Source organism: Psychromonas algarum (genome assembly GCF_004376845.1).
GTDB lineage: Bacteria > Pseudomonadota > Gammaproteobacteria > Enterobacterales > Psychromonadaceae > Psychromonas.
Genome location: NZ_SNUW01000006.1, coordinates 57672 through 115342, shown reverse-complemented (window position 1 = coordinate 115342; position 57671 = coordinate 57672). Strand labels below are relative to the sequence as shown.

44 protein-coding genes and 1 other RNA gene (2 of these 45 cut by a window edge) are annotated in these 57671 nt (G+C 35.7%); 24 read left to right on the top strand and 21 right to left on the bottom strand.

Annotation, left to right across the window (positions count from 1 at the left end):
* From hisS to der, 4 genes are all read left to right on the top strand, one after another.
* Positions 1 to 367, top strand: partial view of a histidine--tRNA ligase gene (gene hisS, locus E2R68_RS06940; RefSeq protein WP_134276784.1) — the 3' portion only. It extends 911 nt beyond the left edge of the window; the window shows 367 of its 1278 coding nt (coding positions 912-1278); its start codon lies off the left edge, out of view; it ends in the stop codon at positions 365 to 367.
* A gap of 40 nt (positions 368 to 407) precedes the next feature.
* Entirely contained in the window at positions 408 to 1088 is a 681-nt protein-coding gene (locus tag E2R68_RS06935; RefSeq protein ID WP_134276782.1) for a YfgM family protein, read from the top strand.
* Between the two features lie 13 nt (positions 1089 to 1101).
* On the top strand, positions 1102 to 2301 hold the full coding sequence (gene bamB, locus E2R68_RS06930) for an outer membrane protein assembly factor BamB (protein ID WP_134276780.1): 1200 nt from the start codon (positions 1102 to 1104) through the stop codon (positions 2299 to 2301).
* 73 nt (positions 2302 to 2374) lie between these two features.
* Positions 2375 to 3835 (top strand): ribosome biogenesis GTPase Der, encoded by a 1461-nt coding sequence (der, locus tag E2R68_RS06925; protein WP_134276778.1) that lies wholly within the window; start codon positions 2375 to 2377, stop codon positions 3833 to 3835.
* A gap of 257 nt (positions 3836 to 4092) precedes the next feature.
* On the opposite strand, the gene E2R68_RS06920 is transcribed toward der, so the two are convergent.
* Genes E2R68_RS06920 through E2R68_RS06905 form a run of 4 tightly spaced genes read right to left on the bottom strand, consistent with a single transcriptional unit; the run spans position 4093 to position 7840 of the window.
* A complete protein-coding gene (locus E2R68_RS06920) occupies positions 4093 to 4695 on the bottom strand; it encodes a BON domain-containing protein (RefSeq protein WP_134276776.1) in 603 nt (200 codons plus the stop codon).
* A 7-nt stretch (positions 4696 to 4702) separates the two neighbouring features.
* On the bottom strand, positions 4703 to 5290 hold the full coding sequence (locus E2R68_RS06915; protein ID WP_208380152.1) for a D-sedoheptulose-7-phosphate isomerase: 588 nt from the start codon (positions 5288 to 5290) through the stop codon (positions 4703 to 4705).
* 8 nt (positions 5291 to 5298) lie between these two features.
* Positions 5299 to 5667 (bottom strand): YraN family protein, encoded by a 369-nt coding sequence (locus tag E2R68_RS06910; RefSeq protein ID WP_134276774.1) that lies wholly within the window; start codon positions 5665 to 5667, stop codon positions 5299 to 5301.
* Positions 5636 to 7840: a penicillin-binding protein activator gene (locus E2R68_RS06905; RefSeq protein ID WP_134276772.1), complete on the bottom strand. Its 2205-nt coding sequence runs from the start codon at positions 7838 to 7840 to the stop codon at positions 5636 to 5638. The genes E2R68_RS06910 and E2R68_RS06905 overlap by 32 nt, the downstream gene beginning before the upstream one ends.
* A gap of 119 nt (positions 7841 to 7959) precedes the next feature.
* On the opposite strand from E2R68_RS06905, the gene rsmI reads away from it, so the two are divergent.
* Together rsmI and rnpB are read left to right on the top strand one after the other, a co-directional pair.
* The gene (gene rsmI, locus E2R68_RS06900) at positions 7960 to 8820 is read left to right on the top strand and encodes a 16S rRNA (cytidine(1402)-2'-O)-methyltransferase (RefSeq protein ID WP_134276770.1); all 861 of its coding nucleotides are present in this window, start codon (positions 7960 to 7962) and stop codon (positions 8818 to 8820) included.
* Positions 8821 to 8860: 40 nt separating this feature from the next.
* Positions 8861 to 9229: RNase P RNA component class A (rnpB, locus tag E2R68_RS06895), an RNA gene on the top strand.
* A 202-nt stretch (positions 9230 to 9431) separates the two neighbouring features.
* Here rnpB and E2R68_RS06890 read toward each other — a convergent pair.
* The gene (locus E2R68_RS06890) at positions 9432 to 10613 is read right to left on the bottom strand and encodes a zinc-binding metallopeptidase family protein (protein ID WP_134276768.1); all 1182 of its coding nucleotides are present in this window, start codon (positions 10611 to 10613) and stop codon (positions 9432 to 9434) included.
* Between the two features lie 89 nt (positions 10614 to 10702).
* Positions 10703 to 11479: an SHOCT domain-containing protein gene (locus E2R68_RS06885; RefSeq protein WP_134276766.1), complete on the bottom strand. Its 777-nt coding sequence runs from the start codon at positions 11477 to 11479 to the stop codon at positions 10703 to 10705.
* 527 nt (positions 11480 to 12006) lie between these two features.
* Between E2R68_RS06885 and E2R68_RS06880 the strand changes: the two genes are divergently transcribed.
* The 5 genes from E2R68_RS06880 (at position 12007) to E2R68_RS06860 (ending at position 21282) form a co-directional block, all read left to right on the top strand.
* Positions 12007 to 15318: a transglutaminase family protein gene (locus tag E2R68_RS06880; RefSeq protein ID WP_134276764.1), complete on the top strand. Its 3312-nt coding sequence runs from the start codon at positions 12007 to 12009 to the stop codon at positions 15316 to 15318.
* A 125-nt stretch (positions 15319 to 15443) separates the two neighbouring features.
* Positions 15444 to 17954 carry a circularly permuted type 2 ATP-grasp protein gene (locus tag E2R68_RS06875; RefSeq protein ID WP_134276762.1) on the top strand — a complete coding sequence of 837 codons (2511 nt, stop codon included), beginning with the start codon at positions 15444 to 15446 and terminating at the stop codon, positions 17952 to 17954.
* A complete protein-coding gene (locus tag E2R68_RS06870) occupies positions 17951 to 18829 on the top strand; it encodes a transglutaminase family protein (protein WP_134276760.1) in 879 nt (292 codons plus the stop codon). The genes E2R68_RS06875 and E2R68_RS06870 overlap by 4 nt, the downstream gene beginning before the upstream one ends.
* 49 nt (positions 18830 to 18878) lie before the next feature.
* Complete coding sequence (locus E2R68_RS06865) at positions 18879 to 20339, top strand: circularly permuted type 2 ATP-grasp protein (protein ID WP_134276758.1); 1461 nt, start codon at positions 18879 to 18881, stop codon at positions 20337 to 20339.
* A gap of 1 nt (position 20340) precedes the next feature.
* Entirely contained in the window at positions 20341 to 21282 is a 942-nt protein-coding gene (locus E2R68_RS06860) for an alpha-E domain-containing protein (protein ID WP_134276756.1), read from the top strand.
* A 352-nt stretch (positions 21283 to 21634) separates the two neighbouring features.
* On the opposite strand, the gene E2R68_RS06855 is transcribed toward E2R68_RS06860, so the two are convergent.
* From E2R68_RS06855 to cydD, 3 genes are all read right to left on the bottom strand, one after another.
* Positions 21635 to 22279: a pyrimidine 5'-nucleotidase gene (locus tag E2R68_RS06855; RefSeq protein WP_134276754.1), complete on the bottom strand. Its 645-nt coding sequence runs from the start codon at positions 22277 to 22279 to the stop codon at positions 21635 to 21637.
* 218 nt (positions 22280 to 22497) lie between these two features.
* Complete coding sequence (gene cydC, locus E2R68_RS06850; protein ID WP_134276752.1) at positions 22498 to 24276, bottom strand: heme ABC transporter ATP-binding protein/permease CydC; 1779 nt, start codon at positions 24274 to 24276, stop codon at positions 22498 to 22500.
* A gap of 3 nt (positions 24277 to 24279) precedes the next feature.
* Positions 24280 to 26091, bottom strand: coding sequence for a heme ABC transporter permease/ATP-binding protein CydD (cydD, locus tag E2R68_RS06845; RefSeq protein ID WP_134276751.1), 1812 nt, complete (start codon positions 26089 to 26091; stop codon positions 24280 to 24282).
* A 678-nt stretch (positions 26092 to 26769) separates the two neighbouring features.
* Between cydD and E2R68_RS06840 the strand changes: the two genes are divergently transcribed.
* Positions 26770 to 28524: a polysaccharide lyase family 7 protein gene (locus E2R68_RS06840; RefSeq protein ID WP_279587474.1), complete on the top strand. Its 1755-nt coding sequence runs from the start codon at positions 26770 to 26772 to the stop codon at positions 28522 to 28524.
* A 307-nt stretch (positions 28525 to 28831) separates the two neighbouring features.
* Positions 28832 to 30109 carry a polyamine export protein PaeA gene (gene paeA / locus E2R68_RS06835; RefSeq protein ID WP_134276750.1) on the top strand — a complete coding sequence of 426 codons (1278 nt, stop codon included), beginning with the start codon at positions 28832 to 28834 and terminating at the stop codon, positions 30107 to 30109.
* A 251-nt stretch (positions 30110 to 30360) separates the two neighbouring features.
* On the opposite strand, the gene E2R68_RS06830 is transcribed toward paeA, so the two are convergent.
* A complete protein-coding gene (locus E2R68_RS06830; protein WP_134276749.1) occupies positions 30361 to 31557 on the bottom strand; it encodes an MFS transporter in 1197 nt (398 codons plus the stop codon).
* 208 nt (positions 31558 to 31765) lie between these two features.
* Between E2R68_RS06830 and E2R68_RS06825 the strand changes: the two genes are divergently transcribed.
* Positions 31766 to 32218 carry a hypothetical protein gene (locus E2R68_RS06825; protein WP_134276748.1) on the top strand — a complete coding sequence of 151 codons (453 nt, stop codon included), beginning with the start codon at positions 31766 to 31768 and terminating at the stop codon, positions 32216 to 32218.
* A gap of 142 nt (positions 32219 to 32360) precedes the next feature.
* Here the strand turns inward: E2R68_RS06825 and hflX are convergent, their stop codons facing one another.
* The 4 genes from hflX to E2R68_RS06805 all read right to left on the bottom strand — a co-directional run bounded on the left by hflX (position 32361) and on the right by E2R68_RS06805 (position 36188).
* Positions 32361 to 33716 carry a GTPase HflX gene (gene hflX / locus E2R68_RS06820; RefSeq protein WP_134276747.1) on the bottom strand — a complete coding sequence of 452 codons (1356 nt, stop codon included), beginning with the start codon at positions 33714 to 33716 and terminating at the stop codon, positions 32361 to 32363.
* Positions 33717 to 34077: 361 nt separating this feature from the next.
* Entirely contained in the window at positions 34078 to 34497 is a 420-nt protein-coding gene (locus E2R68_RS06815; RefSeq protein ID WP_134276746.1) for a hypothetical protein, read from the bottom strand.
* A 19-nt stretch (positions 34498 to 34516) separates the two neighbouring features.
* On the bottom strand, positions 34517 to 34819 hold the full coding sequence (locus E2R68_RS06810) for a DUF883 C-terminal domain-containing protein (protein WP_134276745.1): 303 nt from the start codon (positions 34817 to 34819) through the stop codon (positions 34517 to 34519).
* Positions 34820 to 35204: 385 nt separating this feature from the next.
* Entirely contained in the window at positions 35205 to 36188 is a 984-nt protein-coding gene (locus E2R68_RS06805; protein WP_243834624.1) for a polysaccharide lyase family 7 protein, read from the bottom strand.
* Between the two features lie 569 nt (positions 36189 to 36757).
* On the opposite strand from E2R68_RS06805, the gene E2R68_RS06800 reads away from it, so the two are divergent.
* The 7 genes from E2R68_RS06800 (at position 36758) to E2R68_RS06765 (ending at position 45211) form a co-directional block, all read left to right on the top strand.
* Positions 36758 to 37714 (top strand): TRAP transporter substrate-binding protein, encoded by a 957-nt coding sequence (locus E2R68_RS06800; protein WP_134276744.1) that lies wholly within the window; start codon positions 36758 to 36760, stop codon positions 37712 to 37714.
* Positions 37715 to 37781: 67 nt separating this feature from the next.
* Entirely contained in the window at positions 37782 to 38261 is a 480-nt protein-coding gene (locus E2R68_RS06795) for a TRAP transporter small permease (protein WP_134276743.1), read from the top strand.
* Between the two features lie 20 nt (positions 38262 to 38281).
* Positions 38282 to 39589 carry a TRAP transporter large permease gene (locus E2R68_RS06790; RefSeq protein WP_134276742.1) on the top strand — a complete coding sequence of 436 codons (1308 nt, stop codon included), beginning with the start codon at positions 38282 to 38284 and terminating at the stop codon, positions 39587 to 39589.
* Positions 39590 to 39807: 218 nt separating this feature from the next.
* Positions 39808 to 43194, top strand: a complete 3387-nt coding sequence (locus E2R68_RS06780; RefSeq protein WP_134276741.1) for an EAL domain-containing protein — start codon at positions 39808 to 39810, stop codon at positions 43192 to 43194.
* A gap of 50 nt (positions 43195 to 43244) precedes the next feature.
* On the top strand, positions 43245 to 43436 hold the full coding sequence (locus tag E2R68_RS06775; protein WP_134276740.1) for a DUF3185 family protein: 192 nt from the start codon (positions 43245 to 43247) through the stop codon (positions 43434 to 43436).
* Between the two features lie 719 nt (positions 43437 to 44155).
* Positions 44156 to 44632, top strand: a complete 477-nt coding sequence (locus E2R68_RS06770; protein WP_134276739.1) for an acyl-CoA thioesterase — start codon at positions 44156 to 44158, stop codon at positions 44630 to 44632.
* Between the two features lie 180 nt (positions 44633 to 44812).
* Positions 44813 to 45211: a hypothetical protein gene (locus tag E2R68_RS06765; RefSeq protein ID WP_134276738.1), complete on the top strand. Its 399-nt coding sequence runs from the start codon at positions 44813 to 44815 to the stop codon at positions 45209 to 45211.
* A gap of 31 nt (positions 45212 to 45242) precedes the next feature.
* On the opposite strand, the gene E2R68_RS06760 is transcribed toward E2R68_RS06765, so the two are convergent.
* The gene (locus E2R68_RS06760; protein ID WP_134276737.1) at positions 45243 to 45524 is read right to left on the bottom strand and encodes a hypothetical protein; all 282 of its coding nucleotides are present in this window, start codon (positions 45522 to 45524) and stop codon (positions 45243 to 45245) included.
* Positions 45525 to 46034: 510 nt separating this feature from the next.
* Here E2R68_RS06760 and E2R68_RS06755 point away from each other — a divergent pair.
* Complete coding sequence (locus tag E2R68_RS06755; protein ID WP_166738825.1) at positions 46035 to 47627, top strand: sensor domain-containing diguanylate cyclase; 1593 nt, start codon at positions 46035 to 46037, stop codon at positions 47625 to 47627.
* 181 nt (positions 47628 to 47808) lie between these two features.
* The gene (locus tag E2R68_RS06750) at positions 47809 to 50835 is read left to right on the top strand and encodes a DUF748 domain-containing protein (RefSeq protein WP_166738824.1); all 3027 of its coding nucleotides are present in this window, start codon (positions 47809 to 47811) and stop codon (positions 50833 to 50835) included.
* A gap of 98 nt (positions 50836 to 50933) precedes the next feature.
* Here E2R68_RS06750 and E2R68_RS06745 read toward each other — a convergent pair whose 3' ends face one another.
* Positions 50934 to 51245 (bottom strand): hypothetical protein, encoded by a 312-nt coding sequence (locus tag E2R68_RS06745; protein WP_134276734.1) that lies wholly within the window; start codon positions 51243 to 51245, stop codon positions 50934 to 50936.
* Positions 51246 to 51459: 214 nt separating this feature from the next.
* Here E2R68_RS06745 and E2R68_RS06740 point away from each other — a divergent pair, with 214 nt between their 5' ends.
* Positions 51460 to 52446: a lipid A deacylase LpxR family protein gene (locus E2R68_RS06740; protein ID WP_134276733.1), complete on the top strand. Its 987-nt coding sequence runs from the start codon at positions 51460 to 51462 to the stop codon at positions 52444 to 52446.
* Here the strand turns inward: E2R68_RS06740 and ggt are convergent.
* From ggt to leuS, 5 genes are all read right to left on the bottom strand, one after another.
* Entirely contained in the window at positions 52443 to 54209 is a 1767-nt protein-coding gene (gene ggt, locus E2R68_RS06735) for a gamma-glutamyltransferase (RefSeq protein WP_208380150.1), read from the bottom strand. The genes E2R68_RS06740 and ggt overlap by 4 nt on opposite strands.
* A gap of 50 nt (positions 54210 to 54259) precedes the next feature.
* The gene (nadD, locus tag E2R68_RS06730; RefSeq protein ID WP_134276731.1) at positions 54260 to 54901 is read right to left on the bottom strand and encodes a nicotinate-nucleotide adenylyltransferase; all 642 of its coding nucleotides are present in this window, start codon (positions 54899 to 54901) and stop codon (positions 54260 to 54262) included.
* A gap of 14 nt (positions 54902 to 54915) precedes the next feature.
* A complete protein-coding gene (gene holA, locus E2R68_RS06725; RefSeq protein ID WP_134276730.1) occupies positions 54916 to 55914 on the bottom strand; it encodes a DNA polymerase III subunit delta in 999 nt (332 codons plus the stop codon).
* A 6-nt stretch (positions 55915 to 55920) separates the two neighbouring features.
* On the bottom strand, positions 55921 to 56448 hold the full coding sequence (locus tag E2R68_RS06720) for an LPS-assembly lipoprotein LptE (protein ID WP_134276729.1): 528 nt from the start codon (positions 56446 to 56448) through the stop codon (positions 55921 to 55923).
* 182 nt (positions 56449 to 56630) lie between these two features.
* Positions 56631 to 57671: the 3' portion of a leucine--tRNA ligase gene (gene leuS, locus E2R68_RS06715; protein ID WP_134276728.1), read on the bottom strand. The gene runs 1548 nt beyond the window's last position; only the last 1041 of its 2589 coding nucleotides appear in the window; the start codon falls outside the window, past its right edge; it ends in the stop codon at positions 56631 to 56633.

Below are 57671 nucleotides of genomic sequence, written 5' to 3'. Positions count from 1 at the left end.
TTTTGCAATGGGGCTTGAGCGTATTATTTTAATGCTTGAAACACTAGAGCTGAATGCTGATGTTAAACCTGATGTTGATATCTATAGTATTTTAGTCGGTGAAGGTACTGATGTTGCTGGATTTAAAGTGGCTGAACAGATCCGAGACCAGCTACCTGAATTAAAAATGATGCATCATTGTGGCGCTGGTAACTTTAAAAAGCAGATGAAACGTGCTGATAAAAGTGGTGCAAAAATAGCCTTGATAATAGGTGAAAGCGAACTTGAGAGTGGTTGTGTCACAATTAAAGACTTACACAGTAATTCTGAGCAACAAACCATTGCAATTGATAGCTTAATTAAGGTATTACCTACCTACTTTGCATAACAATATTCATTTAAAAATAGATTAAGTATAAGGAACACACGTGGTTGATATTATCGAAGGGTACGAAACAGAAGAGCAACAAGTTGACGCGATTAAAAGATGGTGGAACGATAATGGCACCATGCTGATCGTTGCTATTGTAGTAGGCTTCGCTGGTTTATGGGGATGGCGCTACTATGGAGAGTCTGTTGTGACCAGCCAAGAGCAAGCTTCAACAGCATTTGATGCAACTTTAGTTAAGTTTCAAGCAGACAGTGCAGTTAAAGGCGCTGCAGAGATGCAAGCATTTGTTGATGCTAACAAAGACAGTAATTATGCAACATTAGCTTCATTATTATTAGCTAAACAAGCCGTTGCAGAAAATGATTTTGCGTTAGCTAAAACACAGTTAGAAGCATTATTAAAAGCGAATACATATGAACCTTTAATGCCTGTTATTCAACTACGCCTAGCACGTGTTGAAGCTCAACTAGGTGAATTTGATTCTGCTATTGCTTTATTAGATAAAATTAGCGCAGAAGGTTTTTTAGTGAAATCGAATCAAACTAAAGGTGCTATTTACCTTCAAAAGGGTGATCTTGAGTCTGCTCGTGGTGCATTTCAAGCTGCAGTTGATGCAAGCAAAGGACGTGTCGACCCAATTTTACAATTACAGCTAAATGATTTAGCTGTTGCTAAAGCAGAGGTTGCGGCGGCTCCTAAGTTAGACGCTGCGCAATAAACTGAGAAGAAAGATGATTAAATGGGTTAAAAAATTAACCATCATCACAACAACCACTTTAGTTTTAAGTGGTTGTTCGCTTTTTAGTGGCGAAGAAGATGTGGTTAAAATGGCAGACTTACCTGAGTTCGAAGCCACTTATGAGCCTCAAATTGCATGGACTAATAGTATTGGTGATGGTGTTGGGGATTATTATTCTCAACTAAAACCTGCTGTTGATAGTGATGCGGTATATGTTGCCGAACGTGATGGGAAAGTAAAAGCATTCTCAGTTGAAGGTGGCAGTCGTTTATGGACTACTGATTTAAATGATGATGATGTAAATATATTGAATACTTCTGCTCGTGTATCGGGTGGTGTAGGTTTAGGTGTTGGTGCAATATATATTGGCACTGAAAATGCGCAAGTTTTTGCATTAGATACAGAAACAGGTGAGATTAAATGGATGAGTTTAGTCTCAGGTGAAGTGATTGCTCAGCCTATTTATGATGCTGGACTTGTTGTCGTTCATACTTCTCGCGGTGATTTAATTGCATTAGATAGTGAAACGGGTGATGAAGTTTGGAATTTAGCCCATGCTCAACCTAAGTTAACACTTCGAGGCAGTTCTACACCAAGTATTTCACAGGGCGGCGTGATTTATGGTCGTTCAGATGGTTATGTGACAGCTGCACTGCTTAAAAATGGTCAACCTTTATGGCAACTTCCAGTTGCTAGACCTTATGGTGCAACAGAACTAGAACGCTTGGTTGACGTCGATATGGATCCCATCATAGTGAATGGCACTATTTATGCGTTAGCGTATAACGGTAACCTTGTTGCGATCGATTTATTAAAAGGTGTGGAACTTTGGTCTCGTAAATATTCTGGTTTTAAAAATATGGCCGTAGCCGGACTAGATATTTTCTTAACTGATTATCGAGGCTACGTTTATGCCGTTAACCGTAGTGATGGTAAACAACGTTGGGTGAATAAAGAGCTTTCATATCGTAATGTGTCGGGGGTTGCTATTGCCAACCAATTTATAGTGGTTGGTGATGAAGAAGGGTATTTACATTGGATTGATAGAGAAACGGGTGACTTTGTTGCACAACAAGATATTGATTCTGATGGTCTTTATATTGAGCCTGTTGTTACTGCTACACATCTATATTTACAAACACGTAGTGGTAAATTAGTTGCCATTGAAAAACCAATCTTAAATGTAGAATAATTTAATTCATTTTTACGTTATACTGTAGCCCCTTGCTGTGCACGGGGCTTTTTTAGTTTTATAGGATTCCAATATGTTACCAGTCATCGCTTTAGTAGGTCGCCCGAATGTAGGTAAATCTACGCTTTTTAATCGTTTAACACGCACCCGAGATGCGTTAGTAGCCGATTTCCCCGGTTTAACGCGTGACCGTAAGTATGGTCAAGCTAAAGTTGAAGAACTTGAATTTATCGTCATTGATACCGGAGGTATTCAAGGTGATGAAGAAGGAATTGATGCTTTAATGGCTGAGCAGTCATTAATTGCCATTGAAGAAGCTGATGCAGTTTTATTTCTTGTGGATGCGCGTGCAGGTTTAACGGTTGCAGACGAAGCTATTGCTTCTCATCTACGCAAACAAAATAAAAAAGTCATGGTTGTTGCAAATAAAACAGATGGTATTGATGCTGACTCTATGTGTGGTGAGTTTTATGCCTTAGCATTAGGTGAAGTTTACCATATTGCTGCTGCACACGGTAAAGGTGTGCGTCAGATGATTGATGCAGCTTTAGAAGAATTCCAAGAAGAAAACCCTGTTTCAGACGAAGTTGATGAATATGAATTTGCACTGGAATACGACGACGAAGATGAAGATAAAATTGCTAAAGAGCAAGAGCGTTTAGCAGCTTTACCAATCAAATTAGCTCTGATTGGTCGACCGAATGTAGGTAAATCTACGCTAACAAATCGAATTTTAGGTGAAGAGCGTGTATTAGTATTTGATATGCCAGGTACTACTCGTGACAGTGTTTATATTCCTATGGAGCGCGACGGTCGTGAATATATCTTAATTGATACCGCTGGTGTTCGTAAGCGTAAAAAAGTGAATGAAACAGTGGAAAAATTTTCTGTTATTAAAACATTAAAAGCCATTGAAGATTCAAATGTTGTATTGTTGATCATTGATGCTCGTGATGGCATTTCAGATCAAGATTTAAGCTTATTAGGTTATACCCTAAACTCTGGCCGCTCGTTAGTGATTGCGGTTAATAAATGGGATGGTATGACAGAGTATGATAAAGAGCGTGTTAAAACAGAATTAGATCGCCGTTTAGGCTTTATTGATTTTGCCAAAATTCACTTTATTTCTGCATTACATGGTACCGGCGTTGGACATTTATTTGAGTCAGTTGAAGAAGCTTATATGTCTTCAACTAAACGTATCTCTACGGCTATGCTGACGCGTATTATGGGTATGGCTACCGATGATCATGAGCCTCCAATGGTTGGCGCTCGTCGTGTTAAATTACGTTATGCTCATGCAGGTGGCTATAATCCACCATTGATTGTTATCCACGGTAATCAAGTGAAGAAACTAGCAGACTCGTATAAACGTTATCTAATGAATTACTTCCGCCGTACATTAGGCATTATGGGAACACCTATTCGTATAGAATTTAGAGAGGGATCTAATCCATTCGAAGGGCGTCGTAATAAATTAACACCACATCAAATGTATAAGCGTCAACGTATGATGCGTTACCATAAAAAGTAATAAGTTATTTTGTTTTCATAAGCAACGAATATAAAAATGACAAACGAAAAAGGAGTGAATTATCACTCCTTTTTTATATCTTGAATTTGAGGTTATGCCATTACACCCATAGTCGTAATAGTAATAACAATCAAAGTAAATAGCTAATCTATTTCACTGGCTAAAAACAACTCACTTTTTCGTTATAAATTTCGTAAAGGAAACAACCATTTACGCCTCGAATTGAATTGTTTTTTCTGTATACAAGTGACTTAGTCTTATTTATTTACAGCCTTTGAAGGTTTAGGTGGAATGATCTCAAATACTCTGATCACCTGTTTAACACCATCGATATTACGCGTAATATTTGTTGCATAATTAGACATCTCTTGAGTGACTTGCCCAATTAAAAAGACTTCTGAATTTTCAGTAACTACTTTAATTTTTAGTGGATTCACTTTGTCATGGCTAGTTAATTGGGTTTTTACTTTAGTCGTTAACCAGCTATCTTTAGTCTGTTGCAGTACGCCAATAGGAGATCCAATGCGTAATTGGTTATAAACACCTTTTGTTTCTTTTAATTGACTTAATGCATTTTCAATTTTATTGCTCGTTGCTTGATCATTAACCTGACCAATCAATAAAATATAACCATTATTTGTCACAATATTAATGCGTATATTTTTATTGTTGTAGCTATCTAAAGCGACAACAGTATCAATAGCCTTAACCGATAAATTATCATCATGAACTTGCTGCGATACGCTACGTTCATCACTGCTGACCGTCACAGCTGCACCTGCTGCCACAATCAAACCACTTGCACAGCCTTGTAATAATAAACTTAATAAAAGAGGTAAAATAATACGTGTTGCTTTCATAACTTTCCTAATACTGTGGGAATAACTGTTGGTCTATCAAATCGCTTAAACAGTTCACGACCAACAGGTGAATTTCTTCAATACGAGCACCTTTATCACTTGGTGCTCGTATTTCTATGTCATCAGTTCCTAATAAGCCTGCAATTTCACCACCATCAACACCCGTCATTGCAATAATCTGTAGGTTCTTACTTAACGCTGTTTCAACGGCTTTCACCATATTGCGGCTATTACCACCATGACTGATAGTGACTAACACATCACCCGGCTGTGCTAGTGCTGATATTTGTCGAGCATATATCTGATCAAAGTGGCTATCACTTGCAATAGCTGAGACTAATGATGAATCAGAGGTAATAGCGATAGCAGGCAGTGCAGGGCGCTCTGTTTCATATTTATTGAGCAAATGAGAAGCAAAAATTTGTGCGAGTCCTGCGGCACCACCATTGCCACAAATTAATAATTTATGTCCATTAATCAGGCAATCTTTTAATAATGTTGCTGCTGCTTCAATTTGTTCAGGTAAAGCTTCTGCTGCGACAATTTTAGTTTGAATACTTTCTGCAAAGTGTGCTTGAATTTTTTCGTTAATCATCTTAATTATTACTCTTGAAAGGCATCTTGTATCCATTGCGGTTGAGTTGTTTGCTCACTGATAGCAACCACATCAAAACGACAATAGGGTTCATTATCAAGCTGTGATAAATAATGTTTTGCTGTTTTAATTAATTTATGTTGTTTTTGCAGTGTGACGGAAGCTGTTGCACCGCCATAGTCTTGATTTTTCCGATAGCGTACTTCAATAAAAACTAATGTATCTTGATCTGACATAATTAAATCAATTTCACCAAATCGACAATAGAAATTTTGACACACGAGTGACAAGCCTTGTTGCTTTAAAAATGCTAAGGCTTGTTGCTCGTATTTAACACCTCGAGAATTACTGGCTTGAAGTAGGCGCGGTAACTTCAACTAAACTACCTTCTTTGTACTGTGCCCAATCTAACTTACTGTTTAAACTATTACTTTTATCTAGGGTTAATTCACCTACTAATCCTTGGTAATGGTAACCATCAATCATTTGTAATTGTTTTAATTGCTCTATTAAATTGTAACTATCGTAACCTAATGCGAATAAACGCAAAGTACGGAAGCGTTGTTTAGGCCAAATCGCTTGAATTTGTTGATTTATCTGTCCTTTATCATTCATTAAAAAAGCGATGTCAGAGAAGGTTAAACCTGTTAGTTCTTTGTTTTGAGTTTGTGTTAAATCAGCATCATGGCTACGTGAACTTGCATATAGCGGAATTGATTTTGCAAATGGACTGATTGTTACAGCAAGAAAAGGTTTTAATAAAATTAACTCACTGCGTCGACCTACTATATAGATGGCATCTACATCACGTCTGCTTCTTACTTCTGTTTCAAGAGAACTAGATACGATTGCTTTCATCTGATTAATACGTTGTTGGCTTTCATCTGTTTGCATTGCATCTGCGGTGAATTTAGCAAATTGTGATTTCGCTGAAAATAAATGTGTTTCAGCAGGGTAGCTTTCTATTGTTTCATCTGATTTTTCTTGTTGCTCTTGATTAAGTACTTGCCAACGATCTTCAAATGCTTTTGCTACTCGACGTCCAAAATCAGATTTAGGCGCTAGGATAAGTGGTTTTTTATGTTGATTTTGGAAAATAATATCAGCGGCTTGTTCTGCTTCATTTTCTGGTGAAAGTGGAAAAGCATAATGTAATGATGAACCTTGTTTATTATCTTCATTTGCTAATTCAGACGTTGGGAAAGCATTTAATGCTAAAACCGGAATATCTTCTACTAAAGGTAAAAATGCTTCTAAATTTGGTTTTAACAAAGGCCCAAGAATAAAATCAATATTCTGAGCATACATTTGATCTGCAATCTCTTGCATGGTCATTTTTTGAGTATCAAAGAACAATAAACTTGGTGGTGCTAATTCAGTGTCTACATTTTCATTAATGGCTATATCACCTGAACCTTGAGACCCAGTTTTACCTTTATTACTTCCATTCGCTATGGCGAGTTGCTCGTTATGCTCTTTTAATTTTGCCTCTTCTATTTTTAGCTGTTGTTTTAAAGCGACTTGATTATAAAACGCATGGCTAATACCATATTGTAATGCTTGTGCTGGTTTTTGGAATCGCCCTGATAAAGGTAATAAAACCGCTACTTTGGCTGGTTGATATGGACTTGCCTCTGGAATATTACGTAAAGGCGTTGGCATAAATTCAAGAACAGGATGAGTTGGGTATGTTTCTTCCCATATTTCTAATGCGCGCAGTAAACGGTTTGTGCGTAATCGGTCTCGTTGATAAAGAGCTGCTAATGAATACCAACCTTGTACAAAAATCTCATTTTTACTTAATGCAGGTTTAGACTCTTTGTCTGTTTCCGTATTCATTTCAGCTTCTATTTTCGCTAATTCTTCAGCTAAAGCTGCATCACTGCTAGCGCCCTTTTTGTTTGTTTTATTATCACTCTGTTGCTGACTTGCTTTTGTATCAGTGCTTAGTTTTTTCTTTTCAAATTGATTTAACACGGCAGGATCTAACATGATCAATTGATTGAATAACATGTCATTATATTTTTGTTTATCGACATCATCCGTTAATAACGGCGTTAATTTTAATAAAGTATCTGAAGCTTCTTGATATTGTTTATTACGTATTTGTAATTGTGCTTTTAGCTTTAAATAATGAATATTCGCTGGCATAGACAATAAACGTGCATCAACATTTTTAAGTGACTTCATTGCTTCTACTAATTTATTTTGTGCGTATTGATTATCTGCAATTAGTAGGAATAAATTATTTTTCTGTTGTGCAGTCAGTACTTTTTTCTGTAAATGTTCAATTACAGAATCAGCTAACACGAATTTTTTTTCTTTCGTTAATGCTTGTACAGCAGCTAATTGCCAATCACTATTTTCTTTTTCATCAACTAGATCAGCTTCTTTTAATAGATATTCTGCATTTTCAGAAAATTGACTAAAAAGTACTGGTGGTGTTTTTGCTTTACCGCCAAGACCAGAACAAGCAGAAAGAAGAAGCAAAAGGCTAACCGCAATAAAGGGAAGGTGTAAGGTACGTTTAGATAAGATTGCAGTGTTCAAATTTTTGTCCTTTTTAATCAAGCTAATTCGATATCAGTTTTCAGATAGGTATCAAGATGTCTATAGTGTAATATTGACGACATAGTTAAACAATCCTTAACACTTTATTAGAGCGTATTATGTCTGAAAATGATCAATTAAATAACGAAGTAAGTGCAAAATTGTACATTGTCGCCACTCCTTTGGGCAATATTAGTGATATTACTTACCGTGCTGTTGAAATATTAAAAGGGGTTGATTTAATTGCTGCAGAAGATACACGTCACAGCGGTAAATTATTAAGCTATTATCAAATCAGCAAACCCACTTTCCCGTTGCATGATCATAATGAACGTCAACGCGGTAATGTTTTAATTGAAAAAATTAAAGCAGGGCAATCCGTTGCACTCATTTCAGATGCCGGCACACCATTAATTAGTGATCCTGGTTATCATTTAGTAAATGAATGTCGCGAAGCGGGAGTTGATGTAGTGCCTGTCCCGGGAGCTTGTGCTGCAATTACTGCCTTGTCTGCTGCAGGGTTACCTTCAGATAGATTCTCATTTGAAGGTTTTTTACCAGTAAAAGAAAAAGCAAAAACAGAAAAGCTGACAACGTTAGCTGAAGAAACACAAACCATGATTTTTTATGAATCTCCACGTCGTATTCAAGATACTGTTAAACACATTATCAATATCATGGGAGCAGAACGTAAATTAGTTATTGCGCGTGAATTAACCAAGATGTTTGAATCTTATTATGTTTTACCTGCAGGTGAAATGCTTGATTGGTTAACACAAGATAGCAATCATTGTCGTGGAGAATTTGTATTGATGGTGGCAGGGGCAAGCAAAGAGCAAGATGCCTTGTCTGTTGAAGCGATTAAAACACTGACTTTATTAAAAAAAGAGTTACCGCTTAAAAAGGCAGCAGCAATAACTGCTGAAATTCATCATTTGAAGAAAAATGACTTATATAAGTGGGGATTAGAGAACTTATAACACTTGTGATCTGTATCCGCTTTGCCGTATAATCCGCCGCGGAGTTGGCTAGATCGTCGCCGCTTTTATTATTTCGGTTTACCGTCATATTTAAAAGGGGAGGAAAGTCCGGGCTTCAAAGGGCAGGGTGCCAGGTAACGCCTGGGTAGCGCGAGCTAACGACAAGTGCAGCAGAGAGGAGACCGCCTGCTAATTTATTAGTAGGTAAGGGTGAAAGGGTGCGGTAAGAGCGCACCGGCTAATGGGTAATCATTAGTGCAAGGTAAACTCCACCCGAAGCAAAACCAAATAGGCTTCCTGAGGCATGGCCCATGCTGGAAGCGGGTAGGTTGCTTGAGCCTGTGAGTGATTGCAGGCCTAGACGAATGACGATTCACGACAGAACCCGGCTTATCGGCCAACTCCAACCATTATAAGAAACGCTATCTAAGTAATTAGGTAGCGTTTTTTTACATCTAAAATTTAAATTTCTTGGTGATTGCAGGGTATTTACCGACGTATGCGAATGACGGTACATGACAGGCCTCGGGCTTATCGGCTAACTCCAACCATTCTAGTCTCTTTTTATTTTATATAAACAGGGGTTTTTTCGTTTTAGAGTGTTGTATTTTCTACTTTTCTTGCTCTTCTTTTATCACTTCAATCGTTGGCAATAAATGTAATTTATCGTGTATCGCGTGATGAATAAAAGTCAACTTGGTGCGAACGGCTTGAGTTAATAGAAACGGGTAAGCATCAGGCAATCCCATACTTCTATTTAACGAATTGAGCATTACGGAGAAATCTACCCAGGTATCCAAAATACTTGTAATGTCGGTCTGCCTTCTAAAATAGCGTGTATCTTGAGGTAAGTTTAAGTCATTAACTTCTTCAGTTGTTTCTTCAACGCTAGTTGTTGATCCTGTCATTGAAAAATTTTGTGCTGTTTCTAGTGTGTCGATGATATGCATGTAATGCGCCCATGTTTCAGCCCAATCTTCATAAGGATGCATGGTCGCGTATTGGCTTATAAAAGTGCCTCGCCAATTATTAGGAGCACCATGCTCATAATGATGTTCAAGCGCTTCTTGGTAATCTAGTTCATCATCACCAAAGTATTGTTTACATAAAGCCCATTTTTCTGGCGATGGCACAATCAGTTGGTCAAAATAATAGTGCCCTAATTCATGGCGAAAGTGACCCAATAATGTTCTGTATCGTTCACCCATTGCACTCTTTGTTTGAGAGCGGGCTACATCGTCTGCTTCAGCTAGGTTGATGGTGATATGACCACAATCATGTCCCGTAAACACCATTTCTTGTCCTTCTATTGGACTCGCAAAGTGATCTTTAACATTTCGGTCGGTAATAAAGTCAAAACTTAAACCTGTTTCTGGATTTTCAGTAATAGTTTGCAACGGGACTTTTAATGATTTGAGTGTATAAAGTGCACGACGTTTTGCCGTTTCCATTTTCTTCCATAAAGGAATATGTTCTGCAATACTGAGGTCTGGTATTGTTTCATTAAAACGACAAGCAAAACATAGTATTTCGTTATTATCAGGATCGGCTACCAATGTGCTGATATTCACCATGCCATTACAAGCATTGAACTGTTCATTATTATCACATTTTTTGTAATGTACATCAGGTTGCTTTGCTTTAAAAAATAGACCTGTTGTCGTATTAAATTGATAAGGTTCTACGTGATTGAAATTATCATCAATACCTACTGTTGTATCGCAACGTAGACAACGATTACTTTCAAAAAATAAAATAGGTTTGTCTTCACAAGTACACTGGAACGTTTTCATTGTTAATACCAACCATATACGCTTAAGGTTATTAACCCTTTTTCTACTGATGATAGAAAGGGTTATATTATCGGGTTAGAGTTGTTTTATTAGCTTTGCTTTAATAGTTCTGTTTTCTTCGCATTAAATTCATTTTCAGTCAATACCCCTAAGTCACGCAACTCTGCTAGTTTTTTGATGATCTCTATCATTTGATTCGCTGATTCATATTGTGTGTTATTAATGTCACTTGTCGGCTCTGGCATTTGTTGTGGTGCTGTCGTTGCTGCTTGTGTTACGTAGGGCTGTTGAACTGTATCTGCAAAATTAGTCTGTGCTTGAGGTTGACCTGATACTAATGGCAAACTGTTTACATTAATCGTTCCCCATTGGCTACTAAACGTCAGGGAATCATTGCCTCCTTGCTGTTGGCTAACACCACCAATATTGTGATCTAATGTATCATAAACTAATACTTGCCCATTTAATTCAACGGCTAATCGCTGAGGAAAAACTGCATAACGTATATTGTTTTGTGCTCCGCTACTAAAAGGGCTACCTAAATCCATTGGCCACCATTGATTACTGCCAGGCGTACCTGCTTCGACAGCTGGAAATATTTGATTGTTGGTTAAGATATTAGCGAGTTCATTACACAGATTATCAACTGTGTTTTTTAAATTGCTATTAAACATATCACCAACCATTGTCATTCCACCTTGCATCCATTGGCCTGAACCACCTAATTCAGGGCAATTGAATTGCGCCATTGAACAACCGCCATTATTAACTGCAACTAACATGTGAACGACTGCATCGTGACTTAAGCCATAACGTGACACTATATTGTTAACTAAATTTTCACCGGTATTTGTTAGCTTTTGCATAAGGAAATATCCTATTAAATTGAGTAGGCTGTTAAGGCCTTAGAAGCGGATTAATTAATACGCTTTGTGACTATTTAAAAGACTTTATTAAGAAATACAAAGACGTTTTAAATACTATGCCATGATGACCGGTTTTATGTACAGTAAGCGGTTAAAATATGTGCGTATGATAGCATTGTTCATCTGCTTAATCGCCGTTTTATTGTGAACTATTTTTTATTTTTTTTGGTTTGTTATTTATATTCAATAAAGCAATGATTAAATTGCAAGAATTGCTATAACGTTTGCTTTTCATACGGATTTTAGTGCTATTGTAGTGCGTTCTTTGCACCATTCAGGACGAGGTTTAAGTTTTCATTATTGCCTATCCTAGTGAAAAGGCTTTTAAATAGGCTATTTAAGCAATTTAGCAGGACAAAATATCTATTTTATTTAAATGGAATAAATATTGCAGTGCAATAAAGACAATATAAATTGTATGCTCATGTTATTTATATAGCTGTATATCATTAAAGGGGAATTAGTCGATGACAATTACTGTTGGTATTTCACACCATACCGAATATAAATATGACCGTTCTGTGAATATGGGGCCGCATATATTTCGTTTACGTCCTGCTCCTCATAGTCGTACTAAAATTAAAAGTTATTCTTTAAAAATAACACCAGAAGACCATTACATTAATTGGCAACAAGACCCGTTTGGTAATTACCAAGCTCGAGTCGTGTTTAATGAGCCAACAACTGAGTTTAGCTTTACTGTTGATTTAGTGGCTGAAATGACGGTTATTAATCCCTTTGATTTCTTTTTAGAAGAGTATGCGGAAGAGTTCCCTTTTGTTTATGACAAAATATCAAAAGCTGAATTGGCGCCTTATTTAAAGAAACGTAAAGCCAGTCCCAAATTATTAGAGTTAATCGCTTCTTTAATACCTAAGGAGCCTATTCGTAGTGTTGATTTTCTAGTTGCTGTTAACCAAGCTATTTATGAACTTGTTGGTTATGGCATCCGTTTAGAACCGGGTGTACAAACACCTAATGAAACGCTTTCTAAAAAGACCGGATCATGTCGTGATTCAGCTTGGTTATTAGTACAGTTATTCCGTCATTTAGGCTTAGCTTCTCGCTTTGTTTCTGGCTATTTAGTGCAGTTAACTTCCGATCAAAAATCATTAGATGGCCCAAGTGGTCCAGAAGAAGATTTTACTGATTTACATGCTTGGACTGAAGTGTATATCCCTGGTGCTGGTTGGATTGGATTGGATCCAACTTCTGGATTATTTGCTGGCGAAGGGCATATCCCATTAGCTTGTACACCTGAGCCAAGCTCTGCTGCACCGGTAACGGGCGGCATAGATGATTGTGAATCTGAATTTAGTTTTTATAACAAAGTAACACGCGTGCATGAAGATCCTCGTGTAACTAAACCTTATTCTGAAGCACAGTGGTCTGCCATTAATCGTTTAGGCCAAAAGGTCGATAACCTTTATGATGAAGAGGGTATTCATTTAACCATGGGCGGGGAGCCAACTTTCATCTCTATTGATGACATGGAACACCCTCAATGGAATACTGAAGCGGATGGCGAAGAAAAAAGAGTATTAGCCCACCACCTATTTTTAGAAATGAATAAAGTCTTTACTAAAGGTGGTTTTACCCACTATGGACAAGGTAAATGGTATCCAGGTGAACCTTTACCTCGTTGGCAATACGGTTGTTATTGGCGTAAAGATGGCGTGGCGCTCTGGAAAGATTCCAGCTTATTAGCCGATCCCAATAAAGACTATAAATTAGATCATACCGACACAAAGAAATTTGCAGAAAAATTAAGCGACGCATTAGGGTTAGGTAAAACTGCCTTGACTACAGCTTATGAAGATATTCTCTATCATCTATGGCAAGAAGCGTCTTTGCCAAAAGAAGTTGGTCCCAAACAACCTGAACTATTAGATGCTATGAGCCGAAAAGGTTTCTTGGCTAAAATGGAAAAAGGCATAGAAAAACCAATTGGTTATGTGCTGCCTTTACAGTGGAATGACAGTAAACATTGCTGGCAGTCTTGTATTTGGGAGTTTAAACGTGGTCACTGTTTCTTATTACCCGGAGAATCTCCGTTAGGTTATCGCTTACCGTTAGACAGTTTGCAATGGTCAGATAATATTATCGACCGCGACCCTTTTGATATTCCTGATAGTTTTGCTAAAACCAAGAAAACGAAAAAAGGGATTATTGGTAAAGAGATGATTAAAACCGCGCTGGCGCTTGAAGTCAGAGGCGGACGTTTGTATATTTTTATGCCACCAACAAGTCATTTTGAACATTATTTAGCGATTTTAACGGAAGTTGAAAAGGTCGCTAAAGCATTATCAATCCCTGTCGTTATTGAAGGATATACTCCCCCTAAAGATAGCCGTGTTGATAAATATGCAGTGACACCTGATCCGGGTGTTATTGAAGTGAACATTCATCCGTCTAAATCGTGGGAGCAATTAGTTGAACGAACCACAACCTTATATGGTTTAGCTAAACAGTCACGTTTAGGCACTGATAAGTTTATGGCTGATGGTCGTCATACGGGGACCGGGGGGGGGAACCATGTAACCTTAGGTGGTGAAACGCCTGATCAAAGTCCATTTTTACGCCGACCTGATATCTTAAGAAGTTTCATTACTTATTGGCAGCATCATCCGGGATTATCTTACCTATTTTCTGGTTTGTTTATTGGCCCAACGAGTCAAGCGCCACGAGTAGATGAAGCCCGTGATGAAATATTGTATGAGTTGGAAATTGCCTTCTCACACATGCCTGAAGGCGAAGTACCTGAACCTTGGTTAGTGGATAGGTTATTACGTAATTTATTGGTGGATTTAACGGGTAATACACACAGAGCCGAGTTCTGTATTGATAAATTATACTCACCAGATTCTGCGACTGGGCGTTTAGGTATTGTGGAATTTAGGGGATTTGAAATGCCTCCTCATGAACAAATGAGTTTGGTACAAATGCTATTATTGCGTACTTTACTTGCTTGGTTCTGGAAAAAACCTTATCACAAACCACTAGTACGTTGGGGCACAGAATTACATGATAAATTCTTACTACCACAATATGTTGAAAATGATTTAGCAGAAGTGACCCGTGATTTACAGCAAGCAGGCTTTGGCTTTCAATTAAGTTGGTTAAATCCTTTCTTTGAATTTAGATTCCCTGTTTGTGGTACACGTGAACTTGATAATGTAACGTTAGAGTTAAGGACTGCTATTGAGCCTTGGCATGTATTAGGTGAAGAAGCGACAGGGTCTGGTACAGCACGTTATGTTGATTCATCATTAGAAAGGGTACAGATAAAAGTACAAGGCACTATGAGTGATCGTTATATAGTGACTTGTAATGGTCGTCGAGTTCCGTTGAAAGCAGTTAAAGGTAAAGCAAAAGATGAAATGGTTGCAGGTATTCGTTATCGAGCATGGCAACCTCCAACAGCATTACATCCAACCATTGGCGTACATGCTCCGTTGACTTTTGATTTGATTGATACGTGGGAAGGCCGTTCATTAGGTGGTTTTGTTTATCATGTAAGTCATGCTGGTGGACGTAACCCTGAAACATTACCGGTGAATGCTTTTGAAGCAGAAGGACGACGAGTTGCACGTTTTTGGGAGTATGGCCATACACCATCGTTATTGAGCTCGGATGAGCCAAGTTGGGTACCGTCTGCTGTGACACATAGCTTTAAAAATGCTGGTGCAGTTAGTGAGTTTGTCGCTCCTGAAGAGGAAAGCACTAATCAAGATTATCCAAATACCTTGGATTTACGTCGACAACCAGCCTTTAAATAAGCATTAATAATTGTATCATTTCACTTTAAAATTAATTAAAGTGGAATGATCAATTCTTTCCAATCCGTACTATATAATGACAATTATTTACTCAACATTTTTCTTAAATATGGAGTGCGATCAGCTTGTATATTAACAATACGACTATGCCTGAATGGTTATCCTTATATCTTGATAAATCACATCAACATGATGAGTTAGTTAACCATAGTGGTGTTAACCTAGAGCATTGGAATATTTTATTTAAAAGCCTATCTTCCTTGACCGCAGAAGATGTAAATAGCCGCGCTATTGAAATCAGTCAATTATTACAAAATGGCAACATCAAGCATGAACGTAATCAACAGTGGCAATTTGATCCATTACCTTTCATGTTCTCTAAAGATGATTGGAGTTCAATTGAAGCTGGTGTAAAACAAAGAACAATATTGTTAAATAAAATTCAGGAAGATCTTTACGGTGACCAGCAATTATTGATTGATGGTTCGATCCCAGCACAACAACTATTCCAAGATAAAAATTACCTCAGAGAAGGTTTTAGCTTACCAAGTAATGAACTAAAGTTATTTTTTAGTGCCGTTGATATCTATCGAACACCCACAGGTGAATTCAAGGTGTTAGAAGATCATTGTCAGTGTCCACTGGGACTTGGTTTGTTATTGAAAAGTCGTATTATTGCTCGCCGCGTGATGGCTGAAGAGTTTGCTGAATGCCATGTACAGCAGATTAAAAATTTTTTAAACTCATTCCAAGAAACCATTAATGAATATACGCGTTACATGGATGATCCCCGAATTGTTATTCTCACCCAAGGTATAGACGATCCTAATTTTAATGAGCATGCTTTTCTCTCAACTTACTTTGGTTATACGCTAGTACAAAGTGCAGACTTAACGGTTAGGAATGGGGAGGTATGTTTAAAATCGTTACAAGGCTTAGGTAAGATAAACGTAATTCTTCGTTGGTTACCAGATCGTTGTATCGATTCATTAGAGCAAACTGAATATTCATTACATGGTATTCCTGGTTTATTACAAGCGGTACGGGAAAATTCGGTTAAAGTATTAAATCCCTTTGGTAGTGGGGTCTTATCATCGTTAGCAGTGCAGCGTAATTTAGCCTTTTTATCAGAAAAGCTACTTCAGGAACCACTGTTATTAGGGCAATCGACTTATTATGAAAGCACAGAAGTTACGCCGCTAGACTGGCCTTTACTTGAACTAAGAAGTTATCAAGATCCCACATTTAAATTGGATGGGAGTGATGATGCTAAAGCGATCAAGTTAGCAATTGATAAACAGCCTGAAGACTATTATTTTCAAGACAGACCCACTTTAAGCACCGCTCCATTTTGGAGTGGTGGCCAATTAATTTCAAAACAGGTAGTTTTTCGATGCTACGCATTAACGACAGAACATGGCGTAGAAGTATTGCCTTCCGCATTCTGTTTTTCTAATGATATTAGCCATTATTCTAAAGTTTCTGGTTGGATAAAAGATACTTGGATTAACACCAATGCCGTAGATGATATTGTTGAACCCATTGCGCCTATTCCAGTACGTAAAAGAATGGATGTAACCTTATTAGAAGGTGTTATTTCTAGCCGTACAGCGGAACACTTGTTTTGGTTAGGGCGTTATTTAGAACGATGTGAAAGTACCGTACGCATTTTACGTGTTTTTATTGATCGTTACACCGAACTGTCTGTTTACTCAGATGTAATGCGACAAACTATCATCACACGATTATTTACCGCAATTCGTTCACAACAAATTGTTTATCCGTATATTGAGCAAGAATTCGTTTTACAAGAATGTACGCTTGCACAAGCAAAAGAGATGGCGTTTCAGTTATTAGCCGATGAGCAATGTGCTGGTAGCATTATTAATAGTTTGAAATACTTATCTAATGCGGCTGCGCAAATTCAAGAATTATTGTCTTACGATAGTCGCCGTATTATTGATGATATTAACGAGCAAATTGATGCATTAAAAGCATGCACAGTGAATAGACCATCACGTGCTTTGCAAGCGAGCATAGATAAAGTGATTGGCTCTATTATGGCATTTAATGGTTCAATCACGGATTGTATGCCGAATAGTAATGGTTGGTTCCTTTTAGAGATGGGGCATCGTGTAGAGCGTAGTTTGCAAATCATTTCTTTAAGTCCTGCTTTATTGAGCGATGAGTTAGAAGAATCAGCTGAAATAGGGTTATTGGAATCTATCTTAACGTCTCAAGTTAGCTTGGTAACACATAAACGCCGTTATAGAATGCACCAAAGTATCGGGACGGGGCTTGAACTCTTATTGTTAGATGCGGAATATCCTCGTTCACTCTTATATCAACTAGAGCAAATTAGTTTATTGTGTCAACATTTACCGACTAAACGACGCCCAGGTGTAATTGCTGCACATGAAAAGGCTATTTTACTCTCTAAAACAACTTGTTACGTTACTGAGAAAGATTATCTTCAAAAAAGCACTGATGGCAAGCGTGTGCAATTAATTGAATTCAATCACCATATTCGTAGTAATCTTGATACTTTTTGTGATGTATTATTACTACAATATTTTTCTCATACACAAACGGCTAATAAATTGAATTGGACCAATATTGAGCAAGCTCAATCGTGAAATATAAAATAAAACATTCAACTACTTATCGGTATGCAGATTTTGTCAGCTTGTGTCAGAATCAGGCGCGCCTAACACCAAAATCTAATCGTTTACAAATATGTCATAACAGTCATATTGAGATTTTGCCACCGACGACTTATTTACAAGAATATACTGATTATTTTAATAATAAGGTAACGGTCTTTGAAATTGCTAAACAGCATAAAAAGCTCACCGTGACTATGGTCAGTGAAGTGGAACTGTTCGCACCTCAAAGCCTTGATTTAAGTATCATTGATATGCCATGGGAAACCGTCCGAGATTTATTAACGGTAGCCAATACTCCCACCTTATTAAAAGTCTCTGAGTTTGTATTACCTTCGCAATTTACTCCTTTAGAAGCAGGCATTAAAGAGTATGCGCTGACGTCATTTACACCGGGATTAAATTTAATTGAAGCCTGTACTGACTTAATGGCACGAATATTTCATGAGTTTCACTATGATCCTGGTTTTACTACGATTAGCACACCTTTAAGTGTCGTTTTTGCACAAAAAAGGGGCGTTTGCCAAGATTTTGCACACTTTGCGTTAGCTTGTTTAAGAAGCATCGGCTTAGCGGGAAGATATATCAGTGGATATATTGAAACGCTTCCACCAGAAGGTGAAGAAAAGCTAGAAGGAGCGGATGCTACACACGCATGGTTTGCGATTTTTGTTCCTAATTATGGTTGGGTTGATTTTGACCCAACGAACAATGTATTACCGACTAATCAACATATTACTTTGGCAGTTGGACGTGATTTTTCTGATGTCACTCCACTGAAAGGAGTTGTGTTTGGTGGTGGATCACAATTATTAGATGTAGCAGTAGATATGATTCGATTAGAGTAGCTTTATGACAACATATTAAATTATGAGTTAATACGAAGGCGGTAAGTGTATGGAAATTGATTGGAAAGCGTACCAAACGAATGGTTTTTTTGATGAATTGATTGACGCCAAAGGAAACGTCAGGACACATGGAAAACAGTTAGCTCAGTTTTTTTCTAATTTATCGGCAGAAGAGTTAACAAAAGCAAGATCGGTCGCTGATTTAGCGATTAAAGAGATGGGGATTAGCTTCACTGTTTACAATGAAGGTAATATGATTGATAGGGCTTGGCCTTTTGATATCATTCCTCGCACTATTGGTAAAAAGGAATGGCAAGGTGTCGAAGTTGGTTTAAAACAGCGTGTTGAAGCGTTAAACCTATTTATTGATGATTTATATCATGACCAAAAAATTATCAAAGACGGTGTCTTTCCTAAAGGTTTATTAGAAAAGTCTGTAAACTTTCGCCAACAATGTGTTGGTATCAACCCTCCAAATAAAATATGGGCGCATATTTGTGGTTCCGATCTAGTTCGAGACGGTAATGGCACCATGTATGTGCTTGAAGATAATCTCCGTGTTCCCTCTGGTGTGTCTTATATGCTTGAAAACCGCTCAGTTATGAAGCGTGTTTTTCCTGAATTATTCGAACAAGCGTCTATTTTACCCGTCGACGATTACCCCTCCCAATTATTTGATATGTTAGCTGCTATGTCTCCTCGACCTCAAGATAAACCTGAAGTTGTAGTGCTAACGCCTGGTGTTTTTAATTCAGCTTATTTTGAACATTGTTACTTAGCTCAAGAGATGGGCTGTGAACTGGTGGAAGGCCGCGATTTAGTGGTAGAAAAAGATGATTGTGTTTACATGAGAACCATCACAGGTTTGCAGCGTGTAGATGTTATTTACCGTCGAATTGATGATTTGTTTTTAGATCCAGAAGTGTTTTTACCTGATTCACAATTAGGTGTTCCTGGACTAATGCGTGCTTGGTCAAAAGGTAACGTTGCATTAGTCAACGCACCTGGCGCTGGGGTTGCAGATGATAAAGTGGTTTATGCTTATGTGCCTGAGATCATTAAATATTACTTAGGTGAAGACGCAAAAATTGCAAACGTACCAACCTATAAATGCCTTGATCCTGTTGAGTGCGATCACGTGATTAAAAATATCGATAAATTAGTGGTCAAACCCGCTAATGAATCGGGTGGTTATGGGTTATTAATAGGCCCTAAATCTACCAAAAAAGAGCAACAAGCGACTATCGCACAAATAAAAGCAGATCCTCGTAACTGGGTTGCTCAACCAACATTAGATTTATCAACGGTTCCAACATTAGAGTCAGATGGTATTACCCCTGATGGTCGTCATGCTGATCTCAGACCATTTATTTTATCGTCAGGTAAAGACACTCAAATTACAACAGGCGGATTAACACGTGTTGCCATGGTTAAAGGATCTTTAGTGGTAAATTCATCACAAGGTGGTGGCAGTAAAGATACGTGGATTGTAGACGAGGAGGCTAAATAATATGTTATCAAGAGTTGGTGAAACTTTATATTGGGTATCTCGTTACATTGAGCGTGCAGAGAACGTAGCTCGTTTAATTAATGTAAATAATATGTTGATGATGGACTTACCTAAAGGAGTAAGTACAGGGTGGGAGCCTTTAATTGATATTATTGGTGCGCGTACTGCTTATCAAGAAACACATACAGATTTTTCTGAGCCCAAAGCCTTACGCTACTTGTTAGTAGGAAAAGATAATTATTCTTCCATCTTAAACTCTATTATCTCAGCCAGAGAAAACGCTCGCACAATCAGAGACGTGATCCCTAGAGATGTTTGGGAAGAGATAAACACCTTATATTATTATGTAAAAGACAATCAAAGTGAGGGGTTAAGTAAGCGCGGAAGATTTGCTTATTTAAAAAAAATTATTGGTGCAGCACACCAAATATTTGGCGCTTTAGATGCAACCATTAACCATGATGTAGGGTATACCTTTATTCGTCTTGGATTAATGATTGAGCGCGCTGATATGACATCGCGTATATTAGACATTCGCTCCGAGACTTTAATCGTTAGTGAAGAAGCTAAACCGTTTGAAAATATTCAATGGATCAGTTTATTACGTTCATTAAGTGCTTATCAAATGTATCGCCAAGAGATGGGGGTACGCGTTCAACGTCCTGATGTAATTAAGTTTGTGTTGCATAGTCAGGTTTTTCCAAGGTCGATAATGTATTGTTTGCAGGAAGTAAAAGCGTTAGTGGGGCCTTTGCCTAATTCAACTGAAATAATGGTATCTATTGATAAAGCAATTGATGAATTAAAAGCAGATGATGTTGGGGTATTGAAAAAAGGCTATTTGCATGATTATATGGATCAAATTCAGATTAAACTGGCTAGCATCCATAATGATCTTGCAGAACTGTATTTCTTAAAGCCACCAGAACAAAGCACTTTGTAAATATTAACTTTTAAAAAAGAAAGCCTACGTACTTGTATAGTAGGCTCTCTTTTATTCCCTACCTTTTACTACTCATACTTTCTGAATATGTTCTCATTTTTAAAATAACAAACTTTTATTCCCATCTTAATTTGTATTGTTTTTTATTAACTTATTGATGTTTTTCAGTTTAATGTGTGGCTGTTCTGTATTTTATGCTTTTTACATGGGGTGCAGGATTTATCCTGCTTTTGTTAAAGAGACATTCACTCTCTTATCCAAACCATAAAAACCTTTCTTAATGCACCTGTTTAATTTTCTTGATGCGATTTAAACCTGAATAAAAACCTTACTAATTGCTAATTATTTTTGACTACTTTGTTAACGCTTCTACAAAATTGGGTAAGTCTTCTGTTTTATAACAAGCATCGTGTTTTTCTATGTCACTTCTGTTGACTAAAATAGTGCTCATTCCTAGTGCTTTTGCAGTAGATAGATTTGATACTTGGTCATCATAAAAAGCGGCATCTGTAGCCGAAAAACCAAAATGCTGGCAAATTGTATTAAATGCATGTGGATCAGGTTTCATTTTATAACCGGTTAACTCGACACTAAAAATACCATCAAAACAGTCATATAAATCAATATGTTTTAAGACCCTTGTCGCATAAGGTAATGGTGAATTAGTAAAAACATAACGTGATTTTTTTAAGGCATGTAATGCTTCTTTGAGTTTGCTTGCTTTTTCAACTTTCTCTAAATTAACCTGATGAGAGAATTCAGAAAACTTAGTGAGGTCAACACTTGGATAATGTAATTGAATGCCTCTGATTGTGCCGCCATAGATCTGATAATAGCTGTCACATAGTGCATTAGATTCTTCAATGGAGATTGCAAGTTCATTGCTAATAAAGCTGCGCATTCTAGGTGCTATCTGTTCTAAAATAGCATTTTTAGGATGATACAAAGTATTATCAAGATCAAACAGGTGAACATCACGCTCTAATAATGGGCTCAAACTATTACCTCTTTTGGATTAGTAAATACAGATACTAGCACTGTTTATTTCAAAAGTTTAATTTGAAGTATTTGGAGATTTTTTACAGTTTGTAATTGCAGCTAATTATTATGTGATTGCGAGGCTATTACACTTTTAAATATAATCGAAAGCATTAATTTGACGACCCTAAGGGCCGCCTAATGTTTTGTGAGTCTATTAAAAATAGAGGAAAATAATTAATTCAGTTTTTGATACAGACTGGCGTAATATTTATCTTTGCTTAATAACTCTTTGTGCTGCCCTGAAGTACGAAATTTTCCATTTTCCATTAAATAAATGTTATCCATTTGTTCGATTGCAGTTAATCTATGACTGATCATTAATACTGTTTTATCTTTTGCAAATTCGAATAAGAGTAAAAGAATTTCCCTTTCTGTACGTTTATCTAAACCTTCTGTTGGTTCATCTAATAGCAGTAATGGCGCATTGCGTAATAAGACTCTGGCAACGCCAATTCGTCTTTGCTCTCCACCTGAAAGTTGCCTTCCACCTTCGCCTATCCATGTATCCAGTGGGTTATCCCCTTGTGTTAATGTTGATAACCCTACTTTTTCAAGTATTTGGAGCAAGTGTTGATCATTTTCTGCTTGAGCGGCATTTTGTTCAGCATAAGTGGAAAATTTAGGGAACTCTTTTTGAGCTAAGGTTAAATTTTCTCTTAGTGTGCCTGTAAATAAATAAATACGTTGGCTGACAATGGATAGCCCATCGGTTAAAGCTTGTTGGCTATATTGATTTACTGCCACATTATCAATATATATGTTGCCAATACTGCTTTCCCACTCTCGAGTGATTAACGCAAATAACGTTGATTTTCCACAGCCTGTTGGGCCTAATAGAGCGACTTTTTTCCCTGCGGGAATGGTTAAGTTAATTCCTTCTAGAATATTTCCCCCTTGATTTTGGTAAGCAAAACTGATTTCTTTGAGCTGTAATGCCCCTTGTGTAATAGTAGCTGTATTGTGGTTATTAAAAGTAATGTCAGGTGTTTGCTGGACTAAATTGTTGATACGTTTACTGGCATCTACGCAAGATGATAAATGTTGAAAAGCACCTGCAATCGGCATTAACATTTCAATACAAGCAAGTGCCATAAAAGCTATCATCGCTAGCATTGGGCTGGCAATTTGATGCTCTCCAACACCTGATGCTGCAACATAAAGTACTAATACCATAATGGTGCCATGGCATAAAATGAGTGCTGCTTGGCTGAATGCGGTGATATTTGCCATTACTCGTTGGCTGTCTAATAGTGCTGCTTCTGATTGTGATAGTTTGAGACGAAAACGTTCACTGGCTGCAAATAATGATATTTCAGCTAAACCTTGTACAAACTCTAATATTTGAATACGTAGTATGCGCTTGCTTTTTAATTGTTTGATGCCGGAGTTGCGGCCAAGTAAGTAGAAAAACCAAGGTAAAAATAACCACACCAATAATAAACTACCACATAAAATAAAGGCTAATGCAGGATCTATCCAAGCAACAAATAGATACAGACAAAGCAACATGATTAAAGATGACAACAAAGGAGTGATGAGTCTTAGATAAAGATGATCTAGTGTGTCGATATCAGTCACTAAACGATTTAATAATTCACCTTGTCGTAATCCTTGCATATTGCGCGCACTGAGAGGCATGATTTTTTTCCATGCCCAAACACGTAATTGTGTTAATAATTTAAAAGTCGCTTCATGTGTTGCTAAACGTTCACCGTAACGACTAGCGGTTCGTGCGATAGAAAGAAAACGCACACCACCACTGGGTGTGAGGTAATTAAATGCTTGTGTTGTCAGTAGTGTTAATCCAGCAACAGCCGATGCCGATAAAAACCATCCTGAAAGTGATAACAAACCAATTCCAGCCATTAATGACACAATACTTAAAACCAGACCTGCCAGCATCATTAACCATTGTTGTTTAAACAATTTAATAAAAGGAAGTAAGCTTTTCATTGATTAGACTCCTTTAATCATAGTAGTCATTGTTTCAATTTTATCTGTTTGCATTTGTTTAAATAGTCCAGGAAGTTTATTAAGTTGTTCTACTTTACCTTGCTGAACAATGACTCCTTTATCTAGCACTAATACATTATCCATTTGACTTAGTTGATCAATGCGATGTGTCACCATTAAACAGGTTGCCGATTTCATTGCTTCCTGTAGTGACGTTAATATGGCTTGTTCACTATGTCTGTCTAAACTGGCTGTTGGTTCATCTAATAAAAATAAGGGAGGTGATTGTGCTAATGCTCTGGCTAATGCAATTCGCTGTGCTTGCCCAACAGAAAGTCCTGACATTTGCTCGCCAATTACATGCTCTAAACCAAGCGGTTGTTGTTCAATGAAATCGAGAATGTTAGCTTTCTCTAATAATGATTTAACTTGCTCATCAGATATATCTGGGACTGCCATGGCAACATTATCTCGTACCGTGCCATGAAAAAGCTGTGGATCTTGACCAAGCCAAGTCAGTTGAGTACGCCAATGAGCCAGTGATAGTTCATTTAATTCAATACCATTGACTTTAAGTGAACCTTGATAAGGTAAAAAACCGAGTAATGCATTTAATAAGCTACTTTTTCCTGCTCCACTAGGGCCAACAACGGCTATGTGTTGACCTTTATTAAGTTGAAAAGTGAGTGGGCCTGCTAAGGTGATCCCTGAATGACTTTTTACAATAAAATCTGTTGCAATAAGTGTAATACCATCCTTTTTATTGATTGTTTTTAAAGAAGAAGGATGAGCAATATCAGAATGTTTAGAATGACTTTCTACATGATAATTTAATAGAGCCATTAGTTCTTCAGCGGCTCCAATGGCTTGAGCTTTGGCATGATAATGAGTACCCATATCTCGAAGAGGTTGATAAAATTCAGGGGCAAGCATTAAGACAAACATACCAGTAAATAAAGTTATACCGGCACCGTAACCACCAAAATGCAATTCACCTAAAAAGCTAAAACCAAAATAAATGGCTAAAACTGCAATTGAAACAGCAGCAAAAAACTCTAATACCGCAGAGCTTAAAAAAGCGAGTCGTAATACTGACATGGTTTTTTGACGAAATGATTCAGATGCTTTTTCAATTTCTATACCTTCAGCTTCTCCTCTATTAAATAGCTTTAATGTATTTAATCCTTTTAAGCGATCCATAAAATGACCACTGAGTTGAGATAATGCTTTGAAGTTTTTACGATTCGCTTCCGCCGCTCCTGTGCCAACTAATATCATGAAGATAGGAATCAAAGGTGCGGTTGTTAATAATACTAAACCAGCTGCCCAATTGAGTGGAAATACAACGATTAATATAGTGATTGGAATAAAACCTGCTAATAACATTTGCGGTAAATAACGTGCATAAAAATCATGTAAATCTTCAACTTGTTCAAGCACAATGCTTGCCCAACTTCCCGCTGGTTTACCTTTGATGAAAGCAGGGCCTAATTCACTTATTTTATCTAATACCGCGTTACGGATATGTAAACGCAAACGTTTTCCAGCTTCAAAACTGCAACGTTCACGTGCAAAAGCGAGTAAAGCGCGTATCGGGATTAATGCAATTAACGCTATAAATTCATAGTTAAACGCTGATTTAGGAAGCTGCTCCATAATAATGCCATGCAAAATAGTGGATATTAAATAAGCTTGAATAATTAAAGAAAGGCCGGTTAATAGACCAAATACCACTGTCAAATGAAGATAAAACCCGCATGCTTTTTTTTGTTTTTTAAGCCAAGAAGTTAATTCTTTTTCTAGAGGTTTATCCATTTATTCTGACCTTTATATCTTATTTATTTTGTAATTAATTTTGGAGGGGGCAGTTTAGCGAATAATAGTCTCTATTAGCTAGTAAAAGTGATCTGTTGATGCTGTTGTATTTTGAGAAGATTAGAAAAAAGTATTTGTTTTAATAGCAAAGCAGGGGAAATCATATAAGCCAGTTTATTTTTTGAGTCTATTTAGATGCTAAATTAATTATTCTGATCTTTTCCTCATTATTTTCTGCCCTAGTCAAATTTACCTTCGCTTTCATGAGCTGTTTTTACTGACAATGTTAAGTTTTTTAATTATGTATTACCTGTTTTTTACCTTTAATATTCATGGCCATTTATTTTATTTATTTAAGTGTTAAAGTTTTGTACTTTAAATTCAGTTACTTAAAATGTAACTGATAAAAATGTGAGCTGTAATATTTTAATGTTATAAAAATGTGAACGTGTCTTTTTATTGTGCAAATAATGTGACATTAATAGCCTTTATTTGTTTTTTTTTCGTTGCTTAAAGTTAAAACCTGTCTAATCTTTCGACCAGCAGAAAAATCATTGATTAAATAATTCACTTAATGTTGGTTAATTAACGTACTAATAAGATGAAACTCTGCTAAACGGATTGGATATTAGAGACTTAATCTCCACGAGATAATAATCTTCAAGGAAAATAATTATTATGCAACTAAAAACAAATCTTAAATATACTACTGCACTTGTTGCTGCTGCATTATCAATGTCAGTAATTCCTGCAGCAAATGCGGCATCAGTAACGATTGAAAATGCAGGCTTTGAAAGTAGTTTTTCTGGTTGGTCTGATACTGACCCTTCTGCCATTTCAAGTGATGAGCGCTCAGGAGCTAAAGCAGCTAAAATTACTGGTTCAGGTGGTAAATTTGAGCAAGAAGTAGCTATTGAAGCAAATACTGATTATGTACTAACTGCTTACATTGAAGGCTACGGTAAAATTGGTGCTTCAGTTGACGGTACTAATTATACACAATCGGGTGGTGGTGATGAGTATGAGCAGGTCTCTGTTGCTTTCAACTCAGGTTCTGCAACTTCAATTACTATTTTTGGTAACTACGATAGTAAAGAAGGACGTTTTGATGATTTTGCACTTGAAAGTGTAGGAACGTCTGAACCAGTTGACCCTATTGAACCAACTGATCCTGAAGAGCCGGTTGATCCAGCAGTATGTTCAGATAATGTTGCATTAGTAATTAGTTCTGCATCGGATGATGGTACAAATGATGGTCATGGACCAGAAAATACAATCGATAAAGATACTTCTGATGAATCTCGTTGGTCTTCAAATGGTATTGGTAAAACAATTACTTATGATTTAGGTTCACAGGTAGCTGTTAAAGAATTAGCAATCCAATGGTACAAAGGCAGCTCTCGTAGTTCATACTTTGATATTCATACATCAACAAATAATAGTGACTGGACATCAGTATTCACTGGTGGTATTTCATCTGGTGCTGATTCTAGCTATGAAGCTATTGATGTAACTGATACTGAAGCTCGTTATGTTCGAGTAACGGGAGCGGGTAATTCTGCCGGTTCTTCATGGAACAGTATTATTGAAACGAAAATCTTAGGTTGTAATGATGGTTCAACTATTGAGCCGGAAGTACCAACTGAACCAACGGATCCTGAAGAGCCTGTTGAACCACCAACAATAGATCCTGGTACTGCAGTATATCCTTCTGATTTAATGTCTAACTATGATCAATGGAAAATTACTTACCCTGATGGTGTAGAAGACAAAACATTGTTCGAAGAGACCAATGAATACTTCTATGTAAATGAAGATGCTAACGGTATTGTATTTAGAGTACCAATTAGATCTAGTAACGGTAGTACACCGAATTCTGATTACATTCGTTCTGAACTTCGCGAAAGAACTGCTGATGGTAAATCAGATATTTACTGGACAACAACAGGGACTCATGTTGCTTACTCTAAACAAGCAATTACTCATTTACCTATTGTTAAAGATCACCTAGTTGCAACTCAAATCCATGGTAATAAAGATGATGGCATTGATGATGCAATGGTGTTAAGACTTGAAGGTAACCATTTATTCCTAAGCTTTAACGGTGGTAAATTAAGATCTGATGTGACTGTAAATGATAACTACACGCTAGGTACAGTACATGAAGTTATCTTTGAAGTAGTTAATGATAAACATTACGTTTATTACAGTGAAGATGGAAACCTAAATGCAGCTTATACTGCTGGTAATGCAGACCAATACTTAGTGAAAGATGATTCTAGTAACTATGTAATGGATCTTAACTATGATCAGTCATACTTCAAAATTGGTAACTACACACAAAGTAACCCTGATAAAGAAGGTGAAGAAACAGATAATCCAGATAACTACGGTGAAGTTGTAGTTTATGATTTCTGGGTTGATCATCAATAATATCCTTTGAAAGTTTACTTGGTTAGTTTTTTAACCAAGTAAATTCCTCATACTCCTTATTCGAGTAGGTCAATGACCTACTTTTTTATTATTTAAACAGCCTAAGTTGTCATTTTAAATTTCATTTTATATCCTTTATATTCAAATGCTTACCTTATTTATCCCTTTTGTTGTAACTGTTGTTTAAAATAACGATTGTTGAATTATTAACTCGTTCTATAATGCGCCTGACTTTACCTTGATAAGGTTAAACAGGTACTTAACTGAGCTTAGATAGCATGGCTGTATGGCCAATAAAGGATTAAAAATGAGTGAATTACTTAGTATTATTTTACTAATATCAGCGGGTGCATTATTTGCCATGTCTGAAATTGCAATCTCTGCAGCTAGAAAAATAAAGTTAAGAGTCATGGCTGATGAAGGAAATTTAAAAGCACTCGAAGTGATAAAATTACAGCAACAACCTGGTAATTTTTTTGCCATGATGCAAATTGCCTTAAATGGTATTTCCATTCTAGGAGGTATTATAGGAGAGCAGGCATTGACCCCTTATACTCGAGAGCTAGTTAGCTTAGTTTATCAAGGTCCTTTATTAGCTGAGATTAGCTTTACACTCTCTTTTGTTTGCTTAACCTCTTTGTTTATTCTATTTGCAGATCTATTACCAAAACGTTTGGCTATTATCATGCCTGAGATTGTTGCGATACGAATTGTTTCGTTAATGCGTAAAATTACTTTTTTATTAATGCCAATGGTTTTTCTGTTTAACGGTTTAACCAATATGTTATTGCGTTTATTTAATTTACCAACGGAACGAACCGAATTAGTAACCACTGAAGATATTGTCGCGATGATGGATGCAGGGGCTGAAGATGGTAGTTTGCAAAAACAAGAATACCAGCTAATTGGCAATGTATTTGATTTAGAGCTGCGCACAATTGCGAGTGTTATGACTCCTAGAGAGCAAATAATCTATTTTGATTTAGATGATAGTAGTGATGAAATTAGCCAAAAAATTATTGAGCAACCTCATAACGATTTTTTAGTTTGTGATGGCAGTTTAGATAAAATACAAGGCAGTATTGAGTCTAAAGAAATTTTACGCTTAGTTCTCAAAGGGGAGCTTACTAAAATAGCTCCCACACAAGTTGATAAAGATATTTTTTACTTGCCTGAAACATTAACGCTTTCAGAGGCACTAAATGCATTTAAAATCGCAACACAACCTTTTGCAGTGATCGTTAATGAATACGCAACCCTTGTTGGTATGGTAACGGTAAAAGATCTATTAAGTGGTTTTATGGGAGAATTAATTACGCCGCAAGATGAAGAGCAAATTGTAAAAAGAGATGATAGTTCTTGGTTAATGGAAGGGTTGACGCCAATCAATGATGTTATGCGTAGCCTCTGCATTGAAGAGCTACCTAATCGCAGTCAATATGAAACCATTGCAGGTTTTATTATTTATACTTTAAAACGTTTGCCTAAACGAACCGATAATTTTGTTTATCAAGGTTATAAATTTGAAGTGTTGGATCTGGAAGGTGTCCGTATTGAACAAGTTTTAGTGACTCAGTTAAAGTAAGTGAGATGAATGATTTAGCATCATTCCTTGTATTTTATGATGCTATTACTAACCAGTAAATAAATAGCTTATTTACTGGTTAAAACAGCCGACTTCCTTGTGGTAAATTTCGTAAAGGGTACAGCCATTTACATTAATTTACGCCTTGAATTGGGCTGTTTTATCAGTGTAAAATTTAGATAACCTATTTAATGTAATCGGTAACAATAAATGATTGAGAAAATAAGCTGATATTCTTTTTAGCATATTTTTTAAACATTTTCGTTCAACATAATATTACGTCCACCTAGATACCCAAATATACCCGATATTAAGCTCGCAATAGCACATAACCATAATACGGGGGCCCAACTTGCAAAGTAAGTGTGTAGTGTCCCTGCAAACATCGGACCTACAGCAGCTAATAAATAACCGACACATTGCGCCATTCCTGATAAAGAAGCTGCTTGTAATGAATGATGAGTGCGCAAGCTAATATAAGACATACCGAGAATAAAAATTGCACCAGAACAAAAACCTAAAATAATGGCCCATGTAAATGAAAATCCTGGTAAATATAATAAACCAAATGAGCCAATACCCGCTAATATCGCTAATGTCAGTGCCAGTATGCGTTGATCTTTTAATCTTGATAATAAAGGAATTAGTACAATCCCAGGAAAAGCGGAAGCGAGCTGAAATGCACCGTGTATTACACCTGCTTGTTCAGGGCTTTGACCACTTTCTATTAAGATATTAGGTAACCAAGCAATGAGAATATAAGTAAAAAATGAATTCAGGCCTAAACATAAAGTAATATGCCATGCCACACCATGTTGCCAAATCTTGCTTTGTGAAATATTTGCAGTGAGTGTTTTAGTCGGTTTTGTGCGTGACTTTAATTGTGGTAACCAAATAAAGATACTAAATAGAGTCACAAAACCATAGCTGGCTAATGCGATTTGCCAACCAAGATTTTTATAAGCAGCCAAAGGAATAATTAATGCAGAATAACTGCCTGCAAAAATGCCCATTGCAAGTACATAAGCAGAAGTCATCACTGCGACTTTATGTGGAAAATCACGTTTTACTAAGCTAGGTAATAATACGTTACCAATGGCAATCCCAATACCAATAACTGCCGTGCCAATATAAAGCATTATACTCGAGTCGATTAATCGAGAGCTTAAACCTAAACCAATGAGAATTAATGAAATAAATAATGATATTTCAAGGCCTTGTCTTTTTGCTAAAGCAGCAGCCATCGGTGAAGCAATGGAGAATGCTAATAAAGGTAAAGTGATCAACATGCCTGCTTGAGATGGACTTAATGTAAAGTTTACAATGATCTGTTCAAGGACTGGGCCTATCGTAGTAATTGGCGCACGTAGATTTGCTGCAATTAAAAAAATACCCAGGGCTAAAATAGCCGTTGATAGGGTAGTTCGAGTTGGAGATATTGAATTCACAGCAGAAACCCTGTAATTAAAAAATTTTGACCATGTTATCAGAGTGTGAGGTTGAAACGTATCAAATTAATAGGTTAGATTGGTTACTTTCTTTATAATTTTTTTAGCCTATTTATTTGCTGTCTTTTCTTTTGCACAAACTGTTAAACTAGTAGCAGAAAATAACTCAGCTAAAATTAGCTGGAAGTACTTATCAATAGGAATTTAGATGTTAATAGTCGATTATCAAAGCAAGAGTTACCATCGTTTTTTAAATGATATGCCGCAAATTGCAGATCATAAAACACGTTTTTTAATCACTTTTAATGGTGCAAATGAGAATGACTTAGCAGCTGCTTCTGCTGATTTAGTGGCTTATACAGAAAATAAAATAGTTAATACCACTGCTATTGGTGATAAAGCTTCTGAAGAAACGGTGACAAAGTTATTTCATGATGCGCGCTGCAGCCGAAATACTTTGATTTTTGAAAATGCTGATTTGTTATTTAATAAGAAAACGGCAGTAAAAAAATCACATGAGCGTGATAATGGTTTTAATTTAAATAATTTGTTTAAAAGCATTGCAAAACATAACGGCATTGTTATTTTAGCAACAGAAAAAAAACAGATATTAAGTGCATCAATGTCAACTAAAATGGATGTTGTTGTTCGTTTTAAATAATGCTCATTTATTCTTTGTGGAAGATATTATTTTAGTTGTTCACTATGAATATTTGGGAACTTATTTTAGCGTGTTAAATCATTGATATTTCAATTCTATTATCCGGAACTGAGGTTAAATAACACGCTAATATGCATTAGTTTTAAAAAGTCGATATTTGTAGCATTTTATGTAATCGCTCTAATGTAATAGGGCTCGCTTTTAACGTAATACGTACACCATCCTCATTATATTGCTCCTCACTCACTGACATTTTACTGTGAATTTCTCCCATAATACCGGTTGCTGTATAAGGAATATTAAAACAAGCTGAGCACATTTTTTTCTCTAAAAAGTTTTGGATTTCTTGGTGTACCATTGCGACATCAGCTTGATTACGAGTGCTAATTTGCAGGGCTTCAGGGTATTGATCTAATAACGTTAATTGCTGCTCTTCACTTAAACAATCTGCTTTATTGAATAGTAATAACTTATTGTCAAAATCAACGCCCAATTCTTCTAAAACATGATCTACAGTCGCGAGTTGGGAAACAAAGTTTTCATCTGACGCATCAACAACATATAAAAGTAAAGAGGCCTCTTTTGCTTCTGCTAATGTAGAATGAAATGATGCGACTAAATCGTGTGGTAGTTTTTTGATGAAACCAACTGTGTCAGAGATTAAAATACGCGGTTGAGTTAGTGGCTGTAAGGTACGTACAGTGGTATCAAGCGTAGCGAAGAGTTTATCTTCTACTAGCACTTCTGATTCAGTTAAAGCACGCATTAAAGATGATTTACCTGCGTTAGTGTAACCAACTAATGCAACGCATTGCTGTTCGATACGACCACTACGTCTACCTTGCATCTCTTTTTGTAGTTTTTTCAGTTCTTTCTTGATATCAGCAATTTTATCTCGGATCCGACGCCGGTTAATTTCAAATGCTGTTTCACCTATCCAACGACCTTTTTGACGTTCGCGGTCACCGCTATTTTCATCACGTACTCTAGGCGTTAAATAGTTGAGGCGTGCAATTTCAACTTGTAGTTTTGCAGTACGAGTACGAGCATGTTTACTGAATATTTCGATGATTACTCTAGTGCGATCATAAACTTCAACGCCTAAAGCCGCTTCTACGTTATGTAATTGGTTTGGGCTTAACTCACAATCAAATATAACCACATTAGCTTGTACCTGGTTATTATTTGATGTTAATAATTGTTGTAATTCATCTTGATCAAACTCTACTGAATCAATATCATTTTGTTGTATTGCTGCTTGCTCACTATCATCAGTTAAAGTCGCCAATTCTTGGAGTTTTCCTGAGCCTAATACAGAGAGCTGTTTAGTTGATTTTTGACGTTGTGTTGTACTTCCAACAACGCTAAACCCTAGAGTAGTCACGAGTCGGCTTAGCTCAGATAACGATTCATCAACTTCTTGTAGCGTCACATTAGGTGTGCGAATAGAAATCAATAATGCACGGGTGATTGTGTCTTCTGTTGTTGCGATTGACATAATGAGCTCACTGCTTATGGTATTATGTCGTGCATCCTACGCTGTTGTAGTGTGCTTATATATGTATTTCGCTTTTTATGGAGGATAGGGGAGCGGAATTAATACTAAAAAATATTATAGCTTCATGAATAATTGTATTAATTCCAATATGTTGGATTTGGATGAACTGTTAGGCTGAGATATTAAACCTTTAGTAAAACCTGCCCCAAAAGCTGTCAATATACCTTTATCTGAAGCTAATAACGTATTGATATTTGATTTCGCAACTGAGCTTGTTTGTTTATCTATTAGCTTTGTTGTTATATAAGCTTGTTTGGCATTTTCTACCGAGTTGATATCGTTTTTTAGCAGAAACCTCAAGTTATTTACTCCCCTCTATTTCTGACATGGTTGCCGGAAAACCTATTAACTTTAAAGTGTTTTTAAGGTGTGAAAATAAATATAAACCAAGACAAATATTAAGTATGAATAAGAATGTAAGAGTTAGGCCAATAGAAGTGGTAAAATGATAAAATATTAAAGCAATTCCTACATTTAGCAGTGTCCATATAATAACTGCAACAATCACCAATATTAAACTAATAGCAAGCGCTAGTAATATAGCACTAAGGCTAAGTTTAGCCTCAGCTGCTATTAAGTTTTTAGATGCAATTAGTCTGGCAACCTTACTAGCAAACGAAACTTCAATACTTTCATAAGTTTTTTTGAATGACGCTGCTTGAGCATCGAACTCATCATTAGATTGTGTGTTAAAAGTATCGTTTTGCTGTGGATTCTCCATGCCCATTTACACCTTGTGATTATTTTCTTTTTAAAAGTGATGACACCAACATACCTACGGTAAATGCAATACCTGCAGTGGCAAGTGGGTTTTCAGCTGCATATTTTTTGATCGCTGAGCTATTCCATTTATCTTCAATCTCAACTTGCTTTTCAGCTAGCGTTTCTGAACTTGTATGTGCTTTTTCTCGAAGTGTTTCTTCGATTGAAGCTACTTTTTCACTTAATGTATCAATTGAGTTATGTAAAGAGTCTTGTAATTTATCAGTCACTGGATGCTCATCTTTTGCATCGGTGTTAGTTGTTTTTTTAGACTGTGCCATTTTATTCTTCCTTCTAAGTTCGTGGAATATACAATTTCTACTATTTTGTCTTAAAAAGTACCAATAACATGCTAGCTATTTAATTTTTAAATATCAAATAGTTAGTTTTTTATTTGTATGGTCAGACTCATTGTTTAATGATTAAGTTATTCCATCTTAAATATGAATAACAGACTGTGGTTTTATTTTTGTAGTCACTATAAAGCTGCTTTCTAGTAAGGGGAGTTTAACTGTCGTTAGCAATAGGGGGGGACGGTTCTGAATCTCATTGAAAATAGATAGGCATCTGTTTATTGAAGACGCATAAAAAAGGCTGGATAACCAGCCTTTAATCATTTTATATTAGCTCTATTTATATCATTACTATATTAAGTAATGTGATAAATTAGTGAGTTACTTTTAGGTCATAAAATGTTGCTTGAGCGTAGTCTTTAGCATCGCCAGTTTTGTTTTGGTTGTATACACCTGCTTTAAAGTACATGTATTGACCACTTTCGTTAAACTTACTTTTAGACATATCAACTTTTTGAACGATGTCTTTTTTACCTGGGCGCATGATTGTAACGGCTAATTCATCACCAGTGACTTGAATACGGTAGCTGAATTTTTCGTTAAGTTTAATACCGTCTGCTGGTTCAGTTGGTGTTGCATCTTGTTCCCAGTAGTTAGGTAATGAGTTACCAATCATGTTGTACCATTGCTCTGCTGCATCACCACGTGGTTCATGAGCAAAGTAGATTGAACCTTTTTCTTGATTAGGTAATTTACGGTAGTAAAGACGAATTGGCTCATCGTTGTTTGCATGGATTTGGCCGATGATAACTCGACCTACTTGCCAGCTAACACCCGTTGTTGTTACGTGGTTAACTGCTAATGTTGCATCTAATGTACCATCAACAGCACCTGCCGCATCTTGATCTGCTTGAGGAGCAGTTGAAAATACCCAGTTGTTAGGACCTACACCTTTAGTATCGTATGAAGTATTGCCACGACGGTTCATTTCACGTAATTCTGAACGAGTATAAGTTGTGTTTTTAGATGTTTTAGCACCTTTAACTGGAGACTTAAACACCATGCCGCCATCGTCAGCTAGGTAGAAGTAATCTTTATCTGTGTAACCTGCAGCTAAGTCCTTTTCTTTAACTTGATCTGATTTTCCATCACCATCACGATCTACAGGTACGCTAATTGTCCAGCCTAATAGATCAAACTTGCTTGCTGGAGTACCAGCTTTTGCTTGAACTTGTATAGGCTCAGCATTATTTTCAGGTGCAGTGTTTGCACAACCTACTAATGCTAAAGAACACGCTAATGCGGCTACTTTTAAGCCTTTATTATCTATAGCGTTAAACATTTTTTTATTAAACATGGTGTGACCTTATTATTGTTAATGGAACTGCATAAACTATATCACCAAATGATTTTAATTTAGAAGGATTTAAATAAATTTGAAGGCTATGTTCCAGTTCAGATAAATTTGACCCGCGATGATTTGAACCTTCTTTATATTAGGAGTAAAGCTGAATTTTGTGAGAATGAACTTTTAGCACATTTTATTTACAAATGTTGCCGTTAATCTAAGCAACTTAGGCATGTGCTTATTTTTTAGTATTTTAGTGCTATTGACAATTACGCTAAAAAATCTTCACTTTGATTAAAAAATACTGCCATTATTAACTAACTAACTAGGAATAGCTTTGAGAGTTAATGTTGATGTTTGACGTGTAAATAAACTAATAGTGATAAAGGTCTGATTTTCTAATGAGTGAGCGTGACCAATGTCATACAGAAATAATTTCTGATTGTAATAGTCATTAGCCTTTGTAATATGCAGGCATTGTTGTAGAACATCCAACACTCACTTCACAATAGATTGAGCGGCTATGATAGCTAATCGATAGTTGATATAGAAAAACTTTTAATAAGGAAGTAAAAATAATGAAGAAGATCTTGATACCTTTAATTACTACATTATTGCTGGCTCCAAGTGTTTACGCTAAAACGTTAAACCTGGGTCATGCGATGTCTTTAGAAAGTGCTGCTCACCAAGGTATGGTGATCATGGCCGAAAAAGTTAAAGAAAAATCGAATGGTGAATTAACTATTAAGATTTTCCCAAATGGCCAACTTGGTTCTGAACGAGATCAGGCAGAGCAAGTGGTTACTGGTGCTATTGATATGGCTAAAATCAATGGTGGTTTAGCTGAATCTTTTGAACCAACGTTTAAAGTTAATGCACTACCTTTCTTATTCCGTGATGTTGCACATATGAGAAAATTCATGAAAAGTGACGTTGCACAAGAAATGTTAGGTTCAAGTAAAGGTAAAGGCTTTATTGGTTTAACTTTCTATGATTCAGGTACTCGTAGTTTCTATGCTAAAAAAGCAATCAATTCTCCAGCAGATCTAGCTGGTATGAAAGTACGTGTTCCAGGTTCTCCAACAATGATGGAAATGGTTAATCTATTAGGCGGTAAAGCAACTCCAGTTCCATTTAATGAAGTTTATACTGCTCTACAACAAGGCGTTATTGATGGTGCAGAAAATAATATTTCTAGCTTAGTTGAAATGAAACATAGTGAAGTTGCTAAGTTTTATTCTATGGATCAACATTTAATGACTCCTGATGTAATTATTATCTCAGAAAATTCATTTAATTCTTTGACTCCAGAAGAGCAAAAAATCTTAAAAGAAGCTGCGGCTGAGTCTCTTGATGAGCAAATCAAAATTTGGGACCAGACTGATAATATGAACAAAGAAAAAGCAATCAAAGAAGGTGTTACATTTGTTGAAGTAGATAAAGCCCCTTTCCGAGCTGCTGTTAAACCAATGATTGATAAAGCTAAAGAAGATCCTAAATTAGCTCACTACATTGAGAAAATTGAAGCACTTTAATTAGTGTTAGTAAAAATATAATTTTGCTCTGGTTTTTCCGGAGCAAAATTTTTTGAGGTATAACTACATGTTAACAACTTTCAGAAACCTACTTGATAGGTTGATTCTATTTATTACTTCTTTTGCATTAATGTTGCTGGTAGTAACCGTTACTTGGCAAGTTTTCAGTCGTTACGTGTTAAATGATCCAAGTAGTTGGACCGATGAACTTGCTCGCTATACGATGGTATGGCTTGGATTGTTAGGGGCCAGTTATTTATTTGGCATTAAAGGACATTTAGCAATCACTTTGTTAGATGGCTACCTTAAAGGAAAAGCACACACCGCATTACATTTACTTATCAATGTTATCTCTGGCGCATTTGTTTCTTTAGCAATGCTTAAAGGTGGGCTTGCATTGATGGGAAGAACAACACAACAATTATCTCCTGCACTACAACTACCGATGTCTAGTGTTTATGCAATATTACCTATTTCAGCCGTTATTATTCTCATTTATTTGGCATTAAATACGATTGAACTTTTTTGTAAACCTAATAAAAATTAAATTCAAAAAGGACTCAAATTATGGACTTGTCCATTGGTGTTTGGCTGTTATGCCTATTTTTATTCATGATTGCGATCAGCATGCCAATTGCAATTGCAATTGCAATGTCATCTTTAATCATTATGTATTCCATTTTACCGTTTGATGTGGCGAGCATTACTGCTGGCCAAAAAATCTTTACCGGTATTGATAGTTTTAGTTTGTTAGCCATCCCATTCTTTATTCTCGCCGGGAATATAATGAATGTCGGTGGTATTGCTGGTCGTCTTATCAACCTCGCAAAACTGATGGTTGGTTGGATCCCTGGTTCTCTTTTACACGTTAACATTTTTGCTAATATGATGTTTGGTGCCGTTTCTGGCTCTGCAGTTGCAGCAGCTGCTGCGGTAGGTAAAACCTTAGGTCCTGAATTAGAGAAGGAAGGTTACGATAAAAACCTAGCAACGGCTGTTAATGTTGCATCTTGTCCTGCTGGTTTATTAATTCCACCAAGTAATTCGTTAATTGTCTTTTCAGTTGTATCTGGTGGTACATCTGTTGCTGCACTATTTATAGCGGGTTATGTTCCTGGTATTTTAATGGGCTTAAGTTGTATGCTTGTTGCTTATATTATTGCTAAAAGAAAAGGCTATAAAACAACGGCTAATAGTGGATTCACAACGAAAGATGTACTAAGAATTGTTTGGCAAGCTATCCCAAGCTTAGGCCTTATTTTTGTGGTTATCGGCGGTATCATTGGTGGCGTATTTACTGCTACAGAAGGTGCATGTATAGCGGTGCTCTACTCCTTTACCTTGTCTCTTTGTTATCGAACACTTAAATGGTCACATTTCCCTATTATTTGTAAAGAAACAACACAAATTACAGCGATTATGTTGTTCTTAATTGGTGCTTCAACCATCATGTCATGGGCAATGGCATTTACTGGTCTGCCAACGATGATCAGTGACTGGATGTTATCTATCTCTGACAATCCTATTATCATCTTTATTTTAATGAATGTGATCTTGTTGATTGTTGGTATGTTTATGGATTTAACACCCGCTGTTTTAATCTTTACTCCAATCTTTATGCCAATTGCGATGACATTAGGTATGGATCCAATTCATTTTGCAATGATGATTATCTTTAACTTATGTATTGGTATTGCAACTCCTCCTGTAGGAACTGCATTATTTGTAGGTTGTAGTGTGAGTGGATCAAAAATTGAAGATGTAATAAGAAGTATCATGCCATTCTGTGCGGTGCTGATAGTGACATTATTATTGATCACCTTCATTCCTGAAATTAGCTTATTCTTACCTCGTTATTTTGGTCTTATTTCTTAATGATTTAAAGTACCTTACTTAATGAACCTAATTGCTTAGAAGCCAACATTAACTGTTGGCTTTTTTATTGTTTATATTTTACTCGTGAAGCTGGTCATTGTTATGAGTCTTTGTGCATGTAATGATGAAGGTACTCGCTTTCTATTTATCAAGTAAACCAAAACTGTATTACTATGAAAGTATAAGTTTAGAATAGTGCTCTGAAAGGGATCTAATACGTGCTTGAAAACTCTGAATATAAACGACAGGCTTTAAAAAATGGTCGACCAACAATTGCGGTTTTGGTTGGGGCTATGACCTCTGAATACCAAGAAGGTATTATGCGAGGTGCTGCGTATGTTGCTGAAGAAAACGATTATAATATTATCGGTTTCTGCGGTGGGGCAATAAATTCCCAAGATTCGTTAACATTATTACGCGATAAAGTATTTGATCTTGTTGATACCAATCTTATTGCAGGGGTCATAAGTCCTTTTAGTTCGCATATGCGATTTTTAGATGAACAGGCTAGTCAAACATTTATAGATCGATTCTCAAGTGTGCCTGTGATTAATATAGGCAGTTATATTGAGCAACATACTAATATCTTAACCGATTATGAATCGGGCTTTTATGAGTTATTTTCCCACCTTCATCATGTACATGGTTATCGTAATATTATGTTAATGAGGGGGCCTGAATACCATGCTTCTTCTCAAAAACGTTTTGCCCTTTATAAAAAATTATTAGATGAATATGACCTACCTTTTGATCACGACATGGTCATTCAATCTAATTTAACTAGAGAGTCAGCTAAATCACGTATTGAAAAATTCTTCGATAAGAGTAACAAGCCCGTTGACGTTATTATTACAGTTAATGATAAACAAGCATTAGGTATTATTGATGCTTGTGTAAGCCGTGGGATTAAAGTACCGCAAGACATTGCTGTTATTGGCTCTATGGATACTTTAGAAGGGGCATTTTCTACACCTTCCTTAACTGGTATTAAAGAACCTCTATTTGAGTTAGGTCGTACTGCCGCCATTGAATTGATTGCTCAAATAGAAGGCAAAAAAGCGCTATCGGAAATACATAATCCAACCTCTTTAATTGTAAGGCAATCTTGTGGCTGTGAGTCATCAATGCATTTACAAGATTGTAAAGCGAGCAATCAAGTTAGTTCTGTTTCTTTAAACCTATCGGACGATCCAATCTATGATGAAACCGAAGGCTATTTTAAACGACTTGTTGAGCAATACAAAGGGGGGATAGCATGTAATGAGGTTGCTTCTTTATTATCACTTTACCAAAAATCAATGCAGAAAAATCATTTCGATGAATTATTAACCTTGTTACAACAAAAATTAGAAAAGGCGCTAAAAACTGAAGACATTATGTTGTGGTTGGCATTAACAAGTAAGTTACAACTGAGCACTTTAGCTTATTTAGATAATTCAAAAAACCGCAGCAAAAAATCATTAGTTAAGTTCATCACACAATTGATTTCATTAAAAAATGAATTTGAGCAGATAGCCATTAAGTTTCAACGTTTTGAGACTGAATATTATATGAACTATTTCAGATCTGTTGTTAATAACCTCAATTCATCTTTTGATCTTAGTACTATTAAAGAATATACCATTGATGTATTACAGTTATCTGAGTTTTATATTTCAGTCTTTGATGATGTTAATACTGATAAACAAAGCGCAAAAAATATACTTTCTGTACATCATAATGAGCTTATTAACATAGAAAATAAAAGCTTTGATGCTAAAAAATTATTACCAGACGGTATTGAAACTTTCAAAGATCGTTATACATTACTGGTTCTTCCTTTGTCTCATCGAGATAAACGTATCGGTTTTATGACCCTTAATTTAAGTAATTGCAAAGCCATCGCATTTGAAAATTTACGTGCCGTTATCAGCTCCGCATTAAAAAATGAAATTCTAATACAAGACTTAAAAAAAGCAGAAAAACGCTTTAGTGATATTGCACACAGCACTTCTAATTGGTTATGGGAAACAAACCTTCACCATCAATTCACTTACTGCTCTATTTCTTCCGAGGATATTATTGGCTATTCTCCACATATATTGATGAATAAAACGGTGAGTGAATTAGATGTTGGAAAGGGGGAGGGTTATATTAAACGAATACTTGCTCAGAAAGATTTAACGAATATTGAATGTTGGTTTCGTCATAAAAATGGTCATGTTGTTTGTTTATTATTATCTGCAAAAGCCATTATTAGTGAAGGTGTTTTTTATGGGTATAGAGGCGTATTTGAAGATATTACAGAACAAAAACGGCAAGCTGATAAAATTAAAAATTTAGCGTATTCAGATATGCTGACAGGTTTGCCTAATCGAACTTTATTTCAAGATACCTTAGAAGAAACGATTAAAGAGTCCGCGCTTAAAAAGAAAAAATTTGCTTTAATGTTTATCGATTTAGACCATTTTAAATACATCAATGATTCATTAGGTCATGCAGCTGGTGACAAACTGTTAATTGAAATAGCCAAGCGTCTCAATAATTCAATTCGCTCTGGTGATGTGCTGGCTAGGTTAGGTGGTGATGAGTTCGTTATTATTTTACCTGATGTACTTGATACAGCGAACATTATCGATATTGCAGAGCGAATTTTTAATGATCTTAAAAAACCTGTCATGCTAAAAGGTAAACCTGTTTTATCGACCTTAAGCCTTGGCATTAGCTTATATCCGACAGATGCAACTGATGCCCAGTCGTTACTGCAAAAGGGAGATAATGCAATGTATCAAGCTAAATCTCAAGGACGTAATAATTATGTTTTTTACGATAAATTATTAGAGCAAAAGCATAATTTGCGTAATTTAAATGAAGATATTTTACGTGATGCATTAGCAAATGATGGTTTTGTTCTGCATTATCAACCACAAGTTTCAACTGAAACAGGTGATGTGATTGGTTTTGAAGCATTAGTTCGTATTCAAAATGATAAACAAGGAATTGTTGCACCGAATCATTTTATTCCATTAGCTGAAGAATTAGGGTTAATTGGGCAAATTGATGAGTGGGTCTTTAAAGAAGGGTGTTCGCAATATGCCATTTGGCGAGATTTAGGGCTTACAAATATTCGCTTATCTATTAATCTATCTGCTGTTCAATTACGTAATGATGCTGTTTTAGCTACGTATATTGAAATTTTAGAACGTTATAATGTGCAGCCTAGTGATATTCAATTAGAAATTACTGAAAATTCGTTAATTGAAAATGAACGTATCGCTTTAAAAGTATTACAAGGTTTTAGAGACTTCGGAGTTAGTATTGCCTTAGATGATTTTGGTACGGGATATTCTTCTCTTAATTGTATTAATTTATACCCTATCGATACAATAAAAATTGATCGTTCATTTGTTAAAGATGCTGTTGATAATCCTAAAAACAAAGCAATTATTCAAGGTATGGTTTTGATTGCTCGTAGCTTAAATTTAAACGTTATTGCTGAAGGTGTAGAGACATTAGAGCAATACCACTTTATTAAAGGTTTAGGATGTCATGAAATACAAGGGTATTATTTTTATAAACCTTCTCCTGCTAAGGATGTTCAGCAGTTTTTAGTCGGTCCGCTATAGTAAAAAACAAAGTATTATTTCTTAATTTAATAAATAACATTGGAGTCAGTATGAATAATAAAGTTTTAGGTATCATTCTTATCGTTGCTGGTATTGCTTTAATTCTTTGGGGTTACAATATTTACGACTCTGCTAGCTCTCAAGTAACTCGCACACTTAGTGGAGATAGCCCTATTCAAGCTTGGCTTGGTATGGGAGGAGGAGCAATTGCTGTTTTATTTGGCATTACAAAATTAAAATAAAATAATTTCTTAGTAGGTTAGTTTATTAGCCAATCTTTATCAGCAAATAATCGCGATATAAATTTTAACAAATACAATAATAGTGATTACACATAAATAGTTTATCTAAATTATGTACTGTAAAATAGATAAGCTATTTATTGCAATTGAAATGATAGGTAAGGAGCTTTATGAAATTCATTTGGGCTAAGTTATTGGTTACTGTAGTTATTTTTGCCGCTCTTTTTGGCATTATTTATTATCAAGTGGCTAGTGGCAGTATCTGAGTATTGATAAGAAAAATATTTTAAAGGAGCCTTATTGTTCTAGTTCATGGTTATACGAGTTGCACTTATTATGGTGATGGTTGCTCGATCCCTGTGCACTTCAATGTTGACCCCTGCAAATGTATGAAAATCTAGAAATTACTTTTATTAAGTATTTCTTTCTTTAACTAGTGAGATGATAAATCTCCTAGAAAGTGTCAAAAAATAGCAGTAAAAACAAGTTTTGCTATTTTCTAAGTATTCTTCTTCTTGAAAACAGGCACTATTAAATGTAGTGATGTAATTGGCTTGATTGAAGATAAATCACATCATTATCGTGTTACATCGATTTCTTTTAAATCGCATACAAGCCTCTGAATATTCTAAATTGTTCATCAATTAAATAAATAATTATTTGCCAATTATCTTTTTAAAAGCTAAGTTTAGCTTCCCTTTGGTATTTAGAGAATAATTATGAAAAAGCAGCAACGTGATATAACCCTTAGATTTTTAGCTGAAACACAGGATGTTAATTTTGGTGGCAAGGTGCACGGTGGTGCGGTAATGAAATGGATTGATTTAGCTGCTTATGCATGTGCCGCAGGTTGGAGTGGTCGTTATTGTGTAACTGCTTATGCGGGTGGTATTCGTTTTGTTGCTCCAATCCATGTTGGTAGTTTGGTGGAAGTTGAAGCAAAAGTTATTTATACAGGAAAATCATCAATGCATATTGCATTAGAAGTTAATGCCTGTGATCCAAAATCTCTAAATCGTCGTTTAACAACACATTGTATAGTGATCATGGTTGCCGTTGATCAGAATGGACATTCTGAGCATGTTCCACAATGGGTACCTGAAACAGAAGAAGATATTAAACAACACGATACAGCCAAAAAACTCATGGATATGCGTAAGAAAATTGGTCAGGAAATGCAGATTTTTGTTGATTAACTTTTCTCAATTTAGACATAATACTTAACTGTTATTTGGCAGAGTGCTTGTCGCTACAAGCATTCGCTTTTTATCCTATGTAATTTTGTTAGCTTATACTCTATCTACTACCTCTCAATTGCTCTATTCTTAAAATTTTATCCGTTTAGTTTGATCATTTAATCTATTAAAGTGGCGATCATGAAATTCATTGTTTTGTTTATTGTGTTTTTTTTATCTTCTCTTAATGTATTTGCCGATACATTAAAGCCTTTTAAAAGTGATGGATGCAGTTTGTTTCCTAATGGTACTTTCGAAGATCATGATTTGTGGCAGAAATGTTGTTATGAGCATGACTTAAAATATTGGCAAGGAGGTACTTATCAGCAACGAGTTGAGGCAGATAAAGCGTTACAATTATGTGTGTCTGATCTTGATGAAGCAACAATAGGTTTATTGATGAAAGTGGGAGTTAGGTTCGGAGGAAGTCCATTTTTTCCTACTAATTTCAGATGGGGTTATGGATGGTCTTACCCTCGTATGTATGGAGAGTTAAGTCAATCTGAATTGCAGCGGGTAAAGCAACATCTTCGCGAATAGTTAGCAGTTAACTATTCGCTGCATGTTTTGTTTAAGCGGGGATTCTATTATTACGAACAAGAGAGCGGCGAATGTTTTTACACATTTTTCCAAACTTGGCGATATCATCAAACGTTGGTGTACACCCTGTATTAATTTCATGTTGCCAATAAGTTAACTCTGTATCCACTAATTCCATTAACTTCTTAGGGCAACCAGTACAAGTATTATCTGGTCCACATTTGAATGTGTCTTCTTGATAAATAGGGAATTCTAATTGAACAGCATCAATAATTTGTTGCATTGCAGTGACTCTATTGGGTTTTCTGTCCATTATATGAGCTCCTATGACTAGTTGAGTTGTATTTTTAGGCTATATACAAGAGATCCTTTCTAATAAATAGGGCGTTTAGAATAATATTTGAACAATTAAATTTCAAGAAAAATGACAGATTAATTGAGATTTTTATTTACTAAAACTTGAGTTAATAATAGGAAAATCAGCACCTTATCAATAAAGGTGCTGATTATTTTTTAGCTTAAAAATTGAAGCTATCAACAACTGTTTTTTGTGTGATGTTTTTTTGTCTATGAAATATTTTTTTATTGCCTATTTTGAGATAGAATAGTTAAAAGCTTGATGTGATACTGGTTACAGTAAATAACGGATTTATTGGGCTGATTAAAACTGTTCATATTTTTGTGATAAATTTCGTTATCAAAACAACCTTTTACGTCAATTTGTGCCTCGAATTTAATTGTTTTTCTGCGTGAAGTTTAGATCTCGTGCTTAATACAATTGGTACCAATTAATAGCATTTTCATTTAAGGCAAATATATTGTGATGAAGTCAATAACGTTTAATCAATTACAACTACGTTTACTTCTTATTTTATTCATTTTATTTACTGGCACTGTTTGCAGTTACCGCTATTTTATTGAACTCCCAAAATTAGAAGAAAGTATTGCTAAATTATCAGAAAGAGAGGTTGATACATTAAGTTTTAGCATTTCAAGTAATTTAAATATTTTATCACGAGTTAGTTTTGACTATGCGGTATGGACAACAACTTACGATTTTATTAACAATCCTTCCGATGACAAGTTTATTCAAGAAAATAATGTTGATAATACGTTTATCAGCATGGAAATTGATGGCATTTTTTATTTAAATAAAGATTTAGAAGCGGTATTAGTAAAAGGGTTTCATCATATTAAGCAAATAGACATGGACTTTTCTTTTTATGATTTTGATAAATATCCTGAAAATAAAAGTATTCTACCTCCAGCTATTACTGAAAACGGTGCACCAAGGAAAACAGGTTTTATTAATACCCAACATGGACCTGCCATATTTAGTACTACGCAAATTAGAGATTCTGATATGAATGGTGATTTTCGAGGTTATCTCGTTATGATCCAACTCATTGAAGATAAGTTTGTGGAACAATTATCTAAATACACCTTAACAAACATTACCTATCAAGAGATCCCTCCTAAAGAAGAATTATCTAGGCTACCTAATTGGGATGATAAAACTGAAAAAATTAAGATTAAACCTTACACAGATATAGTGTTGAGAGATATGACTGATAACCCTGTTGCTGTTTTAAGGATGACTCATAGTATTAGCCATATTCCCGATATTTTTAATATACAGAGCTTACTTTTTATCGTTCTGATTAGTATTTTATTTTATGTTGTGTATCTTACCTTATCGATAATTATTATTAACCCAGTGAAAAGGTTAGCGGAGGATCTTAAACAACATGACAATTTGAAAATGTACACACCAATTAATGATCAATATATGTTGTCTGAACTCGTTACAGTATCAAAAAATGTGAACGAATTGATGCAAACCGTACAGGAGCAAAACGACATACTTTCGCAACAAGCAAATACTGATTTATTAACTAAGTTATTAAATCGCCGCGGCTTAATCAGTGCAATGGAACACCATAAAGAGTTGTGTATTCGTAAGAATGTTGGGTTTAATATTGTGATGATCGATATTGACCATTTCAAAGCTTTTAATGATTCAGTCGGGCACTTAGAGGGCGATGTTGCTTTATATGAAGTGGCTACAGTGCTTAAAGAGCAATGTCGACGAGGTGGTGATACTTGTGCGCGTTATGGTGGTGAAGAATTTGTTTTATTATTGTCTGAAATGAATCATTCTGATTTACAGCAAAAATTAATACAAACTTTACAAGCTGTTCAGGGTTTACAATTAACACACCCATCATCCCCGGTAGCGGGACACATAACAATAAGTGCGGGAGCTGTAATGATACAACCTAGCGATGTTGTTAATTTTAATTTACCATTAAATGAAATATTTAAAGTCGCTGATAATGCATTGTATGAAGCTAAAAATACGGGGCGAAACTGTTTTGTAATAAAACATTGGTGTGATTTAAAAGTAAATCATTAAGAAAGTATCCTGGTAGTTTATATTTTTTAATCTTTATCTAACGGCTCACCTTAATCATTTGATGTCTCATTTATATTTCATTATTAATCCTATAATGTTCCTTTTTTATCGTACCTATTTATATATTTCTTCCGTATAATTTGGTGATATGAATATCAGTTGTAAAATTAAAGGATTTATTGTGCAACATATCAAAAACTTATTTAGTCGCCATTGTTACCGCCATATTCCATTTTGGTTATTACTCTTAATCTCTTTATACAGTGCTGTTGGTTTTTTATTAGCCCCATATTTAATTAAAAAAACCTTAGTTGAACAGGTAGAAGCTAATTTAGGCTGGCAAGCAAACGTAGAAAAAGTGCAAGTCAATCCATATACTTTTACCTTAAACATCGAGCAACTCAGTATTGTTGATGAAAATAAAAACGAAGTGATTGGCTTTAGTCGTTTATATACTGATTTCACCTTACGCTCTGCATTTGAATTTGCTTTTACTTTTGAAAAAATTGAATTGGTTGATCCTCGCTTTGAATTAACAATCAACAAAGATGGCTCAACAAATATACAACAAGCACTCGCTGCACATGTAACAACGGCTCCTGAAATTAAACCTGAAGAAGATAACCTAGATAGCGCTATTGTCCCTTTACTCATTGACAATATTATTGTTGAAAATGGTGGTATTAGCGTTACTAACCATCAACCAGCTACTGCAATTGTTCATGAAGTGAAACCAATTACTTTTAACTTACAAAATTTTTCAACTCGACCTGATGAAGATGGTGAATATAAGCTTGATATTGCATTAGGTACAGGTCAAACGTTACATTGGAAAGGTTTGATCTCACTTAATCCGGTTCGCTCTTCAGGCTCTCTAAACGTTTCTGGTATTAAAGTTCATAAATTTTGGCCTTATATTGAAAGTTCTGTTCCTTACCATTTAGCTCATGGCTTAGCTTCCGTTACAGGTAAGTATGAGATGAGCTTATTAGATAAACAATTAGCATTAAAAGTTGAAGAAGCTGTGCTTGATGTTGAAAAAATTAAGTTCACTTCTGAATCTTTACCTGATGGTTTTATTGATATTCAACATATTAATATTGGTCCAAGTCATTTTGATTTACAGGCAAAAACATTATCGATTAAACAATTGCTTGTTGATCAGTTAACGCTAAATGTTTTACGAGATAAACAAGGGCAGTTAACTATGCTGTCTCCTTTAAAAGAGTTAGATAAAAGTAAGGAAGCAACAAGCTCTCAGGCTAAAGCGAGCGATACTGATAAACTGATCGCCTCAACACCTATTAATGCAAAAAAAGTAACAGCAGAAAAGTCTAACAATGTGCCATTTACTTGGTCGATTGATAAAGTTGCTCTGACAAATAGTCAGGTTAATTGGTTAGATAAACAGCCTAAGCAAGCATCAACTATCTCTATTAAAAAGCTTAATGTTGAGCTGCATAAATTAAATCAAGATCTTGCTACAACGTTGCCTTTCTCTATTGATTACTTAATTAATGAATCGAAAAAGAATCAAGTAAAAGGTGATCTTGTTATTAAACCTTTTACATTTAATTCTCATTTAATATTAGATGATGTTGATTTGACTATGGCACAACCCTACATTAGTGAACTTGCTAAAGTAAAACTTGAAAAAGGTTTGTTATCGGTTAATGCAGATTTTAAATTAAAAGAACAAAAAAATGGTGAGATAACCAGTGAATTTGCTGGTGGCATTAATATTAATAACTTCAATACTCGCGATACGGTATTGAATAAGCGATTAGTTGGTTGGCAAGATTTATCCATTAAACCATTGAAGATCAATACCTCTCCATTGGCTATTGATATTGATAAAATAGCATTTTCTAAAGCGTATTTTAGAGTGGTGGTTGGAGAAGATCGTAGCTTAAATTTATCTAAATTAAGTGTGCAAGATAAGCAATCAAAAGAAAAAAAATCAGCGCCTAAACAACATGATAAAAAAGAACCTGTTGTGCCTATTCGCATCGGTGAAGTTAGCTTAAAAGAAAGTAGTGCATTCTTTGCCGATTTATCTTTACGTCCTCAGTTTAGTACAGGAGTTGAGCATATAAATGGCAAAGTTAGCGGTCTTTCATCTAAGCAAACACAACGAGCAAATATAGATATTAAAGGTAAGGTAGAAGATGATGGCAGCATGCTTATTAAAGGGCAAGTTAATCCATTTTCTGGCAACTTATATACCGATGTTAATGTTAAATTTAATAAAATAGATCTAACAACTTGGAGCCCTTATTCAGGGCGTTTTATGGGCTATCAAATAGATAAAGGGAAGCTAAGTTTAGGGTTAGATTATAAAATTGATAAACATACTCTGAAGGCTGATAATCGCGTTATTTTAGACCAATTTGAATTAGGACATACCGTAAAAAGTAAAGAAGCTGTGAATTTACCGATCAAACTAGCACTAGCACTGTTTAAAGATAAAGATGGTGTAATCGATATTGATCTACCCATATCAGGCAATTTAGATGATCCTGATTTTAAAATTTCAGGTGTATTAATGAAAACATTTTCAAATTTAATTACTAAAGCTGCAATATCTCCTTTTTCTGCTGTCGCAGGTTTAGTAGATGGAGACGTTGGTAAATTAAATTCTGTTGCATTCTCTCTAGGTAACAGCGAACTTGATGATCTGCAAAAAGAGAATTTAAAAACCTTAGCTGATATATTAAAAGAGCGTCCAAATCTTGTTTTGGAAGTAAGGGCGATTGTTGATCAAGAAGCTGAAGGTTATGTATTAAAAGAGCAACAGTTAAAGCAATTCCTAACTGAGTCTGATATAGATATTCAAGATGTTGATGAATTAGAAAATTTGTATATTCAACGAAAATCATCTCAGGCATTAGAGAATTTACAGCAGGAAAGTAATAACAGTGTTGTTATAGAACAGCAAAAATCAGAAGATAAGTGGAGCGAAGAAAAAGTAGAAGCAACGGAAGAGGAGCGTTATCAAGAAGTGCTTTATCATGCTGTTGTAGATAGTGAATCTCTATCAAGTATTGAGCTATCAACACTGGCAAAACAACGTATCCGTGTTATCAAACGAGAGTTGATTAATACTAATAAAGTACCTAATGCTCAAGTCTTTGTATTAAACCCATTATTAACAGGTAAAGCAGAGCAGGAGAAAGTGCAGAGTAAATTCACTTTAAATAGTAAATGACCTAGGTAATTGACTATTTAATACGCACTCTTAATATCATCTTATTTGCTAATAAGAGTGCGTGACGACGATAAGTTAGTGATGCTGTAATATTTAAATTAATCACTAAACCCTTGATGGATAAATTGCTGTCTTACTTGTACAAAATTATCCTCTGTACATTGTAAAAACTGCATTGCATATTGATAACCTTCAGGTTTGAACTTATCTAATTTTGCTAATTCATATTCATTCATAATGACATGCATTGCTTCTTGTATTAGTTCAGGTTCATCTTCTCCAATTAAGGTTTCAGGTGGATCAAAATGAGTGACCATCCAATCTTGCAATTGTTCGTTATTAATTTTTTGTTGCTGCCATTGGGTCAGAATTTCAATTAATTGTTTTTTTGTAACAATAGGTTGTGTCATTATTTTTCTCTGTGATTAATTATAATAATGAGCATAACTCAGCATGTTATGACTTGTCTGTAATAGAGTGTTCTTTTTTAATTCTAAAACCACTGAAAGTGTTTTTTATTGTGTTAATTTATGGCACAAAATGTAAAATAGCTTACTTATTTTGATCCCACTTTACTTTTAATATTGTGCTAAAACGATATTGGTATTCGTATAGGAAAAATCGTTGCGATATTTAAAGCTTTTAATGTTAACTCCCTTCTGTATGCCGATTGCCGCTTCTGAGTATGAACGGGATTACTTTAGTTTAAGTTTTGAAAATGATGTATTTTTCCATGAAGACGGTGGTTACAGTAATGGCCTTGTTTTTAGCTGGGGTTATTATGATGTTCCCGGTTTAGATAAAACAACTTTACCTCGTTGGATTTCCTTTCTAGCAGATCAAACCTATTTACCTTCCCTTGAAGATAGACAATATGCTATCAGTTATACCTTTGGACAATTTCTTCAAACAGCTGTTGAAATTAAAGATCCAGACTTAGTCACAGAAGATGCGCCTTATGTTGGTTTGTTAGCATGGGAAGTGGATGTGACTGCGTTTAATGAGCATGTTGCTGATAAGTTAAGTTTAACTTTAGGTGTTGTTGGACCTCTAGCTGGTGGTGAATATGTTCAAAAAAATATACATGGATGGATTGGTGCAAGTGAACCAATGGGCTGGGATAATCAAATTAATAATGAACCGGTTTTTCGTGTGCAAGCTAAGCGTATTTGGCGTAATGCTGTCTTACCTATAGGTCCAACAGAAGTTGATTTGATTACAGGTGTGAATGGTGGATTAGGTAATTTAAAATCTGATACAAGTGCTGGCGTAGGGTTACGTTGGGGACAAGAATTACAATCTAGCTTTGCATCAAGCTCTCCATTTGCAGTACAAAAACTAAATGGTTTAACCACCAGTCCAAATGGTTGGTATGTTTTTGTTAATGCTTCAGCTTCTTATGTTCTAAATGATATTTTTATGGATGGTAATACTTTTAGTGATAGCCATAGTGTTGATTTAATCCATTGGCAAGCTGCGGCTTCTATAGGCGCACAGCTTAATTTATATGATTGGAACTTTATCTATACTTTGATTTATTCAACGGATCAATATAAATCACAAACGGAAGATACCCGTTTCGGCACTATTTCGATTACCTATCACTTTTAGTCACCAAGACTTGATGATGAAGGCGTCCGAGGGTCAGAAGCACCATATAAACCACGCTCTGTACTCATAATACTTTGTGTACTCCCCATAGTGGATTTTAACTGTAATTGATGACCTTTTACTTGTAATAATCTAGTGGTGTCTGCACTTAACCCAGCTTCGATTCTAATCACATCAGGTAACCACTGATGGTGGATACGTGGTGCAGATGTTGCTTCTGCAATATTCATATTATAATCAATGACATTTGAGATGACTTGCAATGTTGTTGTTATAATTCGAGAACCACCGGGAGTCCCTGTCACCAAAAATAATTCTTTATCTTTTAAGACAATAGTAGGACTCATGGAACTAAGAGGGCGTTTGCCAGATTCAATAGCATTTGCCTCACCTCCAATTAATCCATACCCATTAGGGTGTCCTGGTTTGGCTGAAAAGTCATCCATTTCATTATTTAATAATATCCCTGTTCCTTTAGCAACAATGCCCGAGCCATAGCTATAATTTAATGTATATGTATTTGAAATTGCATTTCCCCATTTATCAACAATACTAAAATGTGTGGTTTGATCGCTTTCGTAAGGTAAATCAGTTGTTGGTTTAATTTCACTACTTGGCGTGGCTTTATCGGGATTAATATTGGTAATTAACTGCTTTGCATAAGCTTTACTAATTAAAGCTTGTACAGGAACTTTTACAAAGTCACTATCACCTAAATGCAAGCTACGATCTGCATATGCTCGGCGCATTGTTTCTGCAAGTGTATGAATGTGTTGAGCGCTATTATGGCCCATTGCAGCTAGATCATAGTTTTCTAGCATATTTAATATTTGTACTATATGTATTCCACCTGAAGAAGGAGGGGGCATTGAAAAAACTTGATAACCACGATAATTCCCTTGGATTGCTTGACGCTCAACGACATTATAATCTTTAAGATCTTGTTGAGTAAGCATGCCGTCGGCTTGTTGAATACTGCTAGCTATTGCCGTTGCTACTTCACCTTGATAAAAAGCACTCTCACCTTGTTGACTAATTAAGGTTAATGTTTTTGCTAGATCCGTTTGTTTTAAGGTGTCACCTGCTTGGTAATGTGAGCCATCTTTTTTATAAAAAATTTGACGTGTTGAAGGCCATTTTTTAAGGCGTTCTTGCATAGCAGATAAGGAATTTGCTAAATCGGCGGTGACTACTATGCCTTGTTTAGCTAATTCAATCGCAGGGGCCATTAATTGCTTTCGTGATAACGTGCCGTAGTTTTTTCGTGCATGCTCTAACCCCATCACGGTACCAGGGACTCCTATTGCGAGTCCATGGAACGTAGAGCGGTTAGCAATCACTTCCCCTTGTTTATTTAGATACATATCTCTAAACGCTGCAGCAGGCGCTTTTTCTCGATAATCAATGGCGACAATTTGTTTTTTATCAGCAAGGTAAACGAGCATAAAACCACCACCTCCGAGATTACCTGCTCGCGGAAGTGTTACAGCTAAAGCATAACCTACTGCTACAGCTGCATCGATGGCATTACCTCCTTGTTTTAAAATATCTAAACCAATTTTTGTGGCGATAGCTTCCTGTGTTGCTACCATGGCATTTTTTGCCCACACTGGATGATGAATAGCCATTTGACTATAGATAGCCGGCGAAGATGTTGGGGGATTAAGTTGTGCTGCGTGTACTATGGGAGTGATTAATAATTGGAAAAATAAAGAACTGCCTACGAATGGTATTACGGAAATTTTTTTAATTAAGCTAAACATCTTATTATTCCTTATAAGTATGACTTCCATTGTTTATTGTAAATAATTGATTATTTATAACATTGTTGCTCTTCTATATAACGGCACACAGAGTTTGGTGTTAAAAAATCAATGCTTTTATCGTTAACAAGTAGCTCTCGAATAGCTGATGATGAAATATCCAATTGGCTGGTACTTTGAAAATAAATACAACCCGCTTGTTTTTGATGTAAGAGAGTAGGATCGTTTATTTGATGTACTGCTAGTAAATTTGTCACTGTACTATTGAACTGAGGATCCCAACCTGGACGATGGCTCACAATTAAATGGCAATAATTTAAAATATCTTTATATTGATACCAGGTATCAAATTGGATTAAAGAGTCCATTCCCATAATAAAACACAAAGGCGTTTGCGGATATTGTTCACGTAAAACTTTTAAAGTATTAATGGTATAACTTGGTGAATCGCGTAAGAGCTCTTGTGTATTAATTTGTAATTGAGGTGTGTCTTGAATTGCTATTTTCACCATATCAATTCGTTGCGCTGGAGAAGCTAAGCTTTTTGATTTGTGTGGTGCAATATAATTAGGCATCAAATACAAGGCCTGTAAATTAAGTGCTTGTTGTATCTCTAGAGCAGGGCGTAGGTGACCAAAATGGATTGGGTCAAATGTTCCCCCTAAAAATCCTATTGCGGTTGCACTATTCATCCCTATTATTCCCTTTAACGTAAGAACTGATAACAGATTGCATCTAACTGTAGCCATGTATCTGTTTTATTTTCTACTTTAACGGATACCTCTAATTGCGCGCAATCAATTAACATATTCTCTAATTTTTGAGTATTTAAACGTTTTAATGCATTAGTGATCAAAGCTTGTTTCGCTGGCCATAATTTGGGTTTTTGTTGATTAAACAAAGCCGTTAATGATTGATTATTTAGCTGGTATGAAAAAGTGAGTAGTTTTTGAATTTCACTGTTAAGCGTTGCACTTAATAATAAAAGCTCGGTACCTTCTGCGTGAAGTTGCTTAATAATACGAGCATTTCGATCTCTATCACCTGCTAATAAACTATCCACCCATTGAAACAAACTAAAATGATTATGTGTTGTAATACTTTGTTCAACTTGTTGAAGCTGTAAATGTTGTTTTGGAAATAAAATAGATAACTTTTCTATTTCTTGTTTAGCGGCAAGTAAATTACCTTCAAAGTGCAATGCTAAGAAATCAATTACTTCTGTCGTTGCTGATAGCTCAACAAATTTAAGACGTTGGGATAACCACTGTGGAAAACGTTGTGGTAATAAAGCGTTTGTTGAGATGAAAAGCCCTTGCTGCTCAAGCTTATTAAACCAAACACTTTTTAACTGCTGATTGTTAAGTTTAGGACCTTTTAAAATTAAGATGATATCTGGATTTAATAGAGGCGTTATTTCTCGAATAAAATCTGTATTTTCTTTTGTTGTTTTACTGAGAGTTAATTCAATTATTTGCTTTTCAGAAAACAGTGAAAGAGTATTGAACTGACTGAAAATTTGGTCTTTATCAAAATTACCATCCAAGCTATAACTAAATTTTTCTAAAAAACCTTGCAGTTTTGCGCATTGCTGAATTTGCTCTAATGCTTCAATGCTAAGTAGCGCTTCATCACCGAAAATTAAGCAGCAACTTGGCAGTGCTCGTTGCAAGTGGTTATTTAATTGTTCAGGATAAATACGCATTAAAAATTACTCAACCGATTCATCTTTCATACTCAGCATCGTCGCCATTACATGATCAGCTGCAAGGCCGCGTAATTCTTTTGTTAATAATTCAGATTCACGTGATTTTGCGAGTGCTTGTGAAGGGTTATCTAAGAAATCTCGATAGATATTTACATTAAAATCTTTTGCAGTATAACGAGGCATTTTTAATGAATAGGCCATTGTGTAACCAATTTCTTTTTCTGCATTTTGTGCATTTGCATATAAAGAAACGGTACGTTCACTGCTACGCTCTGAGATCAATCTTAAGACTGCGGCATCTGGACTTGGCTCTGTTAATATTTTAATGCCAGCACCACGCAAACGCATTTTTACTAAGCGAGTTAATTCACCCTTAGGGTTATTTGTTTGTAGATAAATTTCTGGAAATTTTTCAATTAAACCGTTCTCATGTTTGAGATGAAACCCACAACCACTTAATAATAATGTTGTCATTATCAGTAATAATAACAAAGTGTTGCGGTAAAAAGCTTGAGAGTTGAATAATTGCATAAAAAGCCTTTTGCTGAATTAGATTAGTATTAGAAGTGTCTATTATGACTATCTATTGTTAAAAATAAACCTCTTATCAATAACAATAAGAGGTCTAATGAAGATTAAGCCATATAAACCACTTTTTATTAAAGTGCTTATATGACTTAGTTTTAACTGATTACTTTTATTCTCTTAACGAATTAGTTTGCAACTATGTTAAGTAACTTACCTGGAACATAAATTATTTTACGTACTGTTTTACCATCAGTAAATTTAGATACATTTTCTTCAGCATTAGCAAGTGCTTCAACATCAGTTTGAGTTGCATCAGCAGCAACTGTTAGTTTGGCACGTAGTTTACCGTTTACTTGAACAATAATCAGTTTTGAATCTTCAACTAATGCAGACTCATCAACCGTTGGCCAAGGCGTTGATAAAATATCACCTTCTGACCCTAATAACGTAAACAGTTCTGCACAGATATGTGGTGTGATAGGTGATAACAATTTAGTCACTGCCACTAATGCTTCCTGCAAAATAGCACGATCTTGTGCATCTTTTGTTGGGGCTTTAGTTAACTTATTCATTAACTCCATTACAGCTGCGATCGCTGTGTTGAACGTTTGACGACGACCTACATCATCACTTACTTTAGCGATTGTTTTATGCAATTCGCGACGTAATGTTTTTTGGTTGTTCGTTAGTGCTTTAATATCTAACGCATCCACTTCACCTAATTCAACATGTTCAAATGCTAAACGCCATAGACGTTTAAGGAAACGTAGTGAACCTTCTAGAGCTGAATCTGACCATTCTAATGTTTGATCTGCTGGAGCTGCAAACATCATAAATAAGCGCACACTGTCTGCACCGTATTTATCAATCATCACTTGAGGATCAATACCGTTATTTTTTGACTTCGACATTTTACTCATGCCGTCATAAATAAGTTCTTGCCCATCAGCAGTTTTAGCAGAGATCACTTTACCTTTAGCGTCTGTTTCAGTAATTGCATCTGTTGGTGCAACCCAAACTTTTCCGCCTTTAGCATCTTCATAGTAATAAGCATCAGCTAATACCATGCCTTGTGTTAGTAATTTTTTATAAGGTTCATCACAATCAACTAAACCAAAATCACGTAATAATTTATGGAAAAAACGTGAATATAAAAGATGTAAAATAGCGTGCTCGATACCACCAATATATTGATCAACAGGTAACCAGTAGTTAGCTTTTGCAGG

Bases quoted from the DNA above. Each gene is read 5' to 3' on its own strand.
- E2R68_RS06765 (WP_134276738.1), top strand. From the start codon at position 44,813: ATGAAATTCATTGTTTTGTTTATTGTGTTTTTTTTATCTTCTCTTAAT.
- nadD (WP_134276731.1), bottom strand. From the start codon at position 54,901: ATGAATAGTGCAACCGCAATAGGATTTTTAGGGGGAACATTTGACCCA.
- E2R68_RS06770 (WP_134276739.1), top strand. From the start codon at position 44,156: ATGAAAAAGCAGCAACGTGATATAACCCTTAGATTTTTAGCTGAAACA.
- E2R68_RS06880 (WP_134276764.1), top strand. From the start codon at position 12,007: ATGACAATTACTGTTGGTATTTCACACCATACCGAATATAAATATGAC.
- E2R68_RS06920 (WP_134276776.1), bottom strand. From the start codon at position 4,695: ATGAAAGCAACACGTATTATTTTACCTCTTTTATTAAGTTTATTATTA.
- E2R68_RS06755 (WP_166738825.1), top strand. From the start codon at position 46,035: ATGAAGTCAATAACGTTTAATCAATTACAACTACGTTTACTTCTTATT.
- E2R68_RS06860 (WP_134276756.1), top strand. From the start codon at position 20,341: ATGTTATCAAGAGTTGGTGAAACTTTATATTGGGTATCTCGTTACATT.
- der (WP_134276778.1), top strand. From the start codon at position 2,375: ATGTTACCAGTCATCGCTTTAGTAGGTCGCCCGAATGTAGGTAAATCT.
- bamB (WP_134276780.1), top strand. From the start codon at position 1,102: ATGATTAAATGGGTTAAAAAATTAACCATCATCACAACAACCACTTTA.
- E2R68_RS06800 (WP_134276744.1), top strand. From the start codon at position 36,758: ATGAAGAAGATCTTGATACCTTTAATTACTACATTATTGCTGGCTCCA.
- E2R68_RS06885 (WP_134276766.1), bottom strand. From the start codon at position 11,479: ATGCAAAAGCTAACAAATACCGGTGAAAATTTAGTTAACAATATAGTG.
- E2R68_RS06720 (WP_134276729.1), bottom strand. From the start codon at position 56,448: ATGCAATTATTCAACTCTCAAGCTTTTTACCGCAACACTTTGTTATTA.
- E2R68_RS06795 (WP_134276743.1), top strand. From the start codon at position 37,782: ATGTTAACAACTTTCAGAAACCTACTTGATAGGTTGATTCTATTTATT.
- E2R68_RS06865 (WP_134276758.1), top strand. From the start codon at position 18,879: ATGGAAATTGATTGGAAAGCGTACCAAACGAATGGTTTTTTTGATGAA.
- E2R68_RS06790 (WP_134276742.1), top strand. From the start codon at position 38,282: ATGGACTTGTCCATTGGTGTTTGGCTGTTATGCCTATTTTTATTCATG.
- E2R68_RS06805 (WP_243834624.1), bottom strand. From the start codon at position 36,188: ATGTTTAATAAAAAAATGTTTAACGCTATAGATAATAAAGGCTTAAAA.
- E2R68_RS06815 (WP_134276746.1), bottom strand. From the start codon at position 34,497: ATGGAGAATCCACAGCAAAACGATACTTTTAACACACAATCTAATGAT.
- hflX (WP_134276747.1), bottom strand. From the start codon at position 33,716: ATGTCAATCGCAACAACAGAAGACACAATCACCCGTGCATTATTGATT.
- rsmI (WP_134276770.1), top strand. From the start codon at position 7,960: ATGTCTGAAAATGATCAATTAAATAACGAAGTAAGTGCAAAATTGTAC.
- E2R68_RS06890 (WP_134276768.1), bottom strand. From the start codon at position 10,613: ATGAAAACGTTCCAGTGTACTTGTGAAGACAAACCTATTTTATTTTTT.
- E2R68_RS06760 (WP_134276737.1), bottom strand. From the start codon at position 45,524: ATGGACAGAAAACCCAATAGAGTCACTGCAATGCAACAAATTATTGAT.
- E2R68_RS06745 (WP_134276734.1), bottom strand. From the start codon at position 51,245: ATGACACAACCTATTGTTACAAAAAAACAATTAATTGAAATTCTGACC.
- holA (WP_134276730.1), bottom strand. From the start codon at position 55,914: ATGCGTATTTATCCTGAACAATTAAATAACCACTTGCAACGAGCACTG.
- ggt (WP_208380150.1), bottom strand. From the start codon at position 54,209: ATGTTTAGCTTAATTAAAAAAATTTCCGTAATACCATTCGTAGGCAGT.
- E2R68_RS06840 (WP_279587474.1), top strand. From the start codon at position 26,770: ATGCAACTAAAAACAAATCTTAAATATACTACTGCACTTGTTGCTGCT.
- paeA (WP_134276750.1), top strand. From the start codon at position 28,832: ATGAGTGAATTACTTAGTATTATTTTACTAATATCAGCGGGTGCATTA.
- E2R68_RS06810 (WP_134276745.1), bottom strand. From the start codon at position 34,819: ATGGCACAGTCTAAAAAAACAACTAACACCGATGCAAAAGATGAGCAT.
- cydD (WP_134276751.1), bottom strand. From the start codon at position 26,091: ATGGATAAACCTCTAGAAAAAGAATTAACTTCTTGGCTTAAAAAACAA.
- E2R68_RS06915 (WP_208380152.1), bottom strand. From the start codon at position 5,290: ATGATTAACGAAAAAATTCAAGCACACTTTGCAGAAAGTATTCAAACT.
- E2R68_RS06775 (WP_134276740.1), top strand. From the start codon at position 43,245: ATGAATAATAAAGTTTTAGGTATCATTCTTATCGTTGCTGGTATTGCT.
- cydC (WP_134276752.1), bottom strand. From the start codon at position 24,276: ATGAAAAGCTTACTTCCTTTTATTAAATTGTTTAAACAACAATGGTTA.
- E2R68_RS06825 (WP_134276748.1), top strand. From the start codon at position 31,766: ATGTTAATAGTCGATTATCAAAGCAAGAGTTACCATCGTTTTTTAAAT.